General features: G+C 60.9%; 59 protein-coding genes and 1 pseudogene. 52 read left to right on the forward strand and 8 right to left on the reverse strand.

Features of this window, described 5'->3' with window-relative positions:
• Window positions 1-483 precede the first annotated feature (483 nt).
• The 4 genes from JZ00_RS23335 to JZ00_RS23350 are packed head-to-tail and all read left to right on the forward strand — an operon-like array spanning window position 484 to window position 4848.
• The gene (locus tag JZ00_RS23335; protein WP_080942565.1) at window positions 484-954 is read left to right on the forward strand and encodes a (2Fe-2S)-binding protein; all 471 of its coding nucleotides are present in this window, start codon (window positions 484-486) and stop codon (window positions 952-954) included.
• A complete protein-coding gene (locus JZ00_RS23340; protein WP_039593642.1) occupies window positions 951-3266 on the forward strand; it encodes a xanthine dehydrogenase family protein molybdopterin-binding subunit in 2316 nt (771 codons plus the stop codon). Before JZ00_RS23335 ends, JZ00_RS23340 begins: the two co-directional genes overlap by 4 nt.
• Window positions 3266-4237 carry an XdhC family protein gene (locus JZ00_RS23345; protein WP_039593643.1) on the forward strand — a complete coding sequence of 324 codons (972 nt, stop codon included), beginning with the start codon at window positions 3266-3268 and terminating at the stop codon, window positions 4235-4237. The genes JZ00_RS23340 and JZ00_RS23345 overlap by 1 nt, the downstream gene beginning before the upstream one ends.
• A 20-nt stretch (window positions 4238-4257) precedes the next feature.
• Window positions 4258-4848, forward strand: coding sequence for a nucleotidyltransferase family protein (locus JZ00_RS23350; protein WP_039593644.1), 591 nt, complete (start codon window positions 4258-4260; stop codon window positions 4846-4848).
• A 163-nt stretch (window positions 4849-5011) separates the two neighbouring features.
• Here the strand turns inward: JZ00_RS23350 and rne are convergent, their stop codons facing one another.
• The gene (gene rne / locus JZ00_RS23355) at window positions 5012-8200 is read right to left on the reverse strand and encodes a ribonuclease E (RefSeq protein WP_039593645.1); all 3189 of its coding nucleotides are present in this window, start codon (window positions 8198-8200) and stop codon (window positions 5012-5014) included.
• A gap of 699 nt (window positions 8201-8899) precedes the next feature.
• Between rne and rluC the strand changes: the two genes are divergently transcribed.
• Genes rluC through JZ00_RS23370 form a run of 3 tightly spaced genes read left to right on the forward strand, consistent with a single transcriptional unit; the run spans window position 8900 to window position 11518 of the window.
• Window positions 8900-9856: a 23S rRNA pseudouridine(955/2504/2580) synthase RluC gene (gene rluC, locus JZ00_RS23360; protein ID WP_039593741.1), complete on the forward strand. Its 957-nt coding sequence runs from the start codon at window positions 8900-8902 to the stop codon at window positions 9854-9856.
• A complete protein-coding gene (locus JZ00_RS23365) occupies window positions 9846-10508 on the forward strand; it encodes an HAD-IA family hydrolase (protein WP_039593646.1) in 663 nt (220 codons plus the stop codon). The genes rluC and JZ00_RS23365 overlap by 11 nt, the downstream gene beginning before the upstream one ends.
• A 20-nt stretch (window positions 10509-10528) precedes the next feature.
• Window positions 10529-11518 carry a S49 family peptidase gene (locus tag JZ00_RS23370; protein WP_039593647.1) on the forward strand — a complete coding sequence of 330 codons (990 nt, stop codon included), beginning with the start codon at window positions 10529-10531 and terminating at the stop codon, window positions 11516-11518.
• 41 nt (window positions 11519-11559) lie between these two features.
• Here JZ00_RS23370 and JZ00_RS23375 read toward each other — a convergent pair whose 3' ends face one another.
• Window positions 11560-12138, reverse strand: a complete 579-nt coding sequence (locus JZ00_RS23375) for a Maf family protein (protein ID WP_039593648.1) — start codon at window positions 12136-12138, stop codon at window positions 11560-11562.
• Between the two features lie 105 nt (window positions 12139-12243).
• On the opposite strand from JZ00_RS23375, the gene JZ00_RS23380 reads away from it, so the two are divergent.
• The 23 genes from JZ00_RS23380 (at window position 12244) to araH (ending at window position 32398) form a co-directional block, all read left to right on the forward strand.
• On the forward strand, window positions 12244-12771 hold the full coding sequence (locus JZ00_RS23380; RefSeq protein ID WP_003204262.1) for a YceD family protein: 528 nt from the start codon (window positions 12244-12246) through the stop codon (window positions 12769-12771).
• 13 nt (window positions 12772-12784) lie between these two features.
• On the forward strand, window positions 12785-12967 hold the full coding sequence (gene rpmF, locus JZ00_RS23385) for a 50S ribosomal protein L32 (RefSeq protein WP_003179396.1): 183 nt from the start codon (window positions 12785-12787) through the stop codon (window positions 12965-12967).
• A gap of 4 nt (window positions 12968-12971) precedes the next feature.
• Complete coding sequence (gene plsX, locus JZ00_RS23390; protein ID WP_080942563.1) at window positions 12972-13982, forward strand: phosphate acyltransferase PlsX; 1011 nt, start codon at window positions 12972-12974, stop codon at window positions 13980-13982.
• Between the two features lie 123 nt (window positions 13983-14105).
• Window positions 14106-15044 (forward strand): ACP S-malonyltransferase, encoded by a 939-nt coding sequence (gene fabD, locus JZ00_RS23395; RefSeq protein WP_039593650.1) that lies wholly within the window; start codon window positions 14106-14108, stop codon window positions 15042-15044.
• A 15-nt stretch (window positions 15045-15059) separates the two neighbouring features.
• Window positions 15060-15803, forward strand: coding sequence for a 3-oxoacyl-ACP reductase FabG (fabG, locus tag JZ00_RS23400; RefSeq protein WP_039593651.1), 744 nt, complete (start codon window positions 15060-15062; stop codon window positions 15801-15803).
• Window positions 15804-15994: 191 nt separating this feature from the next.
• On the forward strand, window positions 15995-16231 hold the full coding sequence (acpP, locus tag JZ00_RS23405) for an acyl carrier protein (protein WP_003175607.1): 237 nt from the start codon (window positions 15995-15997) through the stop codon (window positions 16229-16231).
• Window positions 16232-16339: 108 nt separating this feature from the next.
• Window positions 16340-17584, forward strand: coding sequence for a beta-ketoacyl-ACP synthase II (gene fabF / locus JZ00_RS23410; RefSeq protein ID WP_039593652.1), 1245 nt, complete (start codon window positions 16340-16342; stop codon window positions 17582-17584).
• On the forward strand, window positions 17584-18399 hold the full coding sequence (gene pabC / locus JZ00_RS23415) for an aminodeoxychorismate lyase (RefSeq protein WP_039593653.1): 816 nt from the start codon (window positions 17584-17586) through the stop codon (window positions 18397-18399). The genes fabF and pabC overlap by 1 nt, the downstream gene beginning before the upstream one ends.
• A gap of 3 nt (window positions 18400-18402) precedes the next feature.
• Window positions 18403-19563 carry an endolytic transglycosylase MltG gene (mltG, locus tag JZ00_RS23420; protein ID WP_082112122.1) on the forward strand — a complete coding sequence of 387 codons (1161 nt, stop codon included), beginning with the start codon at window positions 18403-18405 and terminating at the stop codon, window positions 19561-19563.
• Window positions 19564-19582: 19 nt separating this feature from the next.
• On the forward strand, window positions 19583-20215 hold the full coding sequence (gene tmk, locus JZ00_RS23425) for a dTMP kinase (RefSeq protein WP_039593655.1): 633 nt from the start codon (window positions 19583-19585) through the stop codon (window positions 20213-20215).
• Window positions 20208-21194, forward strand: coding sequence for a DNA polymerase III subunit delta' (locus JZ00_RS23430; protein ID WP_039593656.1), 987 nt, complete (start codon window positions 20208-20210; stop codon window positions 21192-21194). The genes tmk and JZ00_RS23430 overlap by 8 nt, the downstream gene beginning before the upstream one ends.
• Window positions 21195-21236: 42 nt before the next feature.
• Complete coding sequence (locus JZ00_RS23435; protein WP_039593657.1) at window positions 21237-21593, forward strand: PilZ domain-containing protein; 357 nt, start codon at window positions 21237-21239, stop codon at window positions 21591-21593.
• Between the two features lie 11 nt (window positions 21594-21604).
• A complete protein-coding gene (locus JZ00_RS23440) occupies window positions 21605-22399 on the forward strand; it encodes a TatD family hydrolase (RefSeq protein WP_039593658.1) in 795 nt (264 codons plus the stop codon).
• 383 nt (window positions 22400-22782) lie between these two features.
• Window positions 22783-23421, forward strand: a complete 639-nt coding sequence (locus JZ00_RS23445) for a TetR/AcrR family transcriptional regulator (RefSeq protein ID WP_039593659.1) — start codon at window positions 22783-22785, stop codon at window positions 23419-23421.
• A 138-nt stretch (window positions 23422-23559) separates the two neighbouring features.
• Window positions 23560-24528: a GTP 3',8-cyclase MoaA gene (locus JZ00_RS23450; RefSeq protein ID WP_039593660.1), complete on the forward strand. Its 969-nt coding sequence runs from the start codon at window positions 23560-23562 to the stop codon at window positions 24526-24528.
• Between the two features lie 103 nt (window positions 24529-24631).
• Window positions 24632-25237: a DUF4823 domain-containing protein gene (locus JZ00_RS23455; RefSeq protein ID WP_039593661.1), complete on the forward strand. Its 606-nt coding sequence runs from the start codon at window positions 24632-24634 to the stop codon at window positions 25235-25237.
• Between the two features lie 15 nt (window positions 25238-25252).
• Window positions 25253-25813 (forward strand): DUF1285 domain-containing protein, encoded by a 561-nt coding sequence (locus tag JZ00_RS23460; protein WP_039593662.1) that lies wholly within the window; start codon window positions 25253-25255, stop codon window positions 25811-25813.
• A gap of 132 nt (window positions 25814-25945) precedes the next feature.
• Complete coding sequence (locus JZ00_RS23465; RefSeq protein ID WP_039593663.1) at window positions 25946-26689, forward strand: FadR/GntR family transcriptional regulator; 744 nt, start codon at window positions 25946-25948, stop codon at window positions 26687-26689.
• Window positions 26689-27564, forward strand: a complete 876-nt coding sequence (locus JZ00_RS23470; protein ID WP_039593664.1) for an SMP-30/gluconolactonase/LRE family protein — start codon at window positions 26689-26691, stop codon at window positions 27562-27564. Before JZ00_RS23465 ends, JZ00_RS23470 begins: the two co-directional genes overlap by 1 nt.
• A gap of 237 nt (window positions 27565-27801) precedes the next feature.
• Window positions 27802-28620, forward strand: coding sequence for an SDR family oxidoreductase (locus JZ00_RS23475; RefSeq protein WP_039593665.1), 819 nt, complete (start codon window positions 27802-27804; stop codon window positions 28618-28620).
• 174 nt (window positions 28621-28794) lie between these two features.
• Entirely contained in the window at window positions 28795-29799 is a 1005-nt protein-coding gene (locus JZ00_RS23480) for a substrate-binding domain-containing protein (RefSeq protein ID WP_039593666.1), read from the forward strand.
• 75 nt (window positions 29800-29874) lie between these two features.
• Window positions 29875-31419 carry an L-arabinose ABC transporter ATP-binding protein AraG gene (gene araG, locus JZ00_RS23485; RefSeq protein WP_039593667.1) on the forward strand — a complete coding sequence of 515 codons (1545 nt, stop codon included), beginning with the start codon at window positions 29875-29877 and terminating at the stop codon, window positions 31417-31419.
• Between the two features lie 10 nt (window positions 31420-31429).
• Entirely contained in the window at window positions 31430-32398 is a 969-nt protein-coding gene (gene araH / locus JZ00_RS23490) for an L-arabinose ABC transporter permease AraH (protein ID WP_039593668.1), read from the forward strand.
• A gap of 140 nt (window positions 32399-32538) precedes the next feature.
• On the opposite strand, the gene JZ00_RS23495 is transcribed toward araH, so the two are convergent.
• Together JZ00_RS23495 and JZ00_RS23500 are read right to left on the reverse strand one after the other, a co-directional pair.
• Window positions 32539-32919 (reverse strand): Rho termination factor N-terminal domain-containing protein, encoded by a 381-nt coding sequence (locus tag JZ00_RS23495; RefSeq protein WP_039593669.1) that lies wholly within the window; start codon window positions 32917-32919, stop codon window positions 32539-32541.
• 30 nt (window positions 32920-32949) lie between these two features.
• Complete coding sequence (locus tag JZ00_RS23500) at window positions 32950-33294, reverse strand: hypothetical protein (protein WP_039593670.1); 345 nt, start codon at window positions 33292-33294, stop codon at window positions 32950-32952.
• Window positions 33295-33460: 166 nt separating this feature from the next.
• Between JZ00_RS23500 and JZ00_RS23505 the strand changes: the two genes are divergently transcribed.
• Entirely contained in the window at window positions 33461-33943 is a 483-nt protein-coding gene (locus JZ00_RS23505) for a GNAT family N-acetyltransferase (RefSeq protein ID WP_014339485.1), read from the forward strand.
• Here JZ00_RS23505 and JZ00_RS23510 read toward each other — a convergent pair whose 3' ends face one another.
• A complete protein-coding gene (locus JZ00_RS23510; RefSeq protein WP_039593671.1) occupies window positions 33944-34576 on the reverse strand; it encodes a glutathione S-transferase family protein in 633 nt (210 codons plus the stop codon).
• Window positions 34577-34765: 189 nt separating this feature from the next.
• Here JZ00_RS23510 and JZ00_RS23515 point away from each other — a divergent pair, with 189 nt between their 5' ends.
• The 5 genes from JZ00_RS23515 (at window position 34766) to JZ00_RS23535 (ending at window position 39871) form a co-directional block, all read left to right on the forward strand.
• Window positions 34766-35749, forward strand: coding sequence for a 2-dehydro-3-deoxygalactonokinase (locus tag JZ00_RS23515; RefSeq protein ID WP_039593672.1), 984 nt, complete (start codon window positions 34766-34768; stop codon window positions 35747-35749).
• A 19-nt stretch (window positions 35750-35768) separates the two neighbouring features.
• Window positions 35769-36389: a 2-dehydro-3-deoxy-6-phosphogalactonate aldolase gene (locus tag JZ00_RS23520; RefSeq protein ID WP_039593673.1), complete on the forward strand. Its 621-nt coding sequence runs from the start codon at window positions 35769-35771 to the stop codon at window positions 36387-36389.
• Window positions 36390-36438: 49 nt separating this feature from the next.
• A complete protein-coding gene (gene dgoD / locus JZ00_RS23525) occupies window positions 36439-37587 on the forward strand; it encodes a galactonate dehydratase (RefSeq protein WP_039593674.1) in 1149 nt (382 codons plus the stop codon).
• 111 nt (window positions 37588-37698) lie between these two features.
• Entirely contained in the window at window positions 37699-39009 is a 1311-nt protein-coding gene (locus tag JZ00_RS23530; RefSeq protein ID WP_039593675.1) for an MFS transporter, read from the forward strand.
• 58 nt (window positions 39010-39067) lie between these two features.
• Window positions 39068-39871, forward strand: coding sequence for an IclR family transcriptional regulator (locus JZ00_RS23535; protein ID WP_039593676.1), 804 nt, complete (start codon window positions 39068-39070; stop codon window positions 39869-39871).
• A gap of 6 nt (window positions 39872-39877) precedes the next feature.
• Here JZ00_RS23535 and JZ00_RS23540 read toward each other — a convergent pair whose 3' ends face one another.
• Window positions 39878-40930 carry an NAD(P)-dependent alcohol dehydrogenase gene (locus tag JZ00_RS23540; RefSeq protein ID WP_039593677.1) on the reverse strand — a complete coding sequence of 351 codons (1053 nt, stop codon included), beginning with the start codon at window positions 40928-40930 and terminating at the stop codon, window positions 39878-39880.
• Between the two features lie 179 nt (window positions 40931-41109).
• Between JZ00_RS23540 and JZ00_RS23545 the strand changes: the two genes are divergently transcribed.
• A complete protein-coding gene (locus JZ00_RS23545) occupies window positions 41110-42000 on the forward strand; it encodes an AraC family transcriptional regulator (protein ID WP_039593678.1) in 891 nt (296 codons plus the stop codon).
• Between the two features lie 93 nt (window positions 42001-42093).
• On the opposite strand, the gene JZ00_RS23550 is transcribed toward JZ00_RS23545, so the two are convergent.
• Window positions 42094-43758, reverse strand: a complete 1665-nt coding sequence (locus JZ00_RS23550) for an electron transfer flavoprotein-ubiquinone oxidoreductase (RefSeq protein WP_039593679.1) — start codon at window positions 43756-43758, stop codon at window positions 42094-42096.
• Between the two features lie 545 nt (window positions 43759-44303).
• Between JZ00_RS23550 and JZ00_RS23555 the strand changes: the two genes are divergently transcribed.
• From JZ00_RS23555 to JZ00_RS23620, 15 genes and pseudogenes are all read left to right on the forward strand, one after another.
• Window positions 44304-45053 (forward strand): electron transfer flavoprotein subunit beta/FixA family protein, encoded by a 750-nt coding sequence (locus JZ00_RS23555; protein ID WP_007908338.1) that lies wholly within the window; start codon window positions 44304-44306, stop codon window positions 45051-45053.
• 2 nt (window positions 45054-45055) lie between these two features.
• A complete protein-coding gene (locus tag JZ00_RS23560) occupies window positions 45056-45985 on the forward strand; it encodes an electron transfer flavoprotein subunit alpha/FixB family protein (RefSeq protein ID WP_039593680.1) in 930 nt (309 codons plus the stop codon).
• 75 nt (window positions 45986-46060) lie between these two features.
• Window positions 46061-46885 carry a substrate-binding periplasmic protein gene (locus tag JZ00_RS23565; RefSeq protein WP_039593681.1) on the forward strand — a complete coding sequence of 275 codons (825 nt, stop codon included), beginning with the start codon at window positions 46061-46063 and terminating at the stop codon, window positions 46883-46885.
• Window positions 46886-46894: 9 nt separating this feature from the next.
• Window positions 46895-47254, forward strand: coding sequence for a DUF4398 domain-containing protein (locus tag JZ00_RS23570; protein ID WP_039593682.1), 360 nt, complete (start codon window positions 46895-46897; stop codon window positions 47252-47254).
• A complete protein-coding gene (locus JZ00_RS23575) occupies window positions 47251-48060 on the forward strand; it encodes an OmpA family protein (RefSeq protein ID WP_039593683.1) in 810 nt (269 codons plus the stop codon). The genes JZ00_RS23570 and JZ00_RS23575 overlap by 4 nt, the downstream gene beginning before the upstream one ends.
• Window positions 48061-48254: 194 nt before the next feature.
• Window positions 48255-49697 carry an aminotransferase-like domain-containing protein gene (locus JZ00_RS23580; RefSeq protein ID WP_039593684.1) on the forward strand — a complete coding sequence of 481 codons (1443 nt, stop codon included), beginning with the start codon at window positions 48255-48257 and terminating at the stop codon, window positions 49695-49697.
• An 85-nt stretch (window positions 49698-49782) separates the two neighbouring features.
• Window positions 49783-50265 carry a hypothetical protein gene (locus JZ00_RS23585; RefSeq protein ID WP_039593685.1) on the forward strand — a complete coding sequence of 161 codons (483 nt, stop codon included), beginning with the start codon at window positions 49783-49785 and terminating at the stop codon, window positions 50263-50265.
• Between the two features lie 148 nt (window positions 50266-50413).
• The gene (locus tag JZ00_RS23590; protein ID WP_039593686.1) at window positions 50414-50668 is read left to right on the forward strand and encodes a YkgJ family cysteine cluster protein; all 255 of its coding nucleotides are present in this window, start codon (window positions 50414-50416) and stop codon (window positions 50666-50668) included.
• 54 nt (window positions 50669-50722) lie between these two features.
• Window positions 50723-51331: an START domain-containing protein gene (locus JZ00_RS23595; RefSeq protein ID WP_039593687.1), complete on the forward strand. Its 609-nt coding sequence runs from the start codon at window positions 50723-50725 to the stop codon at window positions 51329-51331.
• Between the two features lie 138 nt (window positions 51332-51469).
• Window positions 51470-51706, forward strand: coding sequence for a hypothetical protein (locus JZ00_RS23600; RefSeq protein WP_039593688.1), 237 nt, complete (start codon window positions 51470-51472; stop codon window positions 51704-51706).
• Window positions 51707-51907: 201 nt separating this feature from the next.
• Window positions 51908-52249, forward strand: coding sequence for a ribonuclease E inhibitor RraB (locus JZ00_RS23605; protein WP_039593689.1), 342 nt, complete (start codon window positions 51908-51910; stop codon window positions 52247-52249).
• Between the two features lie 227 nt (window positions 52250-52476).
• On the forward strand, window positions 52477-52734 hold the full coding sequence (locus JZ00_RS31270) for a hypothetical protein (protein ID WP_039593690.1): 258 nt from the start codon (window positions 52477-52479) through the stop codon (window positions 52732-52734).
• A pseudogene (locus JZ00_RS31615) lies at window positions 52686-52820 on the forward strand (hypothetical protein); the annotation flags it as partial. The gene JZ00_RS31270 and the pseudogene JZ00_RS31615, both read left to right, overlap by 49 nt.
• Window positions 52821-52830: 10 nt before the next feature.
• A complete protein-coding gene (locus tag JZ00_RS23615; RefSeq protein WP_039593691.1) occupies window positions 52831-53781 on the forward strand; it encodes an alpha-E domain-containing protein in 951 nt (316 codons plus the stop codon).
• Window positions 53778-54581: a transglutaminase family protein gene (locus tag JZ00_RS23620; protein ID WP_039593692.1), complete on the forward strand. Its 804-nt coding sequence runs from the start codon at window positions 53778-53780 to the stop codon at window positions 54579-54581. The genes JZ00_RS23615 and JZ00_RS23620 overlap by 4 nt, the downstream gene beginning before the upstream one ends.
• A gap of 48 nt (window positions 54582-54629) precedes the next feature.
• Here the strand turns inward: JZ00_RS23620 and JZ00_RS23625 are convergent, their stop codons facing one another.
• Window positions 54630-55442 carry a c-type cytochrome gene (locus tag JZ00_RS23625; protein ID WP_039593693.1) on the reverse strand — a complete coding sequence of 271 codons (813 nt, stop codon included), beginning with the start codon at window positions 55440-55442 and terminating at the stop codon, window positions 54630-54632.
• Window positions 55443-55654: the final 212 nt, after the last annotated feature.

Genomic DNA, 55654 nt, shown 5'->3' on the forward strand with positions numbered 1-55654 from the left:
GGATACCACGCTCATGGTGCGTGGTGTGTTGTTGTCGAGGGGAACCAGAGTGGCGCAGGGCGAAGGGCAGATACCATAGGTAAACCGTCCGTTCTGAATATTCAGAATCATCCTATTAAGGGGCTTTCCTATTCCTTAGGAAGTTGCCTACATGGAGCCGTTTTTTTGCGGATATAAGCGGGGGGAGGGATGTACTGGCCGTGCTTGTTCGCCTTCAGACAGAGCTAAATCAGGTTCGCTAAAACGCCCTGCATGACCCGCACAACGTGATTTGTGCAGGATTGTGCAGGGCGTTTTGCTTGTTCCTGGGTTAATTTAATTGGCTGACGATGCGAGCATTCGCATCCACAAGGCCCGGTGCAGACGCTTGCTTGCGTGTGCACAAGAGAGCCCGATTAGCCTGAGACCGTCTGCGATACCGAACCGATAACCCAACGGCAGATGGCTCGACCCTCATAACTCGATAACGATGCGGGCGTGCCCATGATTACCCTGAAACTCAATGGAAAAGATCACCCACTGGATGTGACCGAGGACATGCCCCTGCTGTGGGCGATTCGAGACGTGGCCGGCTACAACGGCACCAAGTTCGGTTGTGGCATGGGCCTGTGTGGCGCCTGCACCATTCACATCGACGGTGCCCCGGCGCGCAGTTGCATCACGCCGATCGGCTCAGTGAAAGGCCAGAACATCAGCACCATCGACGCGCTTCACGTCGATCCGGTCGGGCAAGTGGTCCAGAAGGCCTGGCTCGACACCGCCGTCGCCCAGTGCGGTTACTGCCAGGGTGGGCAAATCATGTCCGCGACGGCGCTGCTCAAGACCAACCCCGACCCCAGCGACGAGCAGATCGAAGAAGCCATGGCTGGCAACATCTGCCGCTGCGGTACTTATAACCGGATCAAGACCGCGATCCGCCAGGCCTCCACTCACCTGAAGGAGGCCAAGGCATGAGCCGCCTGCCTGATGATTTCGTGCTGAGCAACCTCAGCCGCCGTGGTTTTCTCAAGGGCGCCAGTGCCACCGGCGTGCTGGTGCTGGCGGCCACATGGGGCCTGCCGGATGCCTTTGCCGAAGAGAAGAAGTTCGGCGCCGAGGGCATGCCCCATGGCGCGGTCGATGATCCGAAGGTGTATGTCAGTATCGCCGCAGACGGCAGCGTGACGGTGATCTGCAATCGTTCGGAAATGGGCCAGGGCGTGCGCACCAGCCTGAGTATGGTAGTCGCCGACGAACTGGACGCCGACTGGGCGCTCGTCAAGGTCCAGCAGGCGCCAGCGGACGAAGCGCGTTTCGGCAACCAGGACACCGACGGCTCGCGCAGCATGCGTCACTGGTACGAGCCGATGCGCCGTTGCGGTGCCGCTGCCCGGACCATGCTGGAATTGGCGGCCGCCGCACAGTGGAAGGTGCCGGTGAGCGAATGCCGTGCGCAACTGCACAAAGTGGTGCACCAGCCTTCGGGTCGCGAGCTGGGTTATGGCGAATTGGCTGCCGCCGCCAGCGCCTTGCCAGTCCCGGGACGCGACAGCCTGCGCCTCAAGCAGCCGTCGGAGTTCCGCTATATCGGCAAGGAAGCGAGCCGCGCCATCGATGGTGCAGACATCGTCAACGGGCGCGCGGTTTTCGGCGCTGATGTGCATTTTGACGGCATGCTCTATGCCGTCATCGCGCGCCCGCCGGTCTATGGCGGCAAGGTCAAATCCGTGGACGGCAGCGCAGCGCTGAAAGTACCGGGCGTGGTCAAGGTGCTGCAGATCGAAGGGCGTCCGTTGCCCTCTGAGTTCCAACCCCTGGGCGGCGTCGCCGTGGTGGCAAAAAACACTTGGGCGGCGATCAAGGGCCGCGAAGCGCTGAAGATCGAATGGGACGATGGCCCGAACGCCCGCTATGACTCCATCGCCTATCGCAAGGAATTGGAAGCGGCCGCTCTCAAGCCCGGGAAAGTCCTGCGCAGCACCGGTGATCTCGACGGTGCGCTGACCAAGGCGAGCTCGACGCTGGAGGCCTCGTATTACCTGCCGCACCTGTCCCAGTCCCCCATGGAACCGATGGTTGCCGTCGCCCGGTTCAAGGATGGCCAATGCGAAGCCTGGGCACCGAGCCAGGCACCGCAGGTGACCCGTGAACGCGTGGCCGAGCGCCTGGGCATTCCTTTCGAGAAGGTCACGGTAAACATTACATTGTTGGGCGGCGGTTTCGGGCGCAAGTCCAAACCCGACTTCGTCGTCGAGGCGGCTGTGCTCGCCAAGGAATTCCCCGGCCAGGCCATACGGGTGCAATGGACCCGCGAGGACGATATCCATCACTCGTATTTCCACACCGTCTCGGCCGAATACCTGAAGGCCGGCCTGGACAAGGACGGCATGCCTGCCGCTTGGCTGCACCGCACCGTGGCCCCGACCATCACCGCTCTGTTCGCGCCGGGCATGACCCATGAAGCGCCGTTCGAGGTGGGGATGGGCGTGACGAACATGGCCTACGCCATCCCCAACATGCGCCTGGAAAACCCCGAGGCGGTGGCCCACACGCGGATCGGCTGGTACCGCTCGGTGTCGAACATTCCCCACGGTTTCGCGATCCAGAGCTTCATCGACGAATTGGCCCACAAGGCCGGCCAGGACCCGCTGAAGTACCACCTCAAGTTGTTGGGCCCGGACCGCAAGATCGATCCAAACAGCCTCAACGACAGTTGGAACTACGGCGAATCCCCCGAGCGCTATCCCATCGATACGGCGCGGATCCGCACCGTGCTGGAAACCGCCGCGAAGGCCGCCGAGTGGGGGCGTGAGCTACCCAAGGGGCGAGGATTGGGATTGGCGGTGCATTACAGCTTCGTCACTTACGTGGCGGCGGCACTCGAAGTCGAGGTCAAGGATGACGGCACGGTGATTGTGCACAAGGCGGACATTGCCGTGGACTGCGGCCCGCAGATCAACCCTGAGCGCATCCGCTCGCAGTTCGAAGGCGCCTGCGTCATGGGCCTGGGCAATGCGATGGTTGGCGAAATCAGCTTCAAGGACGGCAAGGTGCAGCAGGACAATTTCCACATGTACGAAGTCGCGCGCATGTCCCTGGCGCCCAAGAAAGTGGCGGTGCATCTGGTCACTCCGCCGGGCGAGGTGCCGTTGGGCGGTGTCGGCGAGCCGGGCGTACCGCCGATCGCGCCGGCCCTGTGCAACGCGATCTTCGCCGCCACCGGCAAGCGTATCCGCGATTTGCCCGTGCGTTATCAGCTGCAAGGCTGGCAACAGGCCAAAGCTTGATGGACAGCGTTGACCTGAACGTATTGCGCAGCGTGCTGGAGTGGCGTCGCGCCGGGCAGCGGGTGGTGTTGTTCACCGTGGTCCAGACCTGGGGCACCGCGCCACGGCCTCCGGGGGCCATGTTGGCCCTGCGCGAGGATGGCGTGGTGATCGGTTCGGTGTCGGGCGGTTGTGTCGAGGATGACCTGATCGCCCGGCTGCACGACGGCCGCATCCCGGCGGACGGCCCACCGGTGCAGTTGATCACCTACGGCGTTACCCGCGAAGAGGCGGCGCGCTTCGGCCTGCCGTGTGGTGGCACCCTGCGCCTGACCGAAGAGCGGGTGGGCGATCCTGGTTGGGTCGCCGAACTGCTTGAGCGCTGCGAGGCCCACGAGATCGTTGCCCGTGAGCTGACGATCACCAGCGGCGACGTGATTCTGGCTGCTGCGAGCAAAACCGACGCCCTGGTGTTCGATGGGCAGGTGCTGCGGGCCATCTATGGTCCACGATGGCGGCTGCTGTTGATCGGCGCCGGGCAGCTGTCCCGCTACGTGGCGGAAATGGCCCGGTTGCTGGATTTCGAGGTGCTGATCTGCGATCCACGCAAGGAGTTCGTCTACGGTTGGGAGGAGCAGCATGGCCGCTTCGTTACCGGCATGCCCGACGAAGCGGTGCTGAGCATCCAGACCGACGAGCGTACGGCCATTGTGGCCCTGACCCATGATCCACGCCTGGACGACATGGCGCTGCTGACTGCCCTGGATTCCAAGGCTTTTTATGTAGGTGCCCTGGGCTCGCGGGTCAACAGCCAGAAGCGCCGGGATAACCTGGCTCAGCTAGGCTTGTCGGCAGCGGCCATCGAACGATTGCACGGCCCCATTGGCCTGCACATCGGTAGCCACACGCCGGCGGAGATCGCGTTGTCGCTGCTGGCGGAAATCGTCGCCATCAAGAATGGCGTGGAACTGCGGCAGAAAAAGCCGCTGTAGGCCGTGGGCGAGGAGGGCTTGTGGGAGAGTCGATCGGTGTGATCATCCTGGCGGCGGGGGCGGGCAGCCGTTTCCGCCAGATCGCGGGCCGCGACAAAGATAAATTGCTCGCCGATTGCACGGGGCGTGACGGTGCCGTGCGATCGGTGATCGAGCAGGTGTTGGTGAATCTGCCTGCATCCCTGGAAAAGCGCGTGCTGGTGACGAGCCAGGATCGGCCACAAGCCATTCGCATGGCCCAGGTCTATGGGTGCGATTTCGTGGAACTGGATTCGCCCGGCCTGGGTGACAGCATCGCTGCCGGCGTAAAGGCTTGCCCGGACCTCGATGGCTGGCTGATGGTGCTGGGCGACATGCCCTTCATCTTGCCGTCGAGCATCGAGCAGGTGGCGGCGGGGATCCGCGAAGATCGCATCAGCGTGCCGGTCCTTGCTGGGGAATATGGGCATCCGGTGGGATTTGGTCGTGGGTTTGGGTCGAAGCTGATGGCACTGACCGGGGATCGTGGTGCCAAGGCATTGTTTGCCGAGGCGCAGGTGCTTGAAGTGCCGGTGGATGATCCTGGCGTGACGTGGGATGTCGATGTGCCGGAGGCGCTGGCCTTTAAATAAAAGCCTCTGGATGGACAGTGATTGTGCGCTGGGCTGTGAATCCGACAATGAATCTTCATGAAGCTAAGTGTTGTGCCAGGTCTCAGCGCTTGTGGATAAGCCCAAAGGCATAAAAAAGCCCCACCTGGCATTACCAGGCGGGGCTTTTTACTGGGCGGTGGAATCAGGCGTGAGGTTTAGGCTCGTGCTCTTTTTCCAGGGCTTCAGTGTGACGCGGTGCGACTTCTTCAGCGGTGGGCTGAGGTTCGTCGAACGCCGGGGCTGGTTCGGCTGGGGTTTCAGCGACCGGGGCAGGGGCTGCCTCGGTGACTTCTTCCACGACCGGAGCCGGTTCGGCAGCAGGCGCTTGAGCGGCGGCAGCGGCAGCTTGTTCGGCTTCCTTCTGCAGGCGCTCGGCTTCACGCTTGCGACGACGTACTTCACGCGGATCGTTTGGAGCGCGACCGTTCGGGGTCAAGGCGCTGACAGGTGCAGGCTCTTCAACCGGGGCAGGTGCCTCGGCGACCACCGGGGCTTCGACCACCGGAGCAGGCTCGATCACCTCTGGCTCGACTGCTTTCACAGGCTCTGGTGTAGGCTCGGGCTCGACAACAGGGGCTGGTGCGGCTGGCTCAGCTGTCCAGTTGAACGCAGTCTGCTCCTCGCGGGCAGGCTCTGGTGCCTTTTCCTCAGCCGGTGCTTCGACGATCGGTTCGGCAGCAACCACTGGCGCCTCGACGATCGGTGCAGGCTCGGCAGCGATTTCAGCGTCAGGTTGGGCTTCACGTGCCGGTGCCAGTTCCACTTCTGGCGAAGCGGTGGCTTCTACCGGCGCAGTGGATTCGACGACAGGCGCTTCAACCGGCGCGCTTTCCACCGTGGCGGTAGCGCGTTCGGCTTGTTCGTGAGCCTGGGCTTCGGCCGGGGCGCTGATCGCGCTGCTGGCAACGGCCGCAGTCACGGCCAGGCCGGCGGCGAGGTCCGCAGCGCTTGGCGCTTCGGCGTTCTCGGTGGACTCGGATTCTTCCGAGCCTTCGATCACGTTGCCGTTGGCGTCGCGCTGGCGCTCACGACGGTTGCTGCGACGACGCTGGCCACGGGAGCGGCGACGTGGACGATCGCCTTCGGCGGTGTCCTGGCCGTCTTCCTGCAACTGCTCTTCGGTGTTCAGCACTTCTTCTTCGCTGGCAGCGGCGGCTGCCTGCTCGGCGCGAGGCTGGCGTTCTTCCCGTGGCGGACGCGGTGCGCGTTCTTCGCGAGGCTGGCGGGCCGGACGCTCTTCAGCAGTGGCAGCAGCGGCCGGGGCAGCATCCAGTGGCTCGCGCAGTTCCCGAACACGTTCCTCACGCTCGCCACGTGGCTTGCGGTCTTCACGCGGTGCGCGCGGCTGGCGTTCTTCACGCGGCGGACGCGGCGCGCGTTCTTCGCGGGCTACGGCTGGCGCTTCCTCACGGACTTCGCGAGGCTGGCGTTCTTCACGCGGCTCACGTGGTGCGCGTTCTTCACGGGGTGCACGTTCTTCGCGAGGCTTGCGTTCTTCGTCGCGACGACCATTGCGGTTGCGGGTCTGCTGGCGACCGTTGCGACGCTCTTCGTTGCGGGCCGGACGCTCGGAGGCAGCAGGCTTGGCGACGGCGGCCGGGGCAGCCGGTTCTTCCTTGGTGGCGAACAGGCTGACCAGCGATTTCACCAAGCCTTTGAACAGGCTCGGTTCCGGGGCTGCGGCTGGAGCGGCAACCGGAGCGGCCACTTCGGTCGGGACCGGAGCGTTGGCGCGGGCCGGAGCGGTCTTGACCGCTGCTTCCTGGCGAACCAGTGTACGGGTGGCGGCGGCCGGCTGGACGTCTTCGACTTCAGCAGCGGCAGCAGCGATCTCGTAGCTGGACTGGTTGGTGTGGGCTTCCGGGCTGTCATCGCGCAGGCGCTGCACTTCGAAGTGCGGTGTCTCGAGATGATCGTTCGGCAGGATAACGATGCGGGCGCGGGTACGCAGTTCGATCTTGGTGATCGAGTTGCGTTTTTCGTTGAGCAGGAACGCGGCAACCGGGATCGGCACTTGGGCGCGGACTTCGGCGGTGCGGTCCTTCAGGGCTTCTTCTTCGATCAGGCGCAGGATCGCCAGGGACAGCGATTCAACGTCACGGATGATGCCGGTGCCGCTGCAGCGTGGGCACACGATGCCGCTGCTTTCGCCCAGGGATGGGCGCAGGCGCTGACGGGACATTTCCAGCAGGCCGAAGCGCGAGATACGGCCAACCTGAACGCGGGCGCGGTCGGCTTCCAGGCATTCACGGACTTTCTCTTCCACGGCGCGCTGGTTCTTGGCCGGGGTCATGTCGATGAAGTCGATGACGATCAGGCCGCCGATGTCGCGCAGGCGCAACTGACGGGCGATTTCTTCGGCGGCTTCAAGGTTGGTCTGCAGGGCGGTTTCTTCGATGTCGCTGCCTTTGGTGGCGCGCGCCGAGTTGATGTCGATGGACACCAGGGCTTCGGTCGGATCGATGACGATGGAACCGCCGGACGGCAGCTCGACGACGCGCTGGAAGGCGGTCTCGATCTGGCTTTCGATCTGGAAGCGGTTGAACAGCGGAACGCTGTCTTCGTAGAGCTTGATCTTGCTGGCGTACTGCGGCATCACCTGGCGGATGAAGGTCAGGGCTTCGTCCTGGGCTTCGACGCTGTCGATCAGCACTTCGCCGATGTCCTGGCGCAGGTAGTCGCGGATGGCGCGGATGATCACGTTGCTTTCCTGGTAGATCAGGAACGGCGCGGAACGATCCAGCGAGGCTTCTTTGATGGCAGTCCACAGTTGCAGCAGGTAGTCGAGGTCCCACTGCATCTCTTCGCTGCTGCGGCCCAGGCCGGCAGTGCGCACGATCAGGCCCATGTCGGCAGGTGCGACCAGGCCGTTGAGGGCTTCACGCAATTCGTTGCGCTCTTCGCCTTCGATGCGACGAGAAATGCCGCCGGCACGTGGGTTGTTAGGCATCAGGACCAGGTAACGGCCGGCGAGGCTGATGAAGGTGGTGAGGGCTGCGCCCTTGTTGCCACGTTCTTCTTTTTCGACCTGGACGATGACTTCCTGGCCTTCGCTCAGGACGTCCTTGATGTTGACGCGACCTTCAGGGGCTTTCTTGAAATATTCGCGGGAGATTTCTTTGAGGGGCAGGAAGCCGTGGCGCTCGGAGCCGAAATCGACAAAGGCAGCCTCAAGGCTTGGTTCGATGCGAGTAATCCGGCCTTTATAGATGTTGGCCTTCTTCTGCTCGCGTGCACCGGATTCGATATCCAGGTCGTAGAGGCGCTGGCCGTCTACCAGTGCAACACGCAACTCTTCGGGTTGAGTTGCGTTAATCAGCATTCTTTTCATGTAGTACCGTCGGTTTCCGGGCTGCCGGAAACGGCGTTCGGCACACACGACTTCTCACGGTCGGTGTCAGGTGCGTCCTGGCGATGGCAGTGCCATTCCAGTGTCCAGCGAGTTCGGCCCAATGATGGCGAAGTCGCGACGGACGCGTCCTGCTTGCTGGTACTCAAGCACTCAGTCAGGAGGAGGAATCAACCGGCGCCTGTGGACGAGATGAAGCGTCTAAATATAAGCCTAGTGCTACACAGTCCGACGGTTGTACATCTCCACCCTACACGTATCCCTGATAATTCGGGTGCTGCCGCGCGCAGAATCCGCAGCGGGTTGGCATTTACCGTGAGCTCCGAAAGGGGAGGTCACGCATCATGGCTAATTTAGGCGTTGTTTCCGAAGCTCTCGCTCGGGGTCGTTCCCGGGTGACTGCACTTTGTGAACTGGCCGTGAATGTGGCGCGCAAGGCGAGTCAGAACTCTGCTTTGCGGCGTATTTCAGGCCTCATGTCACCTGCGCTCGTTACACCTGCAAACTCTACCGTTACGTAGCGAAAGCCCCGTAGGACGGCCTCTCGTCCTCGTGAATTGCGTTGGTCAGGGCCGGTTTTTGACCGCTGGTCCACTGTCCAGCCACTTTTGGCGGCGTTCGCGACTATAGCAGCAATGATTAAGTGCTTCAATTCCATAAAAAATTGTTATGATCGCCGCCATGACGACTACTGCCCCTTCGACCCCTGGCGTTCAACTGCTCGAGGTCTCGCCGGAATATGCCGGCCAACGAATCGATAATTTTCTTCTTGCCCGGCTCAAAGGCGTGCCCAAGACCTTGATTTATCGCATTTTGCGCAAAGGCGAAGTGCGAGTGAACAAAGGTCGGATCAAGCCCGAATACAAGCTCCAGGCTGGTGATGTGGTGCGCGTACCACCGGTTCGCGTGCCGGAACGTGATGAGCCGGTGCCCCTGGCCCAGGGCCTCTTGCAACGCCTGGAGGCCGCCATTGTCTTCGAAGACAAGGCGCTGATCGTGGTCAACAAGCCTGCGGGTATTGCGGTCCATGGCGGCAGCGGCCTGAATTTCGGTGTGATCGAAGCCTTTCGTCAGTTGCGCCCGGACGCCAAGGAGCTGGAACTGGTTCATCGCCTCGACCGCGACACCTCCGGCTTGCTGATGATCGCCAAGAAACGCAGCATGTTGCGCCACCTGCACGAGCAATTGCGCGGAGATGGCGTCGACAAGCGCTACATGGCGCTGGTGCGTGGGCGCTGGGAGACCTCCGTCAAGCAGGTCCGGGCGCCGCTGCTCAAGAGCAACTTGCGTTCGGGCGAGCGCATGGTGGAGGTCAACGAAGAAGGCAAGGAAGCGCTGACCGTCTTCAAGGTGCTTCGGCGTTTTGGCGACTTTGCCACCATGATCGAGGCCAAGCCGGTCACCGGGCGTACCCACCAGATCCGCGTCCACACCCTGCATGCCGGGCACTGCATCGCTGGCGACACCAAGTACGGCGACGACGATTTCTCCAAGGAAATCCGCGATTTGGGTGGCAAGCGCCTGTTTCTCCATGCCTACATGTTGACGGTGCCGTTGCCTGACGGCGGCGAGCTGAAATTGCAGGCTCCCGTGGATGACATGTGGGCCAAGACCGTGGAGCGGTTGAGTGCATCCTGATTACAAGCTGCTCATATTCGATTGGGACGGCACCCTGGCGAACTCTATCGGTCGGATCGTGGAGGCGATGCACGTTGCGTCGGACCGTACGGGTTTTCCCCAGCGTGACGACTGGGCGGTGAAGGGGATCATCGGGCTGGGGTTGCCGGAAGCTATTCGCAGCCTGTACCCGGAAATCGACGATGATGAGCTGATCGTTTTTCGCCAGCATTACGCTGATCATTACATCGCGCTGGAGGCCGAGCCATCCCCGTTGTTCGACGGTGTGGTCGATACCCTCCAGGCCCTGCGGAGCGAGGGTTATCGGCTGGCGGTGGCGACCGGCAAGGCGCGGCGAGGATTGGATCGGGTGCTCAATGCCCATGGTTGGGACGACTATTTCGATATAACCCGTGCCGCGGATGAAACCGCGAGCAAGCCCCATCCTCTGATGCTTGAGCAGATCCTGGCTCATTGCGACATGCAGCCTGGACAGGCGCTGATGGTGGGGGATTCGTCGTTCGACCTGCAAATGGCCCGTAATGCAGGCATGGGTTCGGTGGCCGTCAGTTACGGCGCGCAGACAATCGAGGCGCTGAAGGCCTTCGAGCCGTGCCTGGCGATTGACCATTTTCCTGAGTTGCACGCCTGGTTGAGCCGGCGTGCCGATTAAGTTTTGTTGGAGATGCATGCATGACGGACGAATGGAAGGCGCCGGCCAAGGCGAGCGCCGAGAGCGGTGACGAAAAAAGCTGGAAACTGCTGGAGAAAACGCTGCTGGCCAGTGTCCAGGAGCAGCGTCGTTCCCGTCGCTGGGGGATTTTCTTCAAGCTGCTGACGTTCACCTATCTTTTTGCCGCGTTGATGCTGTTCACGCCGCTGATGAGCCTAGAGAAAGGTGCCGTGAGCGGTTCGGCCTACACTGCTCTGATCGACATTGAAGGCATGATCGCCGACAAGGAGCCTGCCAGCGCGGACAACATCGTCGGCAGCCTGCGGGCGGCGTTCGAGGATCCGAAGGCCAAGGGTGTGGTGCTGCGCATCAACAGCCCAGGCGGCAGTCCGGTGCAGTCGGGTTACGTCTATGACGAGATCGTCCGGTTGCGCGGGTTGCACCCGGATAAAAAGGTCTATGCGGTGATCGCTGATCTCGGCGCTTCCGGTGCCTATTACATTGCCAGCGCGGCGGATCAGATCTACGCCGACAAGGCCAGCCTGGTCGGCTCCATTGGCGTGACGGCTGCCGGTTACGGTTTTGTCGGAACCATGGAAAAGCTGGGTGTTGAGCGTCGGGTCTACACCTCGGGCGAGCACAAATCGTTTCTTGATCCGTTCCAGCCGCAAAAGCCTGAGGAAACCGCGTTCTGGCAAGGCGTGCTGGACACCACCCACAAGCAATTCATCGCCAGTGTCAAGAAAGGGCGGGGCGAGCGCTTGAAGGATAAGGAGCATCCGGAGCTGTTTTCCGGGCTGGTCTGGTCTGGCGAGCAGGCTTTGCCCCTGGGCTTGATCGATGGCCTGGGCAGTGCGAGCTCCGTGGCGCGGGATGTAATTGGTCAGAAGGACCTGGTGGATTTCACCATCGAAGAGTCGCCGTTTGACCGGTTCTCGAAGAAGCTGGGGGCGAGCATTGCCGAGCACCTGGCGATGTGGATGGGCTTCCAGGGGCCGGCGTTGCGCTGATTCGAGCATGACGCGCTTCCTCGCCACGGCTGGTGTTCGATTCAGGGGATCTGAACACCTTCTTCCAGCAACATATCCACAAGGCGAATCAGCGGCAGGCCGATCAGGCTCGTCGCGTCAGGGCCTTCGGTGCTCTGGAACAGGCTTACGCCCAGGCCTTCGGCCTTGAAACTGCCAGCGCAGTCGTACGGTTGCTCGGTGCGCAGATAACGCTCCACGCGAGCCTCATCCAACGCCCGCATGTTCACAGTGAACGGTACGCAATCGACCTGGCATTTGCCGGTCTGGCTGTTAAGCAAGGCCAGGCCGGTCAGGAAGGTCACTCTGGCGCCACTGGCGGCCATCAGTTGCTCATGGGCGTTTTCGAAGGTGTGGGGCTTGCCCAGGATGCGTTCGCCGAGCACGGCGACCTGATCCGAGCCGATGATCAGATGGCCTGGATGGCTGTCGGCCAGTGCCTGGGCCTTTTCCCGGGCCAGGCGCTTTACCAGCTCGACCGCGGCTTCGTCGGGGTGACGGCTTTCGTCGATGTCCGGCGAGCTGCAGACGAATGGTAGTCCCAGGCGGGCGAGCAGTTCCCGGCGGTAAACCGAGCTTGAGGCTAGTAATAAAGGCAGCATGGCTATCTCCGATGGGCAGGAGAAGATTCTAGCCAGGCACGCAAGTGACGGACAGGGCTGAATTTCCTTTGACATGGCCCGGTGCATCCCTATAATGCTGCGCCTATGTTGAATGACCCGATTCCACCTCACGTTGACCCGCGCAAATTGGCTGACCGTGGCACCACCCTCCAAGGTGAACTGCTGCTGGCCGATTTGAAGAGACTCTGCGACCCGCTTTCCGACGATGTCGGTACGGTCCAGGCCAAATTCGTTTTTGAACGAGATGAACGTAAATCTGTGGTGATCCACAGCTTTATCGACACTGAAGTCAAAATGGTTTGCCAGCGTTGTCTTGAGCTGGTCACCCTGCCGATCCACAGCGAATGCAGTTACGCCGTGGTGAAGGAGGGTGCGAATACCCAGTCGTTGCCGAAAGGTTATGACGTGCTGGAACTGGGCGAAGATCCTTTGGATCTGCAGTCACTGATCGAGGAGGAGCTTCTGCTCGCCTTGCCCATTGTGCCTGCTCATCATCCGGAAGAATGCCAGCAGCCGGCGGGAGCAGATGAGCCCGAACCGAGCGAGGACGAGGTAACGCGGTCCAACCCGTTCAGTGTATTGGCGCAGTTAAAGCGTGACCCAAACGTTTAGGAGTTAATCAATTATGGCTGTTCAGCAGAACAAAAAATCCCGCTCTGCCCGTGACATGCGCCGTTCGCACGACGCTCTCGAGGCTAGCACCCTGTCTGTAGAAAAAACCACCGGTGAAGTTCACCTGCGTCACCACGTATCGCCAGAAGGCGTATACCGTGGCCGTAAAGTGATCGACAAGGGCGCCGACGAGTAATCACTTGTCCGCTCAAGTCATCGCGATTGACGCAATGGGCGGGGACTTCGGTCCCCGCAGCATTGTCCAGGCCAGCCTTGCTTGCCTGAATGCCACGCCCTCGCTGCACCTGACCCTCGTCGGTCAACCCTCCCTTCTAGAAGAAATGCTCAGCGGCCAATCGGCTGTGGATCGCGCGCGCCTGTCGATCGTGCCGGCGTCCGAGGTTATCGCGATGGACGAAAAGCCGGCCCAGGCGCTGCGTGGCAAGCCCGACGCATCGATGCGGGTGGCCCTTGAGCTGTTGCGCGATGGCAAGGTCCAGGCGTGTGTCAGTGCGGGCAACACCGGGGCGCTGATGGCGCTGTCGCGCTATGTGCTCAAGACCCTGCCCGGGATCGATCGTCCGGCGATGGTGGCGGCGATTCCGACCCAGCGCGGGTTCTGCCAGTTGCTTGACCTGGGCGCCAACGTCGATTGCAGCGCCGAACACCTGTTGCAATTCGCCGTGATGGGCTCGGTCGCAGCGCAAACCCTGGGCATAGCGCGACCTCGCGTAGCGCTGCTCAACATAGGCACCGAAGACATCAAGGGAAACCAGCAGGTCAAGCTGGCCGCGACGTTGTTGCAAAATGCCCGGGGCATCAATTACATCGGATTCGTCGAAGGCGATGGTTTGTACCGTGGTGAGGCCGATGTGGTGGTCTGTGATGGCTTCGTTGGCAATATCTTGCTCAAGTCCAGCGAGGGCCTTGCGACCATGATTGGCCAGCGTATCGAGACGTTGTTCAAGCAGAGCCTGGCCTCACGGGTGGTGGGCGCCCTGGCGCTGCCGTTGATGCGTCGCTTGCAGGCGGACCTTGCGCCCGCTCGACACAATGGCGCGAGTTTCCTCGGGTTGCAGGGGATCGTGATCAAGAGTCATGGTTCGGCAGGGGTGCAGGGGTTTCAAAGCGCCATCAACCGGGCTGTGATCGAGATCCAGGAGAACCTGCCGGAACGCCTTCATGGGCGCCTCGAAGATTTGTTAACTTAGGCGTTTTCGTCCGACAATGCTTAAATGTGACCGGTCGGTTCAAGCCGCCATCCAACTGTCAGTTTCCTAGCGCCCCCAGGGGCGTCAATTTTTGACGACAAGATCATTAGGGGCTTTGTTTTCATGTCTGCTTCCCTCGCATTCGTCTTTCCTGGACAGGGCTCGCAGTCCCTCGGCATGCTGGCCGAGCTGGGCGCGCAATACCCGCTGATCCTGGAAACATTCAAAGAAGCATCCGATACACTCGGCTACGACTTGTGGGCGCTGACCCAGCAAGGGCCGGAAGAGCAACTCAATCAAACCGATAAAACCCAGCCGGCCATCCTGACCGCCTCCGTTGCGCTGTGGCGCCTGTGGTTGGCTGAAGGCGGTGCGCGCCCGGCATTCGTTGCCGGTCATAGCCTGGGCGAATACAGCGCCCTGGTCGCTGCCGGCAGCCTGAGCCTGGGTGACGCGGTGAAGTTGGTGGAGCGTCGTGGCCAATTGATGCAAGAAGCCGTTCCGGCCGGGCAGGGCGGCATGGCCGCGATCCTCGGCCTGGATGACGCCGACGTGCTGGCCGCCTGTGCCGAAGCGGCACAAGGCGATGTGGTCAGCGCGGTGAACTTCAACTCCCCGGGCCAGGTGGTTATCGCCGGTGCCAAGGCCGCCGTCGAGCGTGCCATCGAAGGCTGCAAGGCCCGTGGTGCCAAGCGCGCCATGCCGCTGCCGGTCAGCGTGCCGTCGCACTGTGAACTGATGCGTCCGGCTGCGGAGCGCTTTGCCGAATCGATCGCAGCCATCGACTGGCAGGCTCCACAGATTCCCGTGGTGCAGAACGTCAGCGCCAACGTGGCAGCGGACCTGGAGACCCTCAAGCGCGACCTGCTGGAGCAGCTCTACAAGCCGGTTCGTTGGGTTGAATCGGTGCAGGCGCTGGCAGCCAAGGGCGCGACCGAGCTGGTCGAATGCGGTCCTGGCAAGGTGCTGGCAGGCCTGAACAAGCGCTGCGCCGAAGGCGTGTCCACTTCCAATCTCAACACCCCAGACGCTTTCGCTGCCGCTCGCGCAGCGCAAGCCTGAACAGGAGAAGCTTGCATGAGTCTGCAAGGTAAAGTTGCACTGGTGACCGGTGCAAGCCGCGGCATCGGCCAGGCCATTGCCCTGGAATTGGGTCGTCAAGGCGCCATTGTCATCGGCACCGCGACTTCCGCTTCGGGCGCCGAGCGTATCGCCGCGACCTTGAAGGAAAACGGCATCCAGGGCACCGGTCTTGAACTCAACGTGACCAGCGACGAGTCTGTTTCGGCGGTGTTGGCGAGTATCCAGGAGCAGTTCGGTGCGCCGGCGATCCTGGTCAATAATGCCGGTATCACCCGCGATAACCTGATGATGCGCATGAAAGATGAGGAGTGGTTCGACGTTGTCGACACCAACCTGAACAGCCTGTACCGGCTCTCAAAAGGCGTCCTGCGCGGCATGACCAAGGCTCGTTGGGGCCGAATTATCAGTATCGGCTCGGTTGTGGGTGCCATGGGCAACGCAGGCCAAGTAAACTATGCTGCGGCAAAAGCCGGTCTGGAAGGTTTCAGCCGTGCCCTGGCACGAGAAGTCGGTTCGCGCTCGATTACGGTGAACTCGGTTGCACCGGGTTTCATCGACACCGACATGACCCGTGAACTGCCGGAAGCACAGCGTGAAGCCTTGTTGACCCAGATTCCGCTGGGTCGTCTGGGGCAAGCTCAAGAAATCGCGTCCGTGGTCGCTTTTCTTGCGTCGGACGGTGCGGCATACGTCACTGGGGCTACAATCCCGGTGAACGGCGGGATGTACATGAGTTAAATGTGACGGATTGCTTCAAAAAAATGTCATACGAGCTGTCTAAAATCCGTTATAAAGCTGCAATCTATTTATAGGCGGCGGGCCCCAGGGTTCGAGGAGTGAAGCTTTCGGTTGAAAAACCGAAAAGTCTTTCTATACACTTACCCACCGGCCAGCTGCCTGAATTTGTCCATTAGGAGTGAAAACAAGGTATGAGCACCATCGAAGAGCGCGTCAAGAAAATCGTTGCCGAGCAACTGGGCGTTAAAGAAGAAGAAGTTGTGAACACCGCTTCCTTCGTCGAAGACCTGGGTGCCGACTCCCTTGACACCGTTGAGCTGGTGATGGCTCTGGAAGAGGAATTCGAAACCGAGATTCCTGACGAAGAAGCTGAAAAGATCACTACTGTACAAGCTGCTATCGACTACGTTACCAGCCACCAGGCGTAATCGTTTTTAGTCGTCGCTAGCTGTCATGGAAAAACCGCACTGCCATCACGGCGTGCGGTTTTTTCTTTAGGCCTGATGCAAAGTCGTCATTTGAAAAAGGAGAGTGCTGTGTCGCGTAGACGCGTCGTAGTCACCGGTATGGGTATGTTGTCGCCACTGGGCACGGATGTGCCGAGCAGCTGGCAGGGCATTCTGGCTGGCCGTAGTGGCATTGGTCTGATCGAACACACCGACCTTTCTGCCTATTCCACCCGTTTTGGCGGCTCGGTAAAGGGCTTCAATGTCGAGGAATACCTGTCGGTCAAGGAAGCTCGCAAGCTTGACCTGTTCATCCAATACGGCTTGGCAGCCGGATTCCAGGCGGTGCGCAATGCCGGGCTGGAAGTCACCGACGCCAACCGTGAGCGCATCGGCGTGGCCATGGGGTCGGGTATTGGCGGCTTGACCAATATCGAAGAAACCAGCCGCACGCTGCATGATTCGGGACCGCGACGGATTTCTCCGTTCTTTGTGCCGGGCTCGATCATCAATATGATTTCCGGTTTCCTGTCCATCCACCTGGGTGCACAGGGCCCCAACTACGCCATCGCCACGGCGTGCACCACCGGCACCCACTGCATCGGCATGGCCGCGCGCAACATCATGTACGACGAAGCCGACGTGATGATTGCCGGTGGCGCCGAAATGGCCGCTTGCGGCCTCGGCATGGGCGGTTTCGGCGCGTCTCGTGCGCTGTCGACCCGCAACGATGAGCCAGCGCGGGCCAGCCGGCCGTGGGACAAGGGCCGCGACGGTTTCGTCCTGTCCGACGGCGCCGGTGCGCTGGTGCTCGAAGAGCTGGAACACGCCAAGGCACGCGGCGCGACCATTTACGCTGAACTGATCGGCTTCGGCACCAGCGGCGACGCGTACCACATGACGTCGCCACCGGCCGATGGCGCCGGTGCGGCACGTTGCATCGCCAACGCCTTGCGTGACGCGAAGCTCAACGGCGAGCAGGTGCAGTACATCAACGCCCACGGCACTTCGACTCCGGCGGGTGACCTGGCTGAAGCCCAGGCGATCAAGACGGTGTTCGGCGAGCACGCCTATAAACTGGCAGTCAGCTCTACCAAGTCCATGACCGGTCACCTGTTGGGTGCGGCAGGGGCGGTGGAAGCCATTTTCAGCGTACTGGCGATCAACAGTCAGACAGCGCCGCCGACCATCAACCTCGATGAGCCGGACGAAGGCTGCGACCTGGACTTCGTGCCGCATACGGCCCGCAGCATGGACATCGATGTGGTGTTGTCCAACTCGTTCGGCTTTGGCGGCACCAACGGCTCGCTGGTGTTCCGCCGGTTCGCCGGCTGATGGAAAGCTGGGTCGACGGTCAGCCGGCCGACGTCCTGTCGCTGAAAGATCGCGGCCTGGCTTATGGCGATGGGTTGTTCGAGACCATCGCCGTGCACGGCGGCACCCCTGTGCTGCTGGAGCGTCACCTGCAACGCCTGGAAGCCGGATGTCGGCGGCTGGCGTTCAACGTCGATATGCGCGTGCTGAGCGCTGAGCTGATTGCCTATGCCCAGAACCTGGGCAATGGCGTATTGAAGCTGATCGTGACCCGTGGCGACAGCCTGCGCGGTTATGCCGCCGATCCCTCGACCCCGGCCAGGCGTATCCTGCAAGGAAGCCCGCCGGCCGCTTACCCCGCCATTCATGCCGAACAAGGTGTCCGCCTGTTTCCCTGCACGGTGCGTTTGTCCGAGCAGCCCTTGCTCGCCGGTCTCAAGCACCTCAATCGCCTGGAGCAAGTATTGGCCCGCGCCGAATGGAGCGGCATCGAGTATGCCGAAGGATTAATGCTGGACACGTCGGGACGGGTGATCGAAGGCGTATTCAGCAATCTGTTCCTGGTGCATGACGGAGTTCTGTTGACAGCGGACCTGAGCCGTTGTGGCGTAGCCGGTGTGATGCGCGCCGAATTATTGTTTCAAGCCAAGTCCCAAGGCATTGCCACGCAAATCACCGATATCAGCCTCGAACAGCTGCACCAGGCTGATGAGGTCTTTGTCTGCAACAGCGTATATGGCGTGTGGCCGGTACTCGGATACGGTTCGGCACGCTGGTCGGTTGGCCCACTCACCCGTAAACTGCAGACCCTTGCCCGTACGCTATTGGATGCTTGATTCGTGAGACGTAAATTCTTGCTGCTGCTGGAGACCGGACTGGTTCTGGCAGGGCTGTTGATGGGCGCTTCGGCCTGGAAGATTCATTCGGCGCTGCAACAGCCGCTGAACATCACCCAGGAAGAGTTGCTGGACGTGCCCAACGGGACCACCCCGACCGGAACCCTCAATCGCCTCGAAGCCGACGGGCTGATCCGGGATGCGTTCTGGCTGCGGGTCTACTGGCGCTTCAATCTTGCTGGCCAGCCGCTGCACACCGGGGAGTACCGGATGGTGCCGGGGATGACGATGGAGGAGCTGATTGGCGTCTGGAAACGCGGTGAAGTGGTGCAGTACAGCGTGACGTTGGTGGAGGGCTGGAACTTCCGTCAGGTTCGCGCGGCGTTGGCCAAGGATGAAAAACTCCAGCAGACGCTCACAGGCCTGAGCGACAGCCAGGTCATGGATCGTCTAGGCCATTCCGGGGTGTTTCCGGAGGGGCGCTTCTTCCCGGATACCTACCGTTTCGTACGGGGTACGACGGATGCCGATCTGTTGAGAAAAGCCTACGATCGGCTGGACGATGTGCTTGCCAAGGAATGGGCCCAACGTGCTGCCGACGTCCCGTATAACCAGCCGTATCAGGCGCTGATCATGGCTTCGCTGATTGAAAAGGAGACCGGTGTTCCCCGCGAGCGGGGCGAGATTGCCGGCGTGTTCGTACGGCGCCTGCGCCTGGGCATGCTGCTGCAGACCGATCCTACCGTGATCTATGGCCTGGGCGAGCGCTACACCGGCAAGCTCACCCGTGCCCATCTGAAAGAGCCTAATCCCTACAACACCTACCTGATACCGGGCCTGCCGCCAACGCCGATCGCGATGGTCGGGCGCGAGGCGATTCACGCTGCATTGAACCCGGCCGACGGCAATAGCCTTTACTTCGTCGCGCGTGGCGACGGCAGCCATGTGTTTTCCGATGATCTGGAGACGCATAACAACGCGGTGCGCGAATACCAGCTCAAGCGCCGCGCCGACTACCGCTCCAGCCCGGCCCCGGCCACGCCGGAGGATTCGGCACCGATTCCCGCCGCCTCCCCTGATACCGCGCCGGAGGCCGTGCCCCAGGTGCCACCCCAGGACCCGGCCCCCGAACCGGATGCCAGCGAGCCGCCGGACCCGCAATGACTTTGACTAAGGATCGCCCGTGACTGGTTTGTTTATCACGCTGGAAGGCCCGGAAGGCGCCGGCAAGAGCACCAACCGCGAATACCTGGCTGAACGCCTTCGGAGCGCCGGCATCGAGGTGGTACTGACCCGCGAGCCAGGCGGTACGCCCCTGGCCGAGCGGATTCGCGAGGTGTTGCTGGCGCCCATCGAAGAAGTCATGAACCCCGACACCGAGCTGTTGCTGGTGTTCGCCGCCAGGGCGCAGCACCTGGCCGAAGTGATTCGTCCGGCGTTGGCCAGGGGCGCCGTGGTGCTTTGTGACCGCTTCACCGATTCGACCTACGCCTACCAGGGCGCTGGCCGAGGCTTGTCCGTCGAGCGTATCGCTGCGCTGGAAACCTTTGTCCAGGGTGGCCTGAGGCCGGACCTGACCCTGGTTTTCGATCTGCCGGTGGAAGTAGGTCTGGCTCGTGCCAGCGCGCGTGGCAGGCTTGATCGCTTCGAGCTGGAGGGGGCGACCTTCTTCAATGCCGTGCGCAACGCTTTCCTCGAGCGCGCCAAGGCTGATCCGACGCGTTACCTGTTGATCGATGCCGCGCAGCCATTGACCCAGGTCCAGCAATCGCTGGATACAGTGTTGCCGCGTTTGCTGGAGCTTGCCCGTGGCTGAAGCCTATCCCTGGCAGGACGGCCTCTGGCAGCAACTGGCCGGCCGCACGCAGCACGCCCATGCGTACCTGCTGCACGGCCCGGCTGGTATCGGCAAGCGGGCCTTGGCCGAACGCCTGATGGCGAGCCTGCTATGCCTGGCCCCGACGGCTGCGAATGCCTGCGGTGAGTGCAAGTCTTGCCTGCTGCTCAAGGCTGGCAGTCATCCGGACAACTACATACTGGAGCCTGAAGAAGCCGACAAAGCGATCAAGGTCGACCAGGTCCGTGACTTGGTCAGCTTCGTGGTCCAGACCTCGCAGATGGGGGGGCGCAAGGTTGTACTGATCGAGCCGGTGGAATCGATGAACATCAACGCCGCCAACGCCTTGCTCAAGAGCCTCGAAGAGCCTTCCGGCGATACCGTGCTGTTGCTGGTCAGTCACCAGCCGAGCCGTTTGCTGCCAACCATCAAGAGCCGTTGCGTGCAGCAGGCCTGCCCGTTGCCCAGCGAGGCAATGAGCTTGCAGTGGCTGGCCCAGGCCTTGCCTGACAGCACCGATGAAGAGCGTGGCGAACTGCTGACCCTGGCCGCCGGCTCGCCGTTGGCGGCCGTCAGCCTCCAGGCCCAAGGTGTACGCGAGCAGCGCGCGCTGGTGGTGGACGGGGTGAAGAAGCTGCTCAAGCAGCAACAATCGCCGACGCAATTGGCCGAAGGCTGGAACACCATTCCCCTGTTGCTCCTGTTTGACTGGTTCTGCGATTGGTCGAGCCTGATCCTGCGTTATCAGCTCACCGAGGACGAAGCCGGCCTCGGCTTGGCCGACATGCGCAAAGTGATCCAGTACCTGGCGCAAAAAAGTAGCCAGGACAAAATCTTGAACATTCAGGACTGGATCCTTGCCCAACGTCAGAAGGTGCTGAGCAAGGCGAACCTCAATCGCGTGTTGTTGCTCGAGGCGTTGTTGGTGCAATGGGCGAGTTTGCCTGGTCGAAACTGACAGGCACGACCTAGACTGAGCTCAATCGCAGCGGAGATCAGCATGAACGAACCTGTCAGTCCCGGGCCACGCAACGGCATCCTGTCCCTGACCATCAAGGACAAGTCGGTGCTCTACGCGGCCTACATGCCATTTATCAAGAACGGCGGCCTGTTCATTCCCACCAACAAGAATTATCGTCTGGGCGACGAGGTGTTCATGCTGTTGAGCCTGATGGACGAGCCGGAAAAGATCCCGGTCGCTGGCAAGGTGATCTGGATGACCCCCAAAGGCGCCCAAGGCAACCGGGCTGCCGGCGTTGGCGTGCAGTTCAACGAAGGTGACAACTCGGCCCGCAACCAGATCGAAACCCACTTGGCCGGAGCCCTCAAGTCCGACCGTCCCACCCATACGATGTAGCCTGGCCCTTTATGCTCGTAGATTCTCATTGCCACCTCGATCGCCTTGACCTTGCCGCCCATGGTGGCTCCCTTGACGCCGCCCTGGATGCCGCCCGCCAGCGGGGAGTAGGGCATTTCCTCTGCATCGGCGTCAGCGCTGACAACGCCGCCGACGTCAAACGCCTGGCCGAACGCTATGAAGATGTCGATTGTTCGGTGGGCATCCACCCGCTGGATGTGCAACCCGACGCCACGCCCGCCCTGGATTGGCTGTTGCAGGAGCTTGACCACCCGCGCGTGGTGGCCATCGGCGAAACCGGCCTGGACTATCACTACGAGCCGGAGGCTGCCGAGGTCCAGCAAGCGTCGTTCCGCTTGCACCTGGAGGCTTCGAGGCAGACCGGCAAGCCAGTGATTATCCACACCCGTGGCGCCCGGGCCGACACCTTGGCAATGTTGCGAGACGCGGCGCTGCCCCACGCCGGCGTATTGCATTGTTTTACCGAGGATTGGGACATGGCCAAGGCGGCCCTGGACATGGGTTATTACATTTCCCTGTCGGGCATCGTCACATTCCGCAACGCCGACGCCCTGCGTGACGTCGCGAGCAAGGTGCCGGCCGATCGTTTGTTGGTGGAAACGGACTCGCCTTACCTAGCGCCCATTCCCTATCGCGGCAAGCCAAACCTTCCGCAGTATGTACGGGAGGTCGCGGAGTACCTGGCGATGCTGCGCGGGCAATCCTATGACCGGTTCGCGGAGCAGACCACGGAGAACTTCAAGCGGCTATTCCCGTTGGCTCGGGTCCGTTGCGCAAGGGCCTGAAACCGGGGCAAAAAAAACCCGGGTTCTGGGGGGGGAATCCGGGTTAAGACCATTAGGAGTAAAACAAAGGCACGCGGTCCGTTGGTACCTTTATCAGCGCGCCACTTGGGGGAGATGTCGCGCCGACAGTTCAAGTATTGATCACTATGGCAACGCGTCCAGTTTGACCAGGGTGGTTTTTAAACAGATTTGGAATAGTTTCGCTTCGGATAAGTTCTCACTGCCAGCAAAGCCTGCCCGGGCGGCTCGCTGGGGTTAAGCGCAGAAGTGGGGGGCGCACGGTTTTCTGAAGAACTATGGCCCTGCGCGGATGATCCGTGCATTTTTGCGTAATTTAGGCATAATACCGGGCTTCGAATTTTGACCCTTCAGACCTTTTTCTTATGCATAAAGAACCCCGTAAGGTCCGCGAGTTTCGTCGCCGCGAGCAGGAAATCCTCGACACCGCGCTCAAGTTGTTCCTCGATCAGGGTGAAGACAGCGTCACCGTCGAGATGATTGCGGATGCCGTGGGTATCGGCAAAGGCACGATCTACAAGCATTTCAAATCCAAGGCCGAGATCTATCTGCGGCTGATGCTCGATTACGAGCGGGATCTGAACGAGCTGTTGCATTCGGCCGATGTCGATAAGGACAAGGAGGCCCTGTCCCGGGCGTACTTCGAGTTCCGCATGCGCGACCCGCAGCGTTACCGCTTGTTCGACCGCCTCGAAGAGAAGGTGGTCAAGGGCAACCAGGTACCGGAGATGGTCGAGGAGCTGCACAAGATCCGTGCCTCGAACTTCGATCGCCTGACCCTGTTGATCAAGGGCCGGATCAGCGAAGGCAAGCTCGAAGACGTTCCCCCTTATTTCCACTATTGCGCTGCCTGGGCACTGGTGCACGGCGCCGTGGCGCTGTACCACTCGCCGTTCTGGAGCAATGTGCTGGAAGACCAGGAAGGCTTCTTCCAGTTCCTGATGGATATCGGGGTGCGCATGGGCAACAAGCGCAAGCGCGATACCGATACCCCGAGCAGTTGAGGCATTCAGCTGCTTGATTGCGCCATGTCCGCTTACGTGGCGCAGTGCCCCAGGAATATACTCAGGCTTGGGTCTTGCGAAAACCTGATTTCTAGGTCAATTTTTACGGGCTCGATTTTTCTTTCGCCGGAGTGATCCATGATCGTTGACCGTCAAGGCAGGCGTTTTCGCAATTTGCGGATCAGTCTGACCTCAGCCTGCAATTACGCTTGTACCTACTGCGTGCCTGATGGCAAGCGGCTGGTGGCTGCGCAGGATGAACTGTCGGCTGAGGCCATGGCACGTGGCGTGGCCTACCTGATCGAAGCGGCCGGAATCGAGCGGTTGCGCATCACCGGTGGTGAGCCGCTGGTCAGCCCCAAGCTCGAGCGTTTCATGACGGCGGTAGGGCAGATGGGCCTCGAGGACATCAGCCTGACCACCAATGGACAATTGCTGGCCAAGAAGCTGCCCTTGCTGGTAAACGCCGGTATCCGCCGCATCAACGTTTCCCTCGACACCCTCGACCCCATCGCCTTTCGCAGCATCGCCCGTGGAGGCGACCTGGCGACGGTGCTTGATGGCATGGAGCAGGCCGGGGCGGCGGGCATGAAGATCAAGGTCAACATGGTGCCGCTGCGCGGGCAGAACCTCGATCAGGTCATGCCGTTGCTCGAGTACTGCCTTGAGCGTGGCTACGAGTTGCGCTTCATCGAGTTGATGCGCATGGGCCACCTGGCCAAGGACTCCAATGCGTTTCTCCAGCAGTTCGTCAGCCTCCAGCAACTGCTGGCCCTGATTGGCGACCAGTACGAATATCTGCAAGCCGATGCGCCCGTCGATGCCACGGCGGTGCGCTACGAAATTCCCGGGCTGGGGCACTTCGGCGTGATCGCCAACGAAAGCGTGCCGTTTTGCCGGACCTGTTCGCGGCTGCGCTTGTCTTCCACCGGTTGGCTGCACGGCTGTCTGTCGTCGAGCAACCGTCATTACGTCGGCGATCTGCTGGACAAGCCCCGTCACCAGGCGCTGCCGGCGCTCCAGCGCCTGTTGGTCAAGGCGCTGGGCGACAAGCAAGAAGTGGCGTTCTCCGGTGGCGCAACCATCATGAAGATCATTGGCGGTTAAGTGGGCTTTCCAAGCTGAAAATCCAATCAGCCCAAGGACTGGCGCAAAAGCTGCATCCAATGGCCATTCGCCGGTTTTCCGTCACCGGTTTTTGGAGGATAGGATGCGTAGCCTGTTTTTGCTGCTGACCGTTTTGACGCTTGGTGGCTGCATGAATGTCAGCGATATGGGGGAGGGCGTTCGTTATCACATGAGCGATGCCGGCCTGCTGGACCATAGCGACAGCCGCCGTGTGAACAACCTGCGCATTCAGCCGGATTCCTTCATCTACATTGCCCAAGGAGCTTTCGCTCCGCCAGGCAGCGCCTATCCGCGGCCCAATGTCGTGGCTGAAGAAGCCTTCAATGGTTTCATCGAATATTTCCCCATGGTTCGTCGCGCCCGGGTCCCCGAAGGCCTCGACCAAGCCATGGGCGAGGCGCGGGCCGCTGGTGCCCATTACCTGCTTTACACCCGCTTCGCCAAGGCGGACAACCGCATCGGCAACACCGACGAATGGTTGGATGAAGAGGCGGTGGACCGCCTGGGTGTCGACACCAGTGTGATTCAAATCATGTTGATCGAGACCAGCACCCAGTATTTGATTGATACTGCACGCATCAAGAGCCGTGGCGGTTTGCTGACGTTGCACGACAAGCAGCCACAGGATCTCATTGCCGCGCCGTTGCGTGAGTATGCCCGCAGCTTGTTGGGAATGAGCAACGAATAAATAGAAGGAGGCACCATGAGCGGACCGCAAAAAGCCAATGACCTGCTGGGGCAGATCCCCAAGAGCAAAGGCCTGCCGCCGGTCCACTTGTGGAACCCTGACTTCTGCGGCGACATCGACATGCGCATCGCCCGCGATGGCACTTGGTATTACCTGGGGACGCCCATCGGACGCAAGCCGATGGTCAAGCTGTTCTCCACCATCATTCGCCGCGACGGCAATGATTACTTCCTGATTACCCCTGTGGAAAAAGTCGGCATCAAGGTCGATGACGCGCCGTTTGTGGCCGTGACCCTGGAGGTCGAAGGGAACGGCGAAGGGCAGTTGTTGCGCTTCACCACCAATGTCGATGAAACCACCGAGGCCGGCCCCGAACATCCAATGCGGGTGATGATCGATCTGCAGACCCAGGAACCGGCACCCTATGTTCATGTGCGCAGCAATCTCGAAGCGCTGATCCATCGCAATGTCTTCTATCAACTGGTGGAGCTGGCCGTGAGCCGCGAGATCGATGGGCAACGATGGCTGGGCGTCTGGAGTGGCGGCGAGTTTTTCCCCATCGGCCTTGAGCCCTGACCCTCTGGGCACCGAGGCGCCGCTATCGCAAGCAAGCTCGCCCCACAGGTGAGAATGCAAAAATTCAAATTGACACCCAATCATATGATGATTAGCGTGGGCGCCTAACAAAAAAACGCCCACGGGGTATCCATGTCCAGCAGTTTTCACGCATCGACCGTCGATTGGCTCGGGGGCTGGATCGCCGCCGGCCAGGTCAAGCCTGGGCAAACCATCAAGGTCGAAGCAGACTTGGGCGAGCAACTGGGTGTCAGCCGCACGGTCATTCGCGAAGCCATCAAGACCTTGGTCGCCAAAGGCATGCTGGAAGTCGGGCCGAAGGTCGGTACGCGGGTACTGCCGGTGCGCCGCTGGAACCTCTTTGATCCACAAGTCGTGGGCTGGCTGTCACGCAGCGGGTTGCCGGAGAATTTCGTCGACGATTTGCTGGACCTGCGCCGTACCATCGAGCCCATGGCGGTGCGCTGGGCATGTGAACGGGCGACGGCAGACCAGGTGCAGGCGATCCGCCTGGCCTATCATGCGCTGGAGCGGGCGGTGGACAGCGGTGCGGATTACAACCGCGCCGACCAGTTCTTTCACGAATGCATCCTCGCGGCCAGCCATAATCAATTCATCGAACAAATGGTCCCGGCCCTCGGCGCGTTGCTGGCGGTTTCGTTCGAGGTGTCCGCCGCCGACCCTGACGAATTGCGTCGCACCTTGCCGATCCACAAGGATATCGCCGAAGCCATCGCGGCCCGGGACGCGACGCGAGGCGTCTGGGCCTGCATGACGCTGATCGATAACGCAGACCTGGCCATCAAGCGTTTTTACCCCGATGTAATGGCCGGTCGAACAGACAACGCCGGCAAAGCCGGGAACAGGAGGTTTTGATGAAGTGGACGGCGGTGACGGAGCATCGGGCAAAGCTCGGCGAGGGGCCTTTCTGGGATGAGCCGACCCAGGCACTGTATTGGGTCGATATCGCCGGCAAGCAAGCCCTGCGGCTGATCGGCAAGAATGTGCAGATATGGCAGATGCCAGAACACATCTCCGCGTTCATTCCGACCCAGAGCGGCGATGCCCTGGTGACGCTGAGCAGTGGCGTCTACCGGTTGGACCTGGATTCGCCAGGCCTGGAACCGCGTCTGAAGTTGCTGTGCATGGCGGACCCCCAGCCAGGCAATCGCGCCAACGAAGCCCGCTGCGATGCCTTGGGCCAACTCTGGCTGGGCACCATGCAGAACAACATCGGTGAGGATGGCGAAGACTTGCCCATCGAGCGACGCTCCGGCGGGCTGTTCCGTGTCGGCGGCGACGGTCGCGTGATGCCGTTGCTGCGTGGCCTGGGCATTCCCAATACGTTGTTGTGGAGCCCCGATGGCACGACGGTCTATTTTGGCGAAAGCCTGGACGGAACGCTGTATCGGCATTTTATCTACCCCGATGGAAAACTGGCGCCCGCTGAAGTCTGGTTCGGACCCCATTCCCGTGGCGGACCGGATGGTTCGGCGATGGATGCACGGGGCTATATCTGGAACGCGCGCTGGGACGGCAGTTGCCTGTTGCGCCTGACCCCGGACGGGCAGGTCGATCGGGTGATCGAACTACCGGTCAGTCGCCCGACCAGTTGTGTGTTCGGTGGCGAAGACCTGAAGACGCTCTACATCACCAGCGCGGCGAGCCCACTGGGCCATCCGCTGGACGGTGCGGTGCTGTCCATGCGCGTCGATGTACCGGGTATGGCTTGCACGCGGTTTGCGGGATAGATCCCATAATATGGGATGTAAATATATATATTGAGATTATTTGGCGGTCGGGTTTATAGTCGGCTCCATCAGCAATACGCACTCACACTTAAAAAAACAACACAGGTGAAGTGATGCATCGTTTTTCTCCCGCCCGCCCCAGCGGCGTTCGCGAATCAGTGTTGACTCGACAGCTTTTGCACCGGCCATCGGTAGATGGCCGGTTTTTGTCGTGTTTTCGTGCAGGAGACGCGGTCCATGGCTGAAGCGCTTCGCTTGCCGCCCGTGCCTGAACCTGTGAAGGGCGAGCGACTGAAAAACAAGGTCGTGCTGTTGACTGGCGGAGCCCAAGGCATCGGCGAGGCCATTGTCGCGGCGTTCGCTTCGCAACAGGCCCGGCTGGTGATCAGCGATATCCAGGCTGACAAGGTCGAAGCCGTCGCCGCTCATTGGCGCGGCCAGGGCGCGGATGTGCAGGCGCTCAAAGCCGACGTTTCGAACCAGCAGGATTTGCACGCCATGGCCCGCCGGGCTGTCGAGCTGCACGGTCGCATCGACGTGCTGGTGAATTGCGCTGGCGTCAATGTGTTCCGCGATCCGCTGGAAATGACCGAAGAGGACTGGCGCCGTTGCTTCGCCATCGACCTGGATGGCGCCTGGTACGGTTGCAAGGCCGTGTTGCCGCAAATGATCGAGCAGGGCGCGGGCAGCATTATCAACATCGCGTCGACCCATTCGTCCCACATCATTCCTGGCTGTTTCCCGTATCCCGTCGCCAAGCATGGCCTACTGGGCCTGACCCGTGCCCTGGGCATCGAGTACGCACCCAAGGGCGTGCGCGTGAATGCCATCGCGCCGGGCTACATCGAGACGCAACTGAACATCGATTACTGGAACGGTTTCGCCGATCCCCAGGCCGAACGCCAGCGCGCACTGGACCTGCACCCGCCGCGGCGCATCGGGCAGCCGATCGAAGTGGCGATGACGGCCGTGTTCCTGGCCAGTGACGAAGCACCGTTTATCAATGCCTCATGCATCACCATCGATGGTGGACGTTCGGTCATGTACCACGACTGAATATTCTTGGATTGCGGTAGGAAACTTCGCCTGTAATCCAATCATCATACGATATGACTATTTAAACCTATGCTGTGCAGTAACACGTTTTGACCGGCCAGCCTGCGCAAATCCACCGACGGTGGAGCAGATCCCTGGACGTTTGGCTTTCAATAAAAAAACAAGGAGTCAGCTATGAAACATCGTCGTGGGATCCGTTCCCTGTGTCGCGCCGCCCTGGCGGTGACCGCGTTCAGCCTCAGCAGCCACTTGCTGGCGGCCGAAGCGGTAAAAATCGGTTTCCTGGTCAAGCAGGCGGAGGAGCCTTGGTTCCAGACCGAATGGGCGTTCGCGGAGAAGGCGGCCAAGGATAAAGGCTTTGAGTTGATCAAGATCGCCGTGCCTGACGGCGAGAAGACCCTCTCGGCCATCGACAGCCTCGCCGCCAACGGTGCCAAGGGTTTCGTGATCTGCCCGCCGGACGTGTCCCTCGGCCCGGCCATCATGGCCAAGGCCAAACTCAACGACCTCAAGGTGATCGCCGTCGACGACCGTTTCGTCGATTCCAAAGGCAAGTTCATGGAAGACGTGCCGTACCTGGGCATGGCCGCGTTCGAGGTCGGCCAGAAGCAAGGCGCCGCCATGGCCGCTGAAGCGAAAAAGCGCAACTGGGATTGGAAAGACACTTACGCGGTGATCAACACCTATAACGAACTGGACACTGGCAAGAAGCGCACCGACGGTTCGGTCGATGCCCTGAAAAAAGCCGGGATGCCGGAAGACCATATCTTGTTCGCTGCGCTCAAGACCCTCGACGTTCCCGGCAGCATGGACTCCACCAACTCGGCGCTGGTGAAGCTGCCAAGCGCCGCGAAAAACCTGATCATCGGCGGCATGAACGACAACACCGTGCTGGGCGGCGTGCGCGCCACCGAAGCAGCCGGGTTCAAGGCAGCCAACGTGATCGGTATCGGCATCAACGGCACCGACGCCATCGGCGAGCTGAAGAAACCGAACAGTGGCTTCTTCGGTTCGATGCTGCCAAGCCCGCACATCGAAGGCTACAAGACTGCCGAAATGATGTACGAGTGGATCACCGCCGGCAAGGAACCGCCGAAGTACACCGCCATGGACGAGGTGACGCTGATCACCCGGGAGAACTTCAAGCAAGAGCTGGAAAAGATCGGCCTGTGGAACTGACGGTCGGTTGATTCAAAAGCGGCCCCGGTCACAAGCGTGATCGGGTCGCTTGATCTCTGTAAGTTCGAGGTGGTTATGCAAGCGCAAACAGCGACACGGCAACACAGCATCGGCGGCAGCTTGCGGTTCAACGGGATCGGCAAGTCCTTTCCCGGCGTGCAGGCGCTGGCCAATATCAGTTTCGTCGCGCATCCGGGGCAGGTTCATGCCTTGATGGGCGAGAACGGCGCGGGCAAGTCCACCTTGCTCAAGATTCTCGGTGGCGCCTACATTCCGAGCAGCGGTGACTTGCAGATCGGCGAACAGACGATGGCGTTCAAAGGCACCGCCGACAGCATTGCCAGCGGTGTGGCGGTGATTCACCAGGAACTGCATCTGGTGCCGGAAATGACCGTCGCGGAAAACCTGTTCCTTGGCCATTTGCCGGCGCGTTTCGGCCTGGTCAATCGTGGCGTGCTGCGCCAGCAGGCGCTGACGCTGCTCAAAGGCCTGGCGGACGAAATCGACCCGCAGGAAAAAGTCGGTCGCCTGTCCCTTGGCCAACGCCAACTGGTAGAAATCGCCAAGGCCTTGTCCCGTGGCGCCCATGTCATTGCCTTCGACGAACCGACCAGCAGCCTGTCGGCCCGGGAAATCGACCGTTTGATGGCAATCATCGCCCGCCTGCGGGACGAGGGCAAAGTGGTGCTGTACGTCAGCCACCGCATGGAAGAGGTGTTCCGCATCTGTAACGCGGTGACGGTCTTCAAGGACGGCCGTTATGTCCGGACCTTCGAAAACATGAGCGAGCTGACCCACGATCAGTTGGTCACCTGCATGGTCGGTCGCGATATCCAGGACATCTATGACTATCGCCCTCGGGAGCGCGGCGATGTGGCGCTGCAAGTGAAGGGCCTGCTGGGGCCGGGTTTGCGCGAACCGGTGAGTTTCCAGGTGCACAAGGGCGAGATCCTCGGCCTGTTCGGGCTGGTCGGCGCCGGTCGTACCGAGTTGCTGCGTTTGCTCAGTGGCCTGGAGCGCCAGAGCGAGGGCAGCCTGGTGCTGCATGGCAAGGAACTGAAACTGCGTTCACCCCGGGATGCCATCGCCGCTGGCGTGCTGCTCTGCCCGGAAGATCGCAAGAAGGAAGGCATCATCCCGTTGGGCAGCGTGGGCGAGAACATCAACATCAGCGCTCGTCCGGCGCATTCCGCGCTTGGCTGCCTGTTGCGTGGCGACTGGGAGCGGGGCAATGCCGACAAGCAGATCAAGTCGTTGAAAGTGAAGACCCCAGCGGCCAGCCAGAAAATCATGTACCTGTCCGGCGGCAATCAGCAGAAGGCGATTTTGGGCCGCTGGCTGTCGATGCCGATGAAAGTCCTGCTGCTGGACGAACCGACCCGTGGCATCGATATCGGCGCCAAGGCCGAGATCTACCAGATCATCCACAACCTGGCGGCCGATGGCATCGCGGTGATTGTGGTGTCCAGCGACCTCATGGAGGTGATGGGCATTTCCGACCGGATCCTGGTGCTCTGTGAAGGGGCCATGCGCGGCGAGTTGCCACGTGACCAGGCCGACGAATCCAACCTGCTGCAACTGGCGCTGCCGCGCCAACGCGTTGCCGACGCGGCGAACTGAGAGGTAAATCATGACCATTCAAAACAATGCCCTGCCAACGGCACGCAAGCCCCTCGACCTGCGCCGTTTCCTCGATGACTGGGTCATGCTGCTGGCGGCCGTCGGCATCTTCGTGCTCTGCACCCTGCTGATCGACAACTTCCTGTCGCCTCTGAACATGCGCGGCCTGGGCCTGGCGATTTCCACCACCGGCATCGCGGCCTGCACCATGTTGTATTGCCTGGCTTCCGGGCATTTCGACTTGTCGGTGGGTTCGGTGATTGCTTGTGCCGGCGTGGTTGCAGCTGTGGTGATGCGCGATACCGACAGCATGCTTCTGGGCGTGAGTGCGGCGTTGGTGATGGGGCTGATCGTCGGCCTGATCAACGGCATCGTGATTGCAAAACTGCGGGTCAATGCACTGATCACCACCCTGGCGACGATGCAGATCGTCCGCGGCTTGGCCTACATTTTTGCCGACGGCAAAGCCGTGGGCGTGTCCCAGGAATCGTTCTTCGTCTTCGGCAACGGCCAGATGTTCGGTGTGCCGGTGCCGATCCTGATCACCATCGCCTGCTTCCTGTTTTTCGGCTGGCTGCTGAACTACACCACCTACGGGCGCAACACCATGGCCATTGGTGGCAATCAGGAAGCCGCGTTGTTGGCAGGGGTGAACGTTGATCGGACCAAGATCATCATCTTCGCCGTGCATGGCTCGATTGGCGCTCTGGCTGGGGTGATCCTGGCGTCGCGCATGACTTCCGGCCAGCCGATGATTGGCCAGGGCTTCGAGTTGACCGTGATTTCGGCCTGTGTACTGGGCGGTGTTTCGTTGAGCGGCGGCATCGGCATGATTCGCCATGTCATCGCCGGCGTGCTGATCCTGGCGATCATCGAGAACGCGATGAACCTGAAGAACATCGACACCTTCTATCAATACGTCATCCGCGGCTCGATTCTGTTGCTGGCGGTGGTAATTGACCGGTTGAAGCAGCGTTGAAGGTCAACGGAGGCTGACTCGCCGCCATCGCGAGCAAGGCCGTTCCCACAGGGTTTGTGCCAGGGGCCAAGGTCTCGGCACAGCGCAAACCGGTGTAGGAGCGGGCTTGCTCGCGAAGGCGTCCTCCCTGGCGCCAACAGTCATCTCGCCTTGCGCAACGCCTCAACCAACTCCTGCTTGCGCATCTTCGAACGCCCGGGAATGTTCTTTGCCCGGGCTTCCTTCATCAGGCTGTCCACGGTCTGGGCCTCATGGGAGGCATTGCTGGTGCGCGGATGGCCTTCGCGCGACTTGGCTGCGCGGCGCGCGGATTCCTTACGGTCGGATTGCTTCGCCTCGGCCGGTTTTTTCTTTCCGGATCCGCCAGAGCGCTCACCACCTCCGGACTGCTTGTTTACCGTCGCCCAGGCCCGAGCCTCGGCTTCGCCTTCCGAAACACCTTTTTGCTCATAGCTCTCTTCGATGTGCTCGGCCTTGCGTTTTTGCTTGTCGGTGTATTTGTCTTTGCTTCCACGAGGCATGGGACCGTACTCCTCGACGTCTGGGAAAAGTTACTGGCTGGCGGCGCCGCCTTCTGAACCCGAACCTCCGGTGGTCGTTTTCGAACCCACACCGGTATCGGCATTGTCGGGCGTGGTGGAGTCCGGTGTGTTCATCCCGCCTTGACGGCCGGTGTCGTTGCCTTGGACCCGCGGATCGGTGCCGGTGGCGGGCGGCTGGCCATTGTTCAAGGTGCCGCCCGTGCCATCAGTATTCAACTTGGGTAAACCTTGGGTGGCAGGTGAATTGGGTGCCTGAACCGGGTCGGTCGGCCCGGTGCCACTGGTCGTGGCAGCGAAAGCCCCCGAAGATATCAATGCTGCGAAGGTGAATGCAGTCAGCCTTGAATTGATCATGGTGTCGCCTCCAATTTTGGAATGCTTGCCAGATTTTTGGCCGCGCTGCAGCGGGGTTGGTGCCAGAGGGGCGACGAACGGCGCTGTGGAAGTTGTCTGCAGAAGATGTGACGAGCGCCGCCTGGCGGCTTAGTATGGCGCTTTCAATTGGCGACAAGGCCCGTACATGTCCATCGAGATCCGTCCTGCGCAACCCAGCGATGCGCCTCAAATCCTAGCCTTCATCACCGAATTGGCCGATTACGAAAAGGCCCGCCACGAAGTTATCGCCAGTGTTGCCGACATCGAGCGCAGCCTGTTCAGCGAGGGCGCAACGGCCCACGGGTTGATCTGCCTGCGTGATGGCGTGCCGATCGGTTTCGCGGTGTTCTTCTTCAGCTATTCCACTTGGCTGGGCAGCAACTGCCTGTACCTCGAAGACTTGTACATTACGCCAGAGCAGCGCGGTGGCGGGGCAGGGAAGACGTTGTTGCGGCATTTGGCGAAGATCGCCTGCGACAACGATTGCGGTCGCTTCGAGTGGAGCGTATTGGACTGGAACACCCCGGCCATCGAGTTCTACAAATCCCTCGGCGCGCAACCGCAGGAAGAGTGGGTGCGCTATCGGATGGATGGCAAGGTGCTGCGCGATTTTGCCAACGGCAATTGATCATGCGTATGAGTCGGACGCGTACTCCGTGAATCCGGGACGCTGTTCGAGCCGCTTGCAATAGGCGGCTACCGCTGGGTAATCCGGACGCTCCATGGGCGTCTGGCGCCAGCGGTGCACGGACAGGCCAATGAGCACGTCGGCTAAGGAAAAGTCCGCGCCAGCCACGTAAGCGCCAGTGTGGTTCAGCTGTTGTTCCAGCAACCCCATTTTTTCGTTCCAGCCTTTGACGCCGGCAGCGATGAGTTGCGGGTCCTGGAAATCCGGGTGTTTGCGCACCAGCCCATAGAACGCATCACCCCATGACGGATTGAGTTCCGTGGCTTGCCAGTCCATCCACTGCTCGATGCGCGCTCGTGCGGCAGGTTCGTTGGGAAGCAGATCGGTGCGCCCGTGCTTGCCCACCAGATAGCGGCAAATGGTGTTCGACTCCCAGAGCACGCCATTCTCGTCGATGATCACCGGCACTTGGGCGTTGGGATTCAACGCCAGGAACGCTGGATCATGGGTCGAGGAAAAGCCGATGCCCCAGTCTTCGCGCTCGTAGGCGATTTCCAATTCCTGGCAGGTCCACAACACTTTTCTGACGTTGATCGAGGAGGTGCGGCCGAGGATCTTCAGCGTCTGTCCCATCACTTTTTCCCTGAGTTGTCTGGCTTTCCGATTAGAAACGTAGCAGGGGCTGGGGGTGGATGGCGATAGTTTTACCGTTGCTATAAAAATCCCAATATATGGGAGTGATATTTATATATTGAGATTTTATGGTGCCCGGGTTTATAGTCCGCCTCACTCACTGTCCAATAAACAAAACAGGTGAAGCGGATGCAGGCGCAATTGATCGCGCTCGATTGGGGGACCACCTCATTACGGGCTTACAAACTTGCCGCGGGAGGCGAGGTGCTCGAACAGCGTTCGCTGTCGTCGGGGATCATGCAGTTGCCGTCCGGGCCGCGAACCGTGGCCGGCCAGGTCTGCACCGACGGTTTTGAATTGGCCTTCGATGAAGCCTGCGGCGACTGGCTCGATGCGCAGCCAGGCTTGCCCGTCATCGCTTGCGGCATGGTTGGCAGCGCCCAAGGTTGGCGAGAAGCGCCTTACTGCGATACGCCGGCAAACGTCGCCAATCTCGGACATTCCCTACAAGTCATTCGGAGCCTTCGTGGTGTAGATGTTCACATCGTGCCAGGCGTGATCCAGCGTTCCCGGCTGCCCAATGTGATGCGCGGCGAAGAAACCCAGGTACTCGGTGCGTTGCATAGCCTGCCGAACGAAGCGGTGCTGATCGGCTTGCCGGGCAGCCATTCGAAATGGGTAGAGGTAGCCGACGGCTGCATCGTTCATTTCGACACCTTCATGACCGGCGAGATCTTCGCCGTGCTCAGTGACCACAGCATCCTCGGCCGTACCCAGCAGCGAGACGTGGCGTTCGACGGCGTGGCTTTCGATCGTGGCGTACAGGTCGCGCTGTCGGCGGACGGGGAAATCGGCCCGTTGTCCACCGTGTTCAGCGCCCGCAGCCTGGGCCTGACTGGCGAGCTCGGCGCGAGCGCCCAGGCCGACTATCTGTCGGGTGTGCTGATCGGCCATGAGCTGACGGCCCTGGCCGCCGTGCAGCGTCAGCGACGTAACAGCGTTCACTTACCGACGGTGGTGCTGATCGGCAACTCTCAATTGTGTGCCCGTTACCAACGGGCTCTCGATGCCTGCGGTTTCGCCCGGGTGACCTTGGCCGAACAGGCCACCGAGCGCGGTTTATGGCAGCTGGCCGTGGCGGCCGGGCTGCTCGAATCCACCGCATCGCGTTAAACCTGACTGGAGACCTGACATGCTCACACAAGCATTGGCGCATAACGGGCTGATCGCGATCCTGCGCGGCCTGCGCCCCGAGGAAGCGGCATCTATCGGCGAAGTCCTTTATGCCGCTGGATTTCGTGTCATCGAAGTGCCGCTCAATTCCCCTGAGCCGTACGAAAGCATTCGCATCCTGCGCAGTACCTTGCCCGCCGATTGCCTGATCGGTGCCGGCACCGTGCTCACGCCGGAACAGGTCGAGCAGGTGAAAACCGCTGGCGGCCAGGTGATCGTCATGCCTCATAGCGATCCGAAGGTGTTGCGGGCGGCGAAAGCGGCGGGGCTGTACCTGTCGCCGGGCGTCGCCACGCCGACGGAAGCGTTCGCCGCACTGGCCGAGGGCGCTGATGTGCTGAAGATGTTTCCCGCCGAGCAAATGGGCCCGGCGGCGGTCAAGGCCTGGCTTGCGGTGTTGCCGACCGGGACCGTACTGGTGCCGGTGGGCGGGATTACCCCGGACAACATGGCGGTGTTCGTCGAAGCCGGCGTCAAGGGTTTCGGCCTCGGTTCCGGGCTGTTCAAGCCGGGCCTGACAGCGGATGAAGTGGCGGTGCGCGCCAAGGCCTACGTGGCCGCATGGAATGCCTTGAACTGAAGACTTTTCCAGCGCCCCGCGCGCTGCATCTGACAAGAGAGACAACAAGATGAAAATCACCAAGCTGACCACGTTTATCGTTCCGCCGCGCTGGTGCTTCCTCAAGGTCGAAACCGACGAGGGCGTGACCGGTTGGGGTGAGCCGGTGGTCGAGGGCCGTGCCCACACGGTGGCGGCCGCCGTCGAGGAATTGTCCGACTACCTGATCGGCAAAGACCCACGCAATATCGAAGACATCTGGACCGTGCTCTATCGCGGCGGCTTCTACCGCGGCGGCGCCATTCATATGAGCGCCCTGGCCGGTATCGACCAGGCGTTGTGGGACATCAAGGGCAAGGCCTTGGGCGTGTCGGTCAGCGATTTGTTGGGCGGCCAGGTGCGCGACAAGATCCGTGTTTACTCCTGGATCGGCGGCGACCGGCCGGCGGACACCGCTCGAGCGGCGAAAGAGGCGGTAGGGCGGGGCTTCACCGCGGTGAAGATGAACGGCACCGAAGAGCTGCAGTTTCTCGACACTTTCGAAAAAGTCGACCTGGCCTTGGCCAACGTGGCGGCGGTGCGCGATGCGGTGGGGCCGAACGTCGGCATCGGCGTGGACTTCCACGGTCGGGTGCACAAGCCGATGGCCAAGGTGCTGATGAAGGAACTCGACCCCTACAAACTGATGTTCATCGAAGAGCCGGTGCTCAGCGAAAACTACGAAGCCCTCAAGGACCTGGCGCCGTTGACCAGCACCCCGATTGCCCTGGGCGAGCGGTTGTTCTCGCGCTGGGATTTCAAGCGCGTACTCAGCGAAGGCTACGTGGACATCATCCAGCCGGACGCGTCCCACGCCGGCGGCATTACCGAAACCCGCAAGATCGCCAACATGGCCGAGGCCTATGACGTGGCGCTGGCGCTGCATTGCCCGCTGGGCCCGATCGCCCTGGCGGCGTGCCTGCAACTGGACGCGGCTTGCTACAACGCGTTTATCCAGGAGCAGAGCCTGGGTATCCACTATAACGAGAGCAACGACCTGCTGGACTACATCAAGGATCCTCGAGTGTTCGACTACGACCAGGGCTTCGTGAAAATTCCGAACGGTCCCGGCCTGGGTATTGAGATCAACGAGGAATACGTCATCGAGCGCGCGGCCATCGGCCACCGCTGGCGCAACCCGATCTGGCGCCATGCCGATGGCAGTTTTGCCGAGTGGTGATTGCCTCGGAGCCCACATTTCCATGGCGAGGGAGCAAGCCGCCTCGCCACGGTGGTTGACGTGATCGCTCATTAGCTTCGCCCTCAATAAACATAAAAAGAGGCACCTCACATGCAAGCGCACACCCTGAGCGCGCAGGCGTCGTTGGTGACGCCCAGCCGCAAGCGTTTTTTCATCATGGTCCTGCTGTTTATCACCGTGGTGATCAACTACCTGGACCGCAGCAACCTCTCGATTGCCGCCCCCGCACTGACCAGCGACCTGGGCATTGACCCGATCCACGTCGGGCTGATTTTTTCCGCGTTCGGCTGGACCTACGCCGCCATGCAGATCCCCGGCGGCTGGCTGGTGGACCGGGTGCCGCCGCGCATCCTCTATAGCGTGGCGTTGCTGTTGTGGTCGGTGGCCACGGTGATGCTCGGTTTCGCCGCCAGTTTCATTGCCTTGTTCGTGCTGCGCATGGCCGTTGGTGCCCTGGAGGCGCCGGCCTATCCAATCAACAGTCGCGTGGTCACTACCTGGTTTCCCGAGCGCGAGCGAGCCACGGCGATCGGTTTCTACACCTCCGGACAGTTCGTCGGCCTGGCATTCCTGACCCCGGTGCTGGCGTGGCTGCAGCACGCGTTTGGTTGGCACATGGTGTTCGTTGCCACGGGCGCGGTGGGCATTCTCTGGGCGGTGATCTGGTACGCGGTGTATCGCGAGCCGCGGGATTTCAAAGGCGCCAACGCCGCCGAAATCGAGCTGATCCGCGAAGGCGGCGGGCTGGTGGATATCCAGGCCGAGACCGCCAAGGTCAAGGCCAAATTCAGCTGGACCGATCTGGGTATCGTTCTGACCCAACGCAAGCTCTGGGGCATCTACCTGGGCCAGTTCTGCCTGAACTCCACGCTGTGGTTTTTCCTGACGTGGTTCCCGACCTACCTGGTGAAATATCGCGGCATGGACTTCATCAAGTCCGGCTTGCTGGCGTCGTTGCCATTCCTCGCGGCATTTGTTGGTGTGCTGTGTTCCGGGTTCTTCTCCGACTGGCTGATTCGCCGCGGCGCCACGGTGGGGTTCGCGCGTAAATTGCCAATCATTGGTGGGTTGTTGATTTCCACGGCGATCATCGGCGCCAACTACGTCGAATCGACGCCGCTGGTCATCGCATTCCTGGCCTTGGCTTTCTTCGGCAATGGCCTGGCATCGATCACCTGGTCGCTGGTGTCGACCCTGGCGCCGGCAAGGTTGCTCGGGTTGACCGGCGGGGTGTTCAACTTCATCGGTAACCTGGCGGCCATCGCCACGCCGATCGTCATTGGCTTCCTCGCCAGCGGCGATTCGTTTGCCCCGGCCATCACCTATATCGCGGTGCTCGCACTGGCCGGCGCGCTGTCCTACATCCTGCTGGTCGGGAAGGTCGAGCGCATCGAGTTGTAGTCCGACGGGACGGGCGACCATAATGCCGCCCGTTCCCCGCTCACTGTTGAAGGCCGCCATGCAGCAAGACGATCCAAAAACTATCAAGGATGCCGCCCCTACCGGCACGCAGACATTGCTGCGCGGCCTGGGCGTGGTCCAGGCGGTCGCCAGTGGCGCCCGCGACTTGAAGGAAATCGCCCGGCTGATCGGCACCACCCGCAGCACCACCCATCGCCTGGCCAGTTGTCTGGTGGATGAACGTTATCTGCGCGTGGTGCCGCAAGTGGGTTACCTGCTGGGGCCGAAGTTGATCGAGCTGGGTTTCCAGGCCCGGGAAGAGTTGCCGCTGGTCAGCCTGGCGGGGCCGTACCTGGACGAGTTGTCGGCGCTCACGGGGGACACCGTTCACCTGGCGATTCGCGAGGGCGACGAAGTCTTGTACTTGCTGAAAAATCCGGGGCGCAACGGCCCGGAAATGCGCTCGCGTGTGGGCCATCGCATGCCGTTGGCGCGGACCGGGATCGGCAAGGCCCTGATGCTCGATGACTCCCAGGAGCAATGGAAACGGCTGTATGAAATCAGCCTGCCGGCGGGTGGGAAAAATCAGTTCTGGCCCCAGCACCAGGAGCAATCCTGGGAGCAGTTCCAGCAACGAATGGTGGAGTATGTGGCGGGGGGCTATGCCTTCGACCTAGAGGACAACGAACCGTCGATCCGTTGTGTGGCGGCGCCGATCCGTGACGCCGGCAAGCGCATCGTCGCCGGTATCAGCATCGCCAGCACCGTGCCTTACATGCCGCTGGAAAAAATGGCCGAGCTGATCCCCCTGGTCAAAGGGGTTACAGCCCGGCTGTCGGCGGAACTGGGCGCCAAGGTTTGACGAACGTCAGGCCTTGAGTGTCGCCATGTCGATGACGAAGCGGTACTTCACATCCCCGGCGATCATGCGGCTGTAGGCCTCGTTGATCTGGCGGATGTCGAGCATTTCAATGTCGCAGCTGATGTTGTGCTCGGCGCAGAAATCCAGCATTTCCTGGGTTTCTGCGATACCGCCGATCAGCGAGCCGGCCAGCACTCGGCGACCCATGATCAGCTTTGCCGCGTGTACCGGTGGGTCGACCGGCTCGACCAGGCCCACGATGATGTGCACGCCGTCGAAATGCAGCGTGTCGAGGTAGGGGTTGAGGTCGTGCTGCACCGGGATGGTGTCGAGCAGGAAGTTGAAACGTCCGGCAGCGGCCGCCATCTGTTCGGCGTCGGTGGACACGATCACATGATCCGCGCCTTGGCGACGGGCTTCCTCGGCCTTGCTTGCCGAGCGGGTGAACAGCGTCACTTCGGCGCCCATGGCCTTGGCAAACTTGATACCCATGTGGCCCAGGCCTCCCATGCCCAGCACGCCGACCTTGTCACCGGCCTTCACGCCATAGTGCTTGAGCGGCGAATAGGTGGTGATGCCGGCGCAGAGCAGCGGCGCGGCGCTGGCTGGGTCGAGTGTCTGCGGGATGCGCAGTACAAAGTGCTGGCTGACCACGATGCTGTCGGAGTAGCCGCCCATGGTGTGGCCGCCACTTATGCGGTCCGGGCTGGCGTAGGTCTGGGTCATCCCTTCCAGGCAGTATTGCTCCAGGTCGGCCCGGCACGCTTCGCATTCACGGCAGGAGTCGACCATGCAGCCCACGCCCACCAGATCTCCGACTTTGTGACCGGTGACATTCGCACCGACGGCGGTGACTTTTCCGATGATTTCATGGCCGGGCATCAACGGGTAAACGGCGATGCCCCATTCATTGCGGGCCTGGTGGATGTCGGAGTGGCAGACCCCGCAGTAGAGAATATCGATCGACACATCGTCGGCGCGCGGGCTGCGACGCTCGAACTTCATGGGGGCGAGGGGGGTGGTGGCCGATTGGGCGGCATATCCGATGGCTGTGTACATGATGGACCTCGCTGAGCAGTGAACGGTGAGGGGTTCATTCTGGGAGGCATGGCGGCAGGCGGCGATGGTGAATCCTACGCCTGTCATGCCTAATCCTCCGGCGTTGGCCAGGATTTGATTCCATGTGACGCCAGACCTGCGATGATGGTTTCATCCCATTTTTCGTGAAGTTTTCGCCCATGTTGTTGACCCGCCATCTCGATGCCAATGCCACGCTGGTTTCGCTGATAGAACCCTTGGCGACCCGCGACGGTTTTGTCCCTACGCGACTGCCTGGCGTGCACGCGCTGCGCGCCAGCCAGGACGTCGCCCGTGGCCCGCAGCTCTACGAGCCGAGCCTGGTGATCATTGCCCAAGGTAGCAAACTGGCGTACCTGGGACCGCGGACAATGGAATATGGCGCGGGGCATTATCTGATCCAGGCCCTGCCGGTGCCGTTCGAATGCGAAACCTACGCCATGCCCAATGCTCCGCTGTATGGCATTTCCGTTGCGATCGACCGGGCGATGTTGGGGGAATTGGTGCTGGCCATGGGGTTGATGCCAGGTCGGAATCTGCCGCCCCAGACGCCGGAATCCATGACCTGCGCAGTGCTCGATGATGCCATGCGAGGGTGTGTCGAACGCTTGTTGCGCTGCCTGCACGATCCACTGGAATGCCAAGTCATGGGCCAGGCGCGGCTACGGGAATTGCTATTCGTCGTGTTGCGCGGGCCCCAGGCCGATGTGCTGCGGGCGCTGGTGGAGCAGCAGGGCCAGTTCGCCCGGATTGCCGCAGCCCTGAGCCATTTGCATGCGCACTTCACCGAGCCGCTGAACGTCGAGACGCTGGCGAGTCGCGCGAACATGAGCGCTTCGACCTTCCATGAGCATTTCAAGCGCAGCACCTTGCTGTCGCCGGTGCAGTACCTCAAGCGTTTGCGCCTGCTCAAGGCCCAGCGGCTGCTGCTCTGTGAGGGCATGAGCGTGGCCCAGGTCGCGCATCAAGTGGGGTATCAGAGCCCGTCGCAGTTCAGTCGGGAGTACAAGCGTTACTTCGAGCGCAATCCTGGGGAAGAGCGCGCCGCCTGAGTCTTTGAAAATCCCTTGTGGGAGCGGTGTTTGTTGGATTGCAGGTAATAAAAAGGCCCCCATTGCGGGAGCCTCGATGTTCAGCGTGTCGGCTTACATGTTCGGGTAAGTCGGGCCGCCGGCGCCTTCCGGGGTGACCCAGGTGATGTTCTGTGCAGGGTCCTTGATGTCGCAGGTCTTGCAGTGAACGCAGTTCTGGGCGTTGATCTGGAAACGCTTCTCACCGTCTTCCTTGGTGATCACTTCGTACACGCCGGCTGGGCAGTAGCGCTGGGCCGGTTCGTCGTACAGCGGCAGGTTCTTGCTGATCGGGATGCTCGGGTCGGTCAGCTTCAGGTGGCAGGGTTGTTCTTCTTCATGGTTGGTGCCGGAGATGAACACCGAGCTGAGCTTGTCGAAGCTGATCTTGCCGTCCGGTTTCGGGTAGTCGATCTTCTTGCACTCTGCCGCCGGTTTCAGGCAGGCGTAATCCGGCCTGGTGTCGCGCAGGGTGAACGGGATCTTGCCACCGAAAATGTTCTGGTCGAGCCAGTTGAAACCGCCACCGACGATCGCGCCGTACTTATGAATCGCCGCGCCGAAGTTACGGCTGGCGAACAATTCTTCATACAGCCAGCTGCTCTTGAAGCTGTCTACGTAGGCGGTCAGTTCATCACCGCCTTCGGACTCGGCGAACAGGCGATCGGCCACGGCTTCGGCGGCGAGCATGCCGGATTTCATGGCAGTGTGGCTGCCCTTGATCTTGGCGAAGTTCAGGGTGCCGAGGTCGCAACCGATCAGCGCACCACCCTTGAAGACCATCTTCGGCAGCGAGTTCAGGCCGCCCTTGCAGATGGCACGGGCGCCGTAGCTGACGCGCTTGCCGCCTTCCAGGTACTGCTTGAGCACCGGGTGATGCTTGAGGCGCTGGAACTCGTCGAACGGCGACAGGAAGGTGTTGCTGTAGGACAGGTCGATAATCAGGCCGACCACCACCTGGTTGTTTTCCAGGTGATAGAGGAAGGATCCGCCGGTGTTCTCGGTGCCCATGATGTCCAGCGGCCAGCCGGCGGTGTGCACCACCAGGCCGGGTTGGTGCTTGGCCGGGTCAATTTCCCAGATTTCCTTCAGGCCGATGCCGTAGTGCTGGGCGTCGGCCTCGCTGTCCAGATTGAAGCGCTTGATCAATTGCTTGCCGATGTGGCCACGGCAGCCTTCGGCGAACAGCGTGTACTTGCCACGCAATTCCATGCCAGGGGTGTAGAGGCCTTCCTTCGGGTGGCCTTCGCGGTCGACACCCAGGTCGCCGGTGATGATCCCGCGCACCACGCCGTTTTCGTCGAACAGCGCTTCCTGGGCGGCGAAGCCGGGGTAGATTTCCACGCCCAGGTTCTCGGCCTGCTGGGCCAGCCAGCGGCACAGGTTGCCCAGGGAAATAATATAGTTGCCTTCGTTGTGCATGGTCTTGGGCACAAAGAAGTCAGGGATTTTGCTCGCGGCCTCGGCGTTTCTCAGGACATAAATGTCATCGCGTACGACCGGCGTATTCAGTGGCGCGCCAAGTTCTTTCCAGTCCGGGAACAGTTCGTTCAGGGCGCGGGGTTCAAACACCGCGCCGGAGAGGATGTGCGCACCGACTTCGGAACCTTTTTCGACCACGCAGACGCTGATTTCCTTACCGGCTTCGGCGGCCTTCTGTTTCAGTCGGCAAGCGGCAGACAGGCCAGCGGGGCCGGCACCGACGATGACCACGTCGAATTCCATGTATTCGCGTTCCACAGGCTATCTCCTACTCAAGGCTCACAGTTTTTTCTAATTGGAGGTTTGGCGTTGCATCCGTTGTTTCCTTCGCGAAGCGACGAAAGCGACAATGGATGAGACGCGGGTCTCTCTTAAGCGGCGCATTATATCTACACCACTCTCAGGGTCCAATACAAACGTTTGTTTGAAATTGCCGCAGGCCTGATAAATCACTGACGTACGGCTTATGACTGACCATTTTGCCGTATTGACCGGAATAGGCGTTCCGGTCAAGATACGGGCGGTTTTGCGCTCGCCGTAGGCTGACTGTTGGTTCCAAGAGCACCTCTAAAAACAGGGCGAAGGCAGCACGAAGTGACGTATTGCGTGGTTGCGACGCGCAGTTTACACGCCGCGATAATGAATGACTCATCGGTCATCACTGACGAATGGTCTTCACTCCCGTGAGCAAAGGTCATGTGTGGTTCATGCCGGCGTTTTTAGAGGTGCCCTTGCGCCCATGATCATCAACCGCCAGGTTCGCCCAGGCGACTTTCTTTTCACCGGAGAGTAACGAGGAATCCATGAAGGTTCTTGTAGCTGTCAAACGAGTGGTCGACTATAACGTCAAGGTTCGCGTCAAGGCGGACAACTCCGGCGTCGACCTCGCCAACGTCAAGATGTCGATGAACCCTTTCTGCGAAATCGCCGTAGAAGAAGCCGTACGCCTGAAAGAAAAAGGCGTGGCGACTGAGATCGTCGTCGTTTCCATCGGCCCGACCACCGCCCAGGAACAACTGCGCACCGCGCTTGCGCTGGGTGCCGATCGCGCCATCCTCGTCGAATCCGCCGAAGACCTGACTTCCCTGGCTGTTGCCAAGCTGTTGAAAGCCGTTGTCGACAAGGAACAGCCACAGTTGGTCATCCTTGGCAAGCAGGCCATCGACAGCGACAACAACCAGACCGGCCAGATGCTCGCCGCGTTGAGCGGCTACGGCCAGGGCACCTTCGCGTCGAAAGTCGAAGTGTCCGGCGACAGCGTTGCCGTGACCCGCGAAATCGACGGCGGCGCGCAGACGGTTTCCCTGAAACTGCCGGCCATCGTCACCACCGACCTGCGTTTGAACGAGCCGCGTTATGCGTCCCTGCCAAACATCATGAAAGCCAAGAAGAAGCCGCTTGAAGTGCTGACGCCTGACGCTTTGGGCGTTTCCACCGCCTCCACCAACAAGACCCTGAAAGTCGAAGCGCCGGCTGCACGCAGCGCGGGCATCAAGGTCAAGTCGGTGGCTGAACTGGTCGAGAAACTGAAAAACGAAGCGAAGGTAATCTAACTATGACTATCTTGGTAATCGCCGAACACGATAACAAGGCGCTGGCTCCGGCCACGCTGAACACCGTTGCTGCCGCCGCCAAAATCGGTGGTGATGTGCACGTACTGGTAGCCGGGCAGGGCGCAAGCGCCGTTGCCGAAGCCGCTGCGAAAATCGCTGGCGTGGCAAAAGTGCTGTCGGCCGACAACGCCGCCTACGCGCATCAGTTGCCGGAAAACGTCGCGCCTCTGGTCGCCGAGCTGGGCAAGGGCTACAGCCACATCCTGGCTGCCGCGACCTCCAACGGTAAAAACATCCTGCCTCGCGTCGCCGCTGCACTGGATGTCGACCAGATCTCCGAGATCATCTCGGTCGAAAGCGCCGACACCTTCAAGCGTCCGATCTACGCCGGCAACGCCATTGCCACCGTGCAATCGACCGCTTCGGTCAAGGTCATCACCGTCCGCGCCACCGGTTTCGACCCGGTAGCCGCCGAAGGTGGCTCGGCTGCCGTTGAAGCCGTAGGCGCTGCCCACGACGCCGGCATTTCCAGCTTCGTCAACGAAGAGCTGGCCAAGTCCGATCGTCCTGAGCTGACCGCTGCCAAGATCGTCGTTTCCGGCGGCCGTGGCATGCAGAACGGTGACAACTTCAAGCACCTGTACGCCTTGGCCGACAAGCTGGGCGCCGCCGTCGGTGCTTCCCGCGCCGCGGTCGACGCAGGTTTCGTACCCAACGACATGCAGGTCGGCCAGACCGGCAAGATCGTTGCGCCACAGCTGTACATCGCCGTCGGTATCTCCGGCGCGATCCAGCACCTGGCCGGTATGAAAGACTCCAAAGTGATCGTTGCGATCAACAAGGACGAAGAAGCGCCGATTTTCCAAGTGGCCGACTACGGCCTGGTGGCGGACCTGTTCGAAGCCATCCCTGAGCTGGAGAAGCTGGTCTAATCCGGCGTCTTCACTTATAAAGAGCCCGGCCCTTTGGCCGGGTTTTTTATTTTTCGCTTCCGGGAGCTCAGTGCCATGGATCTTCGCCGTTTGGCTGGCTATTCGTTATTGTGGGCGGTGGCCTGCGTGCCAAGCCTGTCTGTCGCCGCTGGCAAATGCGAGCGCCTGATCGCCACCGGCAGCCCTGATGCGCCACCCTATCTTTGGCAGGATCCCCAGGACCCCAGGCACCTGATCGGTGCTGGTGCCGACCTGTTGGAGCAGGTGGCGCAGGCGCTGGGGATCAAGATCGAATTGCTTTACGCCGGCAAGCGCGCCCAGGCGTTGGACGAGGTGCGCAGCGGACGCATGGACCTGCTCGCCGATGCCCCATTGACCACGACCGGACTGCAAGCCCTGGACTACGTGCATCCGCCGCTGCTGGAGAACGATTACCTGGTGTGGACTCGCAAGGATTCGACACTGGTCATCGAGCGGCTGGAGGATCTTCACGGGCATCCCGGCGCCTTGTCGGAAAAGGCCCGCATGACGGAGGGATTTGCCGTCTTCGCTGAGCAGAATCTAACCCTGACCCGTACACCCAACCTGACCCAGGCCTTTCAGAAATTGCTCCTGGGTGAAGTGGAATATGTACTGGCGGGGCGTTATTCCGGCCTGGCGATGGCGCAGACGCTGGGGATGGCGAGCGACCTGCAAGCTGCGCCACAACCGATGGACAAGCCGGGCCTGTTCCTTGCGCTTTCCCATAACTCCGCCTGCAATGACCCATGGTTACGCGGACAGCTGGCGCAAAAGATGACAGAATTGGCCGCGTCCGGCCTGACGGAGGCTGTGTTGCAGCGCAACCTGGAGCGTTGGAGAACACAGTTGAAGCCACCCGTCATTGCCCCAAAACAGTAGGGAACATTAGTGACTATTCGACCTCTTTTCGCTGCCCTGGCCGTTCTGGCTCTGGCGGGTTGCGCAGCCGATCCGGCGCCGAATGAACAGATCCGCCTGACTGAGCAGGCCATTGAGCAGGCCCGTGCAGTGGGTGCAACCACCGATGAAGTGCCTGAATTGAAACTGGCTGAAGACAAATTCGCACGCGCCAAGTCCAACATGGCGGATGAATCCTATAAAAAGGCGCGTATGCGCGCCGAGCAAGCCGAACTGGATGCGCGCCTGGCCGAAGCGAAGGTGCTGACCCTCAAGAGCCAAGAGCAACTGAACCTGCTGGATACGCGCATCAAGCGCTTGCGCAAACAATTGCGGGAGGATGCCCAATGAAGCACTCCCACGTATTGGGCGGCCTGGTCCTTGCGGGCCTGGCCAGCTTGTATGGTTGCGCCGGGCAGCGCAGCGAAGTGGCGCTCGAACAAGCCAACTCCGATTTCCAGAAGGTCAAGGAAGACGCCAATGTACTGCGTGCCGCCCCCCGGGACGTGATTCGGGCCGGCGAATCCCTGGCCCGCGCGGATCGCTTGTCCAGCTATTGGGGCAGCGGTGAGGACGTGCAGCACTACGCCTACCTGAGCCAGCGCTACAGTCAGATCGCCCGTGAACACAGCAACCAGGTGCTCAACGAAGAGCGCGCAGCGAAACTCGAACTGGAGCGCCAGCGCCTGCAGTTGGCACTGCGCGAATCCAAGTTGCTGAGTGTCCAGCAGCAGGGCAAGTGGCTGGAAGAGCAGATCATGGCGATGGCCACTACCCAGACCGATCGCGGCCTGGTGATGACACTCGGGGATGTCCTGTTCGACACCGGCGAAGCCGAGCTGAAGAATTCGGCCAATCGCGTGGTGCTCAAGATCGTGCAGTTCCTGCAACTCAATCCCAAGCGCGTGGTACGCATCGAAGGCTACACCGACAGCACTGGCGGCAAGCAGGAAAACCTCAAGCTGTCCCGCGACCGTGCGCAAGCCGTAGCGGACGTGCTGGTGGACCTGGGCATTGACGAGAAGCGCATCCAGGTCGAAGGTTACGGTGATCAATACCCGGTGGACGTCAACGCGAGCGAGCGTGGCCGGGCGCAGAACCGCCGCGTTGAAATTGTGTTTTCCGATGAAAAGGGCCAGCTCGGCGCTTCCCGCTGAGGGCGGCGTTACTGGAAAACCCGGCCCCTTCGAGGCGCCGGGTTTTTTTTCGCTTTGTGCATGAGATGAGTACAGTTGGGGCTGTCAACCCACTGTACTGTCGAGTAATCTGGCAACTGTCCCAGTACACTTCTAAACTGTGCCGGTAAAATTTCCGACAAGAATAAAATGCCTGCGAAATCGAGTACTGCGTCATGACCAACCTCCTGCTCTATCAACGTATTGCGCAACAGTTGGCTGAAGACATCCGGCGCGGCGTGTATCAGCCCGGAGAACGCGTGCCGTCGGTGCGCAAGATGAGCTCGCAGCTCAACGTCAGCCACGCCACGGTGCTGCAGGCCTACGCCAATCTTGAAGACCAGGGGCTGATTCGCGCGCGGCCGCAATCGGGCTACTACGTGCACCAGACGCCGGCCTTGACCGCGCCGACGCCGGACATCGCCCGGGTCGAACGTCCCGGGTTGGTGACACGCAGCAGCATCATCCAGCAGGTGTTGGTCGAGTCGCGCCGCGAAGGCGTGTTTCCGTTGGGCGCGGCGGTGCCGAGCGTTGATTATCTCCCTGTCCGGGCATTGCATCAGCAATTGGCCAAGGTCACGCGCTTCCACAGCCCACGGGCCTTCAGCTACATGTTCAGTCCCGGCTTCGAGCCGTTGCGCCGGCAAGTCGCGATCCGTATGCGTGATGCCGGCGTCGTGGTGGACCCTTCCGAGGTAGTGATTACACACGGCTGCGTCGACGCCCTGCAGATGTCCCTGAGGGTGCTGACGCGTCCCGGGGATCTGATCGCCGCCGAGTCGCCCACTTACTACGGGTTGCTGCAACTGGCGGATCTGTTGGGCCTGAAGGTGATCGAGATTCCCAGCGACCCGGTCACTGGCATGAGCCTTGAGGCCCTGCAACTGGCGGCTAACCAATGGTCGATCAAGGCGTTGGTGCTGACCACGCGCTTGAGCAATCCCCTCGGCGGCACGATGCCCGAGGAGCGGCAAAAGCAACTGCTGCGCCTGGCATCGGACTTTGACATCCAGATCGTCGAAGACGACATTTATGGCGAACTGATGTTCGAACAGGGCCGGACCAAGGCATTGAAGGCCTACGATCGCTTGGATCGAGTGATCTACTGTTCGAGTTTTTCCAAGACCCTGTCACCTGGCGTTCGGATTGGCTGGATGATCGCCGGCAAGTTCCAACAAGAGATCCAGCGACTCCAGACCTTCAGCACCCATTCGGCATGCAGTGTGACGCAGATGGGCATCGCGGCTTACCTGGAGAACGGCGGTTACGACCGGCACCTGCGCTACATCCGCCAGGAGTACCGCAAGAATCTCAGTGCCTTCCAGTTGGCGGTGCAGCAGTACTTCCCGGAAGGCACGCAAATGAGTCGTCCCACCGGAGGTTTCATCCTTTGGGTCAGCCTGCCGGGGCGGGTCAACACCCAGGAGCTGCATGTCCGTGCACTGCAACAAGGCATCAGCATCGCGCCTGGGCTGATTTTCAGTAACACCGAGCAATTCAACCACTGCATCCGCCTGAACTGCGGCACGCCCTGGAATCGCGAGGCAGAGCGGGCCTTGATGACGCTGGGATTGCTGGCCACTCAACTGTGCCAAGAGACCGCCAGCGGGTTATTTTAGAAATCAACGGGTTAGCCCTATGTGCTTGTCAGCGCCTCGATATCGGGCGAGCATGGACGTCTCTGCCGTAGGTGTCGTCGTGTCTATGAAAGCCATTGTTCCTGCCGCCTGGGTTTTGATCGGCCTGTTGAGTGCCCTCCAAATGGGAAGTGCGGTGGCAGCTCCGACGCAGGAGAAGCCTGCCGCCAGCGCCACCAAGGACACCCCGAAGAAAACGGCCGAGGTCAAAAAGACGGTCAAGAAGGCAGCCGCCAAAACGGCCCCCGCAAAGAAAAAACGCGCGCCTATCGCCTCCAAGAGTAAATCGGCCCGTGAGGTCGCCAAGACCCCGTTGCCGCCGGCCAAGCTGGACTTGAGCCTGCCACATGAGATGGTTGACCAGCTGCAGCCACCCGGCAAGACGCCCCTGCCCAAGCGTGAGCCGCTATTGCCGTCCATGTTCGGCGACAAACCAGGCCCGTTCCAACTCAACGGTCGTCTGTTGAGCAACGAGATGCAGCTGCCGCTGCGCAATCAGGAGCGCAACGAAGTGGAAGGCGCGGCGCTGGAGTTCGAATTCAAGCAATGAGCCCGTGGCATGTTGCTGTTCGTCGCTGACTGCCGAGTCATCCTGCCTACAACCAAAAAAACACCTGCACGGCAATTTAAAACGAGTGTTTTAGCCGTTACCCTGTGTCCTGTTACCCAACGTTACCTGTCGTGAGGATCCTGTCGTCATGAAGTGCCGAGAAGGCTGTGGCGCCTGCTGCATCGCCCCTTCCATCAGTTCTCCCATCCCTGGCATGCCCCAAGGCAAGCCGGCGGGGGAGCGTTGCGTGCAGTTATCGGCAGACAATCTCTGCCAGATTTTCGGCCAGCGGGAACGCCCGGCGGTGTGCTCGGCGTTTGAAGCGGACCCTGAGGTCTGCGGCAACAACAGCGAAGAAGCCATTCGATTGATTGGCTGGTGGGAGCAGGTCACGGCAGCGTAGTGGGACAACGATCGAGAATGATCTGAACGAACTTGGACGATAAGGAAAACAATTATGGGTTCGCTGCATCGTATGGCTGCTTTGTGTGGTTTGACCGTCTTGTTGGCAACGGCTACCGCCCAGGCAGAAGACTGGCAGGTCGCCAAGGATAAGGAAGGTATCCAGGTTTCGCTGAGCGAGGTACCTGGCTCGAAGTACAAGGCCTATCGCGGCGTCACCGTGATGAAAACCACCATGGCCAAACTGCGGGCCCTGCAGGAAGACGTCACGGGCGCGTGCGCGTGGATCCATGAATGCAAGAGCCAGAAGCTGCTCAAGCATGAGGGCGACAAGAGTTGGACGTATACCCAATTCAATACGCCATGGCCGGTCACGTCCCGTGACTCCGTGCTGGAAGTCACGACCGTCGAAGGTGCTGATGGTAGCTTGACGCGCAACCTCAAGGGTGTGCCCACCTATGCCCCGCAAGAGAAAGGCTTCGTGCGCGTGACGCAAGTCGATGGCTTCTGGAAGTTCACGCCCAAGGGAGCGAACCAGATCGAAGTGATTTATCAGGTGCACACCGAGCCGGGTGGTGATGTTCCGTCCTGGCTGGCCAACAAGTTCGTGGTGGATGCGCCGTTCAATACGCTGAAAGCACTGAAAGAACGCGCTGAAAAATAAACAGCAGCTTCATTGAAGAAACCGCCTTTGAGGCGGTTTTTTCATTGGAACCGTCAGCGAACTCAGCGGAACGATCGTTTCGCCGCCAGTGTCGAGATAGAGGTAAGCCCGGCCACTCCATCGATCAAGGAGACACTGATGCAAAAGTGGGAAATCACCTTCGTTGACGATCACGGCGAAACGATCGCCGAGCAGTTTGATTACGCCCAGGAGCCCACGATGGAACAAGCTGCACAATTGATTCGTGAAAAGCTGGTGCCTCTCTCGAAAGAGCTGGACCTCAACGACCTGGAAGGTCGCACCGACGATCCCACAGTCAAGAGCCTCAAAACCCAAAACAGCATTGAAATCATCAGCATTAAACCGATTTCATGAAATCATTGTCTGGTCCCGCTTGGCAGTGGCGATGACTTGAAGCTACTCTGCAATCGAGATCAGCGAAAGGATCGCCAAGGTCCGGTCTTGTCAGCTACATGCTTGTGTCCCGACGGCCAATTGATGCCGTACTGCTTGTAACCGCAGGTTGCACGCACGGGAAGACGGAAAGTCTATCCATCGGTCTGAGGAGGACGTTTCATGAGCACAGCCTATCAAGAAGACATCAGCACCAGCGTGCTGCGCCGCATGAAAGAAGGCGGTTTCGATTTCTCCCAATTCCATCCCATCGAGTTCTACGCCATCTTCCCCGACGAGGAGCGGGCGCGCAGGGCGGCAGGTCATTTTCGGGGGGAGTCGTTGAATGCGCAGATCAGCGCTCGGGACGATGGCGCCTGGTCGCTCGAACTGAGCCGGGTGATGTACGCCACTTATGATGACATCGGCGACTTCGAGTTGAACTTCGAAGCGGTGGTCGAGCCCCTGGGTGGCATTATCGAAGGGTGGGGCGTCAAGCAGGAGATCCGCCGCCTGCAGGCCTGACACCTTTTCCCTGCATCACAGCAACGGCTGACCTTTGTGTCGGCCGTTTTCATGTCTGGCCCCGATCAATTTATCTGCAGCCAACCACGATCATGAGTCGACTATGCTCTGGAGAGCAACGTTTTGCGTCGCAATGAAGCGAGGCAGGCCGGACAGGGATATTCGCCGCACCACGAGGGTGCTCGGCCTGTCGAGGGATAAACCAAGTCGTTGATCATAAAGCGTTTATGCCGCTGGCACGGGCCTTGCGACGCCTGAGCCAGGGTGACAAGGAGTACGGCATGAGCCGCACTGGTTTTGATGAGATGTACGATGCCGACGGCCAGGTCCGCCCCCACTATCGTGCCTTCGCCCGTTGGCTGGCCGAAACACCCGATGAACTCCTGGCCTTGATCCGTTCGCGGAACGCATCGATCTGTGCGGTCGTCGAGGCGCTCCGTTCGTCCTCTCGGGTCGGGAAACGCGCCTGGTGCCGGGCGGCCTGACCCGCGTGGCGCTGCGCGAAGGTTCCCTGGTGGTCAACTCGTCCCAGGGCGGTGGTACCAAGGACACCTGGGGGGTCGAAGAATGAAGGAACCGACATGTTAAGCAGGACCGCCTCGGATCTTTATTGGATGTCGCGTTATCTGGAGCGGGCGGAGAACCTCGCACGGATGCTCGACGTCAGCTACTTGCTGTCATTGATGCCCCAGGACGGGCGTGGCGACGGCTTGCATGAACTGGCGATGCCGCTGTTGATAACCGGTACGCTGGAGGATTACCGGGACAGGCACGGCGAACCCCATGCCGAACGCTTGCTGCATTTTTTCGCGCTGGAAGCAGCCAATCCGGCAAGCATCTACAGTTGCCTCGGCTCTGCGCGGGCGAGCGCACACGCGGTGCGAGGGCGAATCACCGCCGACATGTGGGAAAACGTCAACGCGACCTGGCTGGAGATTCGCGACATCGCCGAGCGAGGCCTGGGGCGCTACGGCATGAGCCGTTTTTGTGAGTGGATCAAGGAACGATCGCACCTGTTTCGAGGCGCCACCTACGGCACCATCATGCGCAACGATGCGTTCCGTTTCATTCGGCTGGGGACCTTCATCGAAAGGGCCGACAACACTTTGCGCCTGCTCGACGCCCGCTACGAAATGGCCGGCGACCAGGCCGACGCGGTCAGCGACGGGACCGCCCACGCCTACTATCAGTGGAGCGCGCTGTTGCGGGCACTGTCCTCCTTCGAGGCCTACACCGAAATCTACCGTGACGCCCCGGTGGCGCGCCATGTGGCCGAGCTGTTGCTGTTGCGCGCGGACGTGCCGCGTTCATTGCGCGCCTGCACCGAAGAAATCGACCAGATCCTCGCCAGCCTGCCGGGTACCAATGGGCGCGCGGCGCAGCGCCTGGCGGCGGAAATGGACGCACGCCTGCGCTACACCGGCATCAGCGAAATCCTGGACGGTGGGTTGCATGCCTGGCTCACCGAATTCATCCCACTGGTTCGTGAACTGGGCGATGCCATTCACAGTTCCTACCTGGAGGTCTTATGAGACTCTCGATCAGCCACGAAACGGCCTACCACTACGAAGACCAGGTTCGCGCCAGCATCCAGTACCTGCGCCTGACACCGCACGACAGCGAACGCCAGCATGTGCTGAGCTGGCAGCTGGATCTGCCCAGGCCGGTGCGGTCGCAGCTCGATCCGTTCGGCAACATCCTGCATGTGCTGACGTTGGACGAGCCCCACGAAACCATCATCATCGGTGCCCGTGGGCAGGTGGATATCGACCCGTTGCACGAAGCCGAGCATGAAAGCCGTTCGGCGCTGCCGTTCTTGCGCTTCACCCGGCTTACTGAGGCCGACGATGCGCTTCGTGTCTTCGCTCAAGCGCAATGCAAGCAGCGGCGGGATCGCTCGGCGTTGATCGACCTGATGCACGGGCTGAACCAGCACATGGCCTACACGCCCGGCGCCACTGAAGTCGAGACCAGCGCGGCCCAGGCCTTTGCCGGGCGCAGCGGGGTGTGCCAGGACCATGCCCATGCGTTTCTCGCGTGCGCTCGCAGCCTGGGTGTGCCGGCGCGTTATGTCTCGGGCTACCTGTTCAATGAGGACAGCGAACACCTCGCCAGCCACGCCTGGGCCGAGGCGTGGCTCGATGACGCCTGGTACAGCTTTGACGTGACCAACCAACTGGCTCGCCCGGAGCGACACCTGAAGTTGGCGGTGGGCCTGGATTACCTCGATGCCTGCCCAGTGCGTGGCATGCGCCGAGGCGGCGGATATGAACAAATGCACGCAAAAGTGCTGGTGACGCCCGCGCCGGTGATTACGGTGCAGCAGCAGTAACGGACGGAGCTTGTGGCGAGGGAGCTCGTGCCCTCGCTACGCAAGCAACTACTGTTTCAACGGCTGCTTGCGTCCTGCCATGTGCTTCAAATACCCGACCAACTGATCCAGCTCCGGATCGGGGAGCACCGCCGCGGAGAATCCCGGCATTTTGCCCTGGGGCCAATGGCGCAGGCCTTGAGGATCACGGATGTAACGCTTGAGGAAATCTTGCGAGAAGTATTCCGTAGGGTTGAAGGGAATGTTCAGGTCGGGACCAAACTGCGCGTCACCGGCGCCGTTGAGACGATGGCAGGCCAGGCAGTTTTTCTGGAACAACTCGAAGCCTTTGTTGACCGGATCGTCCTTGGCCAGGCTCGGCGAGGGCAGTAGGGCCGGGAACCGATCGGCCACCGCCGACAGGCGCTTGATACTTGCCACTGCGTAGGGCCATTGCTCGGGGCTGATAGGGCCCGCTTGTGGATCGGTCCACACCAGATAGAACGGGCCGGCGCTTTTCTTGCCTTCTCCCAAGGGCGGCCAGGGTTTGGCCGGGTCCTCGATCGCCAGCCACGCGCGGGCGCCGTTCGCATTGAGCAGTGGCGCCGCGGGCATCTCGGCCGCGAAACCGTCCAGGGCCACGGCTTGCAGATGATCGTCAGGTTTTATCCCGGTCAACAGCGAGGCCAACGGCACGGCGCGATAGGTCATCGGTTTCTTGTAGGAAACGTCTTCGTTGATCTGGACCGTTTGCGCTTCAGGATGCTTGAGCAGCTCTTCGGTTTGCCAGGTGCGGGCGCCCGCGCCCAGATCCAGCGCCAGTTGCGCCGCGTATAGAGGGCTGCTGATCAGCAGCGCCCCAATGACGATAAATGCTTTCAAATGAATCGCCTTCCATGTCGAGGGGGAGCGCAAAGGTTGGCACAGCCACCGTTGCCGGACAACGAACCCTCTCACATTTATTGGGCGAAGCAACGTCTGATGATGCGGACACCGCGCGCCTGGTTCAGCCGATCACTTTAGTGATATTCGGCAAGATCAACAGCAGCGTCGTGGCGAAGAGAATGAGTCCGGCTTGACGAACTTTCGAATGT

The organism is Pseudomonas frederiksbergensis, from assembly GCF_000802155.2.
GTDB lineage: Bacteria > Pseudomonadota > Gammaproteobacteria > Pseudomonadales > Pseudomonadaceae > Aquipseudomonas > Aquipseudomonas frederiksbergensis_A.

Excerpts from the sequence above, each read along its gene's own strand:
- fabD (WP_039593650.1), top strand. The coding sequence starts at position 14,106 with ATGTCTGCTTCCCTCGCATTCGTCTTTCCTGGACAGGGCTCGCAGTCC.
- rluC (WP_039593741.1), top strand. The coding sequence starts at position 8,900 with ATGACGACTACTGCCCCTTCGACCCCTGGCGTTCAACTGCTCGAGGTC.
- JZ00_RS23540 (WP_039593677.1), bottom strand. The coding sequence starts at position 40,930 with ATGTACACAGCCATCGGATATGCCGCCCAATCGGCCACCACCCCCCTC.
- JZ00_RS23440 (WP_039593658.1), top strand. The coding sequence starts at position 21,605 with ATGCTCGTAGATTCTCATTGCCACCTCGATCGCCTTGACCTTGCCGCC.
- JZ00_RS23460 (WP_039593662.1), top strand. The coding sequence starts at position 25,253 with ATGAGCGGACCGCAAAAAGCCAATGACCTGCTGGGGCAGATCCCCAAG.
- JZ00_RS23480 (WP_039593666.1), top strand. The coding sequence starts at position 28,795 with ATGAAACATCGTCGTGGGATCCGTTCCCTGTGTCGCGCCGCCCTGGCG.
- JZ00_RS23520 (WP_039593673.1), top strand. The coding sequence starts at position 35,769 with ATGCTCACACAAGCATTGGCGCATAACGGGCTGATCGCGATCCTGCGC.
- JZ00_RS23560 (WP_039593680.1), top strand. The coding sequence starts at position 45,056 with ATGACTATCTTGGTAATCGCCGAACACGATAACAAGGCGCTGGCTCCG.
- JZ00_RS23470 (WP_039593664.1), top strand. The coding sequence starts at position 26,689 with ATGAAGTGGACGGCGGTGACGGAGCATCGGGCAAAGCTCGGCGAGGGG.
- JZ00_RS23445 (WP_039593659.1), top strand. The coding sequence starts at position 22,783 with ATGCATAAAGAACCCCGTAAGGTCCGCGAGTTTCGTCGCCGCGAGCAG.
- JZ00_RS23510 (WP_039593671.1), bottom strand. The coding sequence starts at position 34,576 with ATGGGACAGACGCTGAAGATCCTCGGCCGCACCTCCTCGATCAACGTC.
- araG (WP_039593667.1), top strand. The coding sequence starts at position 29,875 with ATGCAAGCGCAAACAGCGACACGGCAACACAGCATCGGCGGCAGCTTG.
- JZ00_RS23615 (WP_039593691.1), top strand. The coding sequence starts at position 52,831 with ATGTTAAGCAGGACCGCCTCGGATCTTTATTGGATGTCGCGTTATCTG.
- JZ00_RS23535 (WP_039593676.1), top strand. The coding sequence starts at position 39,068 with ATGCAGCAAGACGATCCAAAAACTATCAAGGATGCCGCCCCTACCGGC.
- JZ00_RS23600 (WP_039593688.1), top strand. The coding sequence starts at position 51,470 with ATGCAAAAGTGGGAAATCACCTTCGTTGACGATCACGGCGAAACGATC.
- dgoD (WP_039593674.1), top strand. The coding sequence starts at position 36,439 with ATGAAAATCACCAAGCTGACCACGTTTATCGTTCCGCCGCGCTGGTGC.
- JZ00_RS23435 (WP_039593657.1), top strand. The coding sequence starts at position 21,237 with ATGAACGAACCTGTCAGTCCCGGGCCACGCAACGGCATCCTGTCCCTG.
- rpmF (WP_003179396.1), top strand. The coding sequence starts at position 12,785 with ATGGCTGTTCAGCAGAACAAAAAATCCCGCTCTGCCCGTGACATGCGC.
- JZ00_RS23555 (WP_007908338.1), top strand. The coding sequence starts at position 44,304 with ATGAAGGTTCTTGTAGCTGTCAAACGAGTGGTCGACTATAACGTCAAG.
- JZ00_RS23580 (WP_039593684.1), top strand. The coding sequence starts at position 48,255 with ATGACCAACCTCCTGCTCTATCAACGTATTGCGCAACAGTTGGCTGAA.
- JZ00_RS23595 (WP_039593687.1), top strand. The coding sequence starts at position 50,723 with ATGGGTTCGCTGCATCGTATGGCTGCTTTGTGTGGTTTGACCGTCTTG.
- JZ00_RS23545 (WP_039593678.1), top strand. The coding sequence starts at position 41,110 with ATGTTGTTGACCCGCCATCTCGATGCCAATGCCACGCTGGTTTCGCTG.
- JZ00_RS23465 (WP_039593663.1), top strand. The coding sequence starts at position 25,946 with ATGTCCAGCAGTTTTCACGCATCGACCGTCGATTGGCTCGGGGGCTGG.
- JZ00_RS23450 (WP_039593660.1), top strand. The coding sequence starts at position 23,560 with ATGATCGTTGACCGTCAAGGCAGGCGTTTTCGCAATTTGCGGATCAGT.
- araH (WP_039593668.1), top strand. The coding sequence starts at position 31,430 with ATGACCATTCAAAACAATGCCCTGCCAACGGCACGCAAGCCCCTCGAC.
- JZ00_RS23370 (WP_039593647.1), top strand. The coding sequence starts at position 10,529 with ATGACGGACGAATGGAAGGCGCCGGCCAAGGCGAGCGCCGAGAGCGGT.
- JZ00_RS23515 (WP_039593672.1), top strand. The coding sequence starts at position 34,766 with ATGCAGGCGCAATTGATCGCGCTCGATTGGGGGACCACCTCATTACGG.
- JZ00_RS23605 (WP_039593689.1), top strand. The coding sequence starts at position 51,908 with ATGAGCACAGCCTATCAAGAAGACATCAGCACCAGCGTGCTGCGCCGC.
- JZ00_RS23475 (WP_039593665.1), top strand. The coding sequence starts at position 27,802 with ATGGCTGAAGCGCTTCGCTTGCCGCCCGTGCCTGAACCTGTGAAGGGC.
- acpP (WP_003175607.1), top strand. The coding sequence starts at position 15,995 with ATGAGCACCATCGAAGAGCGCGTCAAGAAAATCGTTGCCGAGCAACTG.
- JZ00_RS23565 (WP_039593681.1), top strand. The coding sequence starts at position 46,061 with ATGGATCTTCGCCGTTTGGCTGGCTATTCGTTATTGTGGGCGGTGGCC.
- JZ00_RS23345 (WP_039593643.1), top strand. The coding sequence starts at position 3,266 with ATGGACAGCGTTGACCTGAACGTATTGCGCAGCGTGCTGGAGTGGCGT.
- JZ00_RS23455 (WP_039593661.1), top strand. The coding sequence starts at position 24,632 with ATGCGTAGCCTGTTTTTGCTGCTGACCGTTTTGACGCTTGGTGGCTGC.
- fabG (WP_039593651.1), top strand. The coding sequence starts at position 15,060 with ATGAGTCTGCAAGGTAAAGTTGCACTGGTGACCGGTGCAAGCCGCGGC.
- JZ00_RS23530 (WP_039593675.1), top strand. The coding sequence starts at position 37,699 with ATGCAAGCGCACACCCTGAGCGCGCAGGCGTCGTTGGTGACGCCCAGC.
- JZ00_RS23575 (WP_039593683.1), top strand. The coding sequence starts at position 47,251 with ATGAAGCACTCCCACGTATTGGGCGGCCTGGTCCTTGCGGGCCTGGCC.
- JZ00_RS23495 (WP_039593669.1), bottom strand. The coding sequence starts at position 32,919 with ATGCCTCGTGGAAGCAAAGACAAATACACCGACAAGCAAAAACGCAAG.
- JZ00_RS23585 (WP_039593685.1), top strand. The coding sequence starts at position 49,783 with ATGAAAGCCATTGTTCCTGCCGCCTGGGTTTTGATCGGCCTGTTGAGT.
- JZ00_RS23620 (WP_039593692.1), top strand. The coding sequence starts at position 53,778 with ATGAGACTCTCGATCAGCCACGAAACGGCCTACCACTACGAAGACCAG.
- JZ00_RS23335 (WP_080942565.1), top strand. The coding sequence starts at position 484 with ATGATTACCCTGAAACTCAATGGAAAAGATCACCCACTGGATGTGACC.
- rne (WP_039593645.1), bottom strand. The coding sequence starts at position 8,200 with ATGAAAAGAATGCTGATTAACGCAACTCAACCCGAAGAGTTGCGTGTT.
- pabC (WP_039593653.1), top strand. The coding sequence starts at position 17,584 with ATGGAAAGCTGGGTCGACGGTCAGCCGGCCGACGTCCTGTCGCTGAAA.
- JZ00_RS23340 (WP_039593642.1), top strand. The coding sequence starts at position 951 with ATGAGCCGCCTGCCTGATGATTTCGTGCTGAGCAACCTCAGCCGCCGT.
- JZ00_RS23500 (WP_039593670.1), bottom strand. The coding sequence starts at position 33,294 with ATGATCAATTCAAGGCTGACTGCATTCACCTTCGCAGCATTGATATCT.
- JZ00_RS23375 (WP_039593648.1), bottom strand. The coding sequence starts at position 12,138 with ATGCTGCCTTTATTACTAGCCTCAAGCTCGGTTTACCGCCGGGAACTG.
- JZ00_RS23505 (WP_014339485.1), top strand. The coding sequence starts at position 33,461 with ATGTCCATCGAGATCCGTCCTGCGCAACCCAGCGATGCGCCTCAAATC.
- JZ00_RS23380 (WP_003204262.1), top strand. The coding sequence starts at position 12,244 with ATGTTGAATGACCCGATTCCACCTCACGTTGACCCGCGCAAATTGGCT.
- JZ00_RS31270 (WP_039593690.1), top strand. The coding sequence starts at position 52,477 with ATGCCGCTGGCACGGGCCTTGCGACGCCTGAGCCAGGGTGACAAGGAG.
- JZ00_RS23590 (WP_039593686.1), top strand. The coding sequence starts at position 50,414 with ATGAAGTGCCGAGAAGGCTGTGGCGCCTGCTGCATCGCCCCTTCCATC.